Below are 55,081 nucleotides of genomic sequence, written 5' to 3' on the forward strand. Positions count from 1 at the left end.
CCGACATTTCGGACGTGACCGGCGCCACTTATTCGTTCCTGATCAACGGCCACGATACACTGGCCAACTGGACTGCGCTGTTCCGTCCCGGCGAGCGGGTAAAGCTGCGCATCATCAACGCTTCATCCATGACCAACTTCAACGTGCGCATCCCCGGCCTGCCGATGACAGTCGTGGCCGCCGATGGCTGCAACGTGGCCCCGGTTGAAACCGACGAAGTCCAGATCGCGATTGCCGAGACCTATGACGTGATCGTCCAGCCCTCCGAGGCGGCGGCGTTCGGGATCATTGCGGAGGCGATTGACCGATCGGGCCTTGTTCGCGCCACGCTGGCCCCGCAGGTCGGCATGGTCGGCCCCGTCCCGCCCTTGCGCTCACGCCCGATCCTGACCATGCGCGACATGGGTATGGACATGAGCGGCATGGACATGAGCGGCATGGAGATGCACGGCATGGCCGGTCACTCGATGCAGATGCGCGACCTTTCGCTGGCGCCGGGGGTGAAGCCGGGACCAGGCGTGGCGACGATTGCGCCTATGCCGACCGACCGGCTGGCGGACCGGCCCACCGGACTGGAGGACGCAGACCATCGGGTACTGACTTATGCAGACCTGCGTTCGCGCGAGGCCAATCCTGATTTGCGCCAGCCCGCGCGCCAGATCGACGTCAATCTTACGGCCAACATGGAACGCTATATGTGGTCCATTGATGGCCAGACGATTTCGGATGGTGCGCAACCGATCCCGTTCCGCAAGGGCGAACGGGTGCGCGTGAACCTGATCAACCACACCATGATGCCCCACCCCATCCACCTGCACGGCCATTTCTTCGAACTGGTCACGGGCGAGCCGGGCAACCGTCCGCGCAAGCATACGGTCAACGTGCTGCCGGGCGGGAAGTGCAGCTTCGATCTGACGGCCGACGCCGAAGGCGACTGGGCGTTTCATTGCCACATGCTGCTGCACATGCACGCCGGGATGATGCGCGTGGTAACGGTCCGTGCCGAAGGCGATGCGGCATGAAGGCGGTGATGATCGCGGGGGCGATGCTGACCGTTGCCGCTCCGGCCATGGCGCAGCAGGCGCAGGACCCTCATGCCGGGCACGCCATGGGCACGATGCAGGGCATGGACCATTCCATGCACCAGATGCCCGCCGATGCGGAAGCGACGGCACAGGTCGATCATTCCGGCCATGGCGTGGCACCCGCGACGGCAGACGAGGTGGGCAATGCCGTGCCGCCGCCCTTGCCCACCGATCATCCCGCCGACGCGTTCTGGGACAAGGCCCGCATGGCGAAAGCGCGGGCAGGTTTTTCGCAGGAAGGCCGATTCCATGGCGATGCCCTGATCGCTGATCGGCTGGAATACCGCCCGCGCAACGGCAAGGATGGCTATGCCTGGCAAGTCATGGGCTGGCTGGGCGGTGACATCGACCGCCTCTCCTTCGAAACCGAAGGCGAAGCCGCGTTCGGCGAACCGCTGGAAACGGGCGAAGTGCGCGCCGCATGGCGGCATGCGATCGATCCGTGGTGGAATTTCGAGCTTGGCGTAAGGCAGGATTTCGATGCAGGGCCGGATCGGACGTATGGCGTCGTCGGGGTGGAGGGTCTCGCTCCCTATTGGTTCGAAGCGAGCGTCCATGCATTCGTTTCGAACAAGGGCGACGTGCATTTCCGGCTGGAAGCCGAACACGACATCCGCCTGACGCAGCGCCTGATCCTGCAACCTTCGCTTGAGATCGACGCGGCGGCGCAGGACGTGCCCGAACTCGGTATCGGTGCGGGGCTGGAGAAAATTGAGCTGGGCGCGCGTCTGCGCCACGAATTCAGCCGCGAATTCGCTCCGTACCTCGGCCTCCACTGGGAACGGAAGCTGGGCGAAACCGCCCGTCTGGCCCAGGCTGATGGCGAGGCTCCGTCACAGCTAAGCGCGGTCATTGGCCTGCGCATGTGGTTTTGATCGCGCACCGGATCGTCCCCGCCCCCGCCTTGGCCAGATCGGACGCAGCCGCGATGGATTTGATGGGCATCTCCTGCTAGATGTTGCACTGCAACCAAATGAATTGGCAGGTGCGGCAGTGTCGAAATCGAGCGATACCAGTGTCTTGCTGTCACAGCACCAGGCAAAAGTCGGCCGGATCAAGGGGCTTGACGGCATTCGCACTATTGCCGTCTTCCTCGTAATTCTTGCCCATAACTTCTATTTCAAATTCCATGTCGATAGTGGCGGAGCTGGCGTTCGCCTGTTTTTCGTGTTGAGCGGATTCCTGATCATCTCGATTCTCAACCGGCGCAGGGTGGTTATCGAAGAGGGCAAGTCCACGGTGCGTCGCGAAGTGGTCCACTTCTTCGAGAACCGGGTTTTCCGCATCTGGCCAATCTATTTCGCCACGCTGTTCGTATCGCTCATCACGGTGACCGCAAGAACAGGCAATCAGGCCGATCCGGCAAGCTGGATGGGCAACGCCCTGTTCATGGGCAACGTCCTCGTCGCTTATGTCTGGCACGAATGGCGGCAGGTCGGGGTGTTCTGGAGCGTGGGGGTTGAAGAGCAATTCTATCTTTGGGCCGGACTGGCGCTGCTTCTGGCCGGGCAAGGCTGGCACAAGGCAATTTGCTGGGGCGCACTGGCGCTGGCTGTGATCGTTGCGGTGGCAACGCCGGCGTTTCTGCCCGATCCCGAAGCTGCCCGTTTGTCCATCGATCTGGGATCGTTCACGAATTTCGGCCTGATCGCCATGGGCGGGCTTGCCAGCCTTGCCATGCAGAAGAACGCGATCGTTCATTGGGCAACCGTGCCAAGCCTGCTGGTCTATCTGCTTTGCACGTTCACGGGTTTGCCGTCATGGATGGATGGCAGTGCAGCGTTCTTCCTGCCTGCCGTGCTCGTGATGATCGTCCTTTCGGGCATCGCCCACAATCAGGACAGCATGCTGGTGAAAGTCCTCGAATTCTGGCCCATCAGCTATCTTGGCCGGATCAGCTACGGAATCTACCTGTTCCATACACTGGTGCGCTTCGCCATCTTGCCCATGCCAACGTGGTTTGATGATCATGCAACCTTCAAGGCTTTGGCTGAAACATCCTTGTCGATCGGGCTGGCATCGCTCTCATGGCACTATTTCGAAAAGCCGATACTCGATTTCCGCGACCGAAGGCGGCAGCGGCAAGCCGACTCCCGCCTTGGCGCGGTTCCGGCGTTCTAGAGCCTGATGACATTAGATTGATCCGCCCTGATTGGACTGCAAGGCCCCGTGGCAAGGCGCGGCGCGCAGCAGGGGCTGGTTGCCCCTGCAAGGGCCGCAACGCAGTCCACGGGGCCTTGCAGTCCAACCCCTTCGGGGCGGGCCGATTTTGCCCTGTGGGAGCGTTGCTCGTCGATCACGATGCTACGGCATCGCTCACTCCTCACGCCTCCCCACAAACCAAAATCGACTCCGTCAGGGTGGGTCAATCTAATGTCATCAGGCTCTAGAGCATCCGGCTCTAACGCACGTCCTTTGCCACAGCGTCCAGCACACCGTTGGCAAACTTGGCCTCGCGTTCTTCGAAGAACGCGTGGGCGACATCGACATATTCGGTGATGACGGTGGCAACGGGCACGTCTTTGCGGGCCAGCAGTTCATAGGACCCAGCGCGCAGGATCTGGAGCATGGTCTTGTCCAGCCGGGCGAGCGACCAGCCTTTGGCAAGCTTGGCCGAAAGCAGCAGATCGATCTCGTTGCGGCGCGCGTCGACGCCCTTCACCACATCGTCGAAAAAGGCGATGTCGGCCTTGGCGTATTTAACGTCCTCGATCTCCGCACCTAGGCGGTGCATGTGAAATTCGTCGAGCAGCAGGTGCAGTTCGGGCCGCTCCATGTCGATCTGATACAGCGCCTGCACGGCGGCAAGGCGCGATGCGGCGCGGGCCTGACGGGACATGCCGCTCATATGCCAAGCCTCAGTTCGATCGATCGCGCGTGGGCGGCAAGGCCTTCTGCATCGGCAAGTGCGATGGCGGCAGGACCGACTGCGGCAAGGCTCGCGTCAGTGGCGGCAATGAAGCTTGTGCGTTTCATGAAATCCAGAACGGAAAGGCCCGAAGAAAAGCGCGCGCGGCGCCCGGTGGGCAGGACATGGTTGGGACCGGCGACATAATCGCCGACCGCTTCGGGCGTCATCCGGCCAAGGAAGACCGAACCCGCGTGGCGAATTTTGTCAAACAGCGCTTGCGGATCGTCAGTAGCGATCTCGACATGTTCGGCGGCCAGAGCGTTGGCCAGGGCAGGCGCTTCGTCCAGTGAATCGACCACGATGATCACGCCATATCCATCCCAGCTCGCCTTGGCGACCTTGGCTGTGGGCAGAATGGCAATCTCGACGCCGACCATATCGGCCACCTGATCGGCAAAGGCGGCATCGTCGGTTATCAGGATCGATTGCGCCACCGGATCATGCTCGGCCTGGCTCAGCAAGTCGGCGGCGATCCACTGCGGATCGTTCCTGCCATCGGCGATCACCAGGATTTCCGATGGCCCAGCAACCATGTCGATGCCGACAATGCCGAACAACTGGCGCTTGGCCTCTGCCACCCACGCATTGCCGGGGCCGGTGATCACATCGACCGGCTTGATCCGCCTGGTGCCATAGGCCAGCGCAGCCACAGCCTGCGCCCCGCCCACGCACCACACCTCGTCCGCGCCTGCAAGATGCGCTGCGGCCAGCACCAGCGGATTGGCCTCACCCTTTGGCGTCGGCGTCACAACCACCAACCGCCCGACGCCTGCCACCTTGGCCGGGATTGCGTTCATCAACAGGGAGGACGGATAAGCCGCGCGGCCGCCCGGAACATAAAGCCCCGCGCCATCCACCGCACTCCACCGCGCGCCAAGGCGCATGCCCGTGGCGTCGGTATAATCGCGGTCTTCAGGCAACTGCGCTTCGTGATAGGCGCGAATGCGTTGCGCGGCGAGTTCCAGCGCGGCGCGCAGATCGGGCTTCAGTGCATCGAAGGCTTCGCGACACGCTTCTGGCGATATGCGCCAGCCATCTTCTGCGGGACTGTGCCCGTCGAACTTCGCGGTGTACTCGGCCAGAGCTTCATCGCCGCGCAGGCGGACGTCCTCGATGATCGTCTGCACATCGCGCGCCACGTTGTCGTCGCTCTCGCGCCGATCCTTGACCAGCCGGGCAAAGGCACGGGCAAAATCGGGATCGCTGGATTTCAGGCGCTGCATCAGGCGGCATCCTTCCGGGCGACCATTTCGCGGAACGCGTCGATCAGCGCGCCCATGCGCGCACTGTCGGTCTTGAGCGCGGCGCGGTTGACGATCAGGCGCGCCGAAACGGGCATGATCCGGCTCGTTTCAACCAGCCCGTTGTCCTTCAGCGTCCGCCCGGTCGAAACCAGATCGACGATGCGGCTGGCAAGGCCGAGCGACGGCGCCAGTTCCATCGCGCCGTTCAGCTTCACGACTTCGGCCTGCACGCCCAGCTTCTCGAAGTGGCGGCGGGTGAGGTTGGGATATTTGGTGGCAACGCGCGCGTGGCTTTCCCGCGCATTGGCGCCCGATTCGACTGCGGCGACAGGTTCGGCCACCGACAAGCGGCAGTGCCCGATGTCGAGATCGACCGGCGCATAAAGATCGGCATAGTCGAATTCGTCGATCACGTCCGAGCCGACGATTCCGGCGTGGGCCGCCCCGTGGGCCACGAATGTCGCCACGTCGAACGCGCGGACGCGGATGATCGTCACGTCGGGGCGGTTTGTGGCAAACGACAGCGCGCGCGATGACTTGTCGAAGAAGTCTGCATCGGGCACGATCCCGGCCTTCTCCAGCAAGGGCAATGCCTCGTCGAGAATGCGGCCCTTCGGAATGGCGAATACGAGCGGTGCGGCGTTGGACATAACCCGCCGCCCTTATGGCAGCGCGGGGCAAAGGGCAACCGAATGAACCCGATCACGGCAATCGGGTGCATCGAAAATGTTCAGCCCAGAAACCTGTCCAGCGCGGCGTTGACCTTGTCAGGCGCTTCCCAGGGCACGAAATGGCCGCAATCGGTCACAGGCTCAAGCGTCAGGTTCGTCACCAGCTTTTCCAGGCCTTCAAGGTTGCAGGGCGGCAGCGCCTCATCGTCCATCGCCCAGATCACCAGCGTCGGGATCGTCAGCGGCGGCAGCGGAGCGTCGCTGTAGCCATCGGGCAGGGCAAGTGGCGCATCCATCGGCGGGACGTTGACCGAACTTGCGCGATACCAGTTAAGCATGGCGAAGGCGGCATCGGGATCGGCCCAATCGCGCAGCAGCGCGGCGCGTTCTTCCTGTTCCATCGCGGTGGCGCGGTTCCAGCGTATCGCCTTCAGCAGCAGCGCACCAAGGCCGTGCTGGCGCACCAGCGCATCGTTGGCGGGATCGCGAAATGCACGCATGTACTGGCTTGCCGCGCGCTGCACCGGATCGGTCCACAACAGGCGCGGGAAAATCACCGGGTGCGGGGCATTGAGGATGACCGCCCGCCTTACCCGCGTCCCCTGGCCGAGCATCGCCACGACCCAGGCCAGCGCGCCGCCCCAATCATGCCCGATCACCGTAAACTGCCCCACGTCCAATGCATCGGCCAGTTGGAACACGTCGCCGATCAACTTGTCTGTCGTGTAGTTCTCCACCCCTTCAGGCCGGGACGAACCGCAATAGCCGCGCTGATCGGGGGCAATGCAGCGGAACCGATCCGAAAGATGCGCGATCTGGTGCCGCCATGTGCGATGATTTTCGGGAAAGCCATGCAGGAAGATCAGCGCGGGGGCATCGCGGGGACCGCTGTCCAGCACGTCCAGTTCTATCCCGCTGGCAAGTGTGACGCGCGTCAATTCCATGCGGTCTCTCCTTGATGCTGCTGATTACGGATAGCTGACGGTGGTGGCAATTTTCGGCAGGGGGATGAATTCCACTTCATCGCCCGGCACTTTCGGAAAGAGTCCGTCCTGCCAGTCCCGCTTCGCCTGATTGATCCGTTCGCGGCTGGAACTGACGAAGTTCCACCAGACATGGCGTTTTGTGGCAAAGGCTTCTCCGCCCATGAGCATTACGCGGCCGCCAGTTTCGGATTGCAGTTTCAGCACTGCGCCGGGGGCCAGGACGACGAGATCGTAAAGGGTCAGCGGCAGGCCGTCGATGCTGGCTTCACCGCCTACCAGCATGACCGCCCGTTCGTCCGCCTCGGCGTCAATCGGCAAGGCGCCGCCGGGTGCGAGCAGGAGTTCGGCGTAGATCGTGGCGGCGTGTTGCGTGGTAGGGGCGGTCTTGCCCCACAGCGTCCCCATGATGATGGTGGCGGTGGCGCAGGCGTCTTCGATCATCGGCAGGCTGGTGATCTGTTCGAAGGCGGGGGCAATTTCCTCGCCGCCGTCAGGCAGGGCAAGCCATGTCTGCATTCCGTAGAGGTGAGGACCGCGGGGGCGCTCCGTTTCGGGCGAGCGTTCGGAATGAACGATGCCACTCCCGGCGGTCATCAGGTTGACCTGTCCGGGGCGGATCGTGGCAAACGAGCCGAGGCTGTCACGGTGGTCTATCGCACCATCGAACAGCCATGTGACGGTGGCAAGGTTGATGTGCGGATGAGGGCGCACGTCCATCGCCGTGCCTGGGGGCAAGTGTGCGGGTCCGAACTGGTCGACGAAGATGAACGGGCCGACCATCGTGCGCTGGCGTGAGGGAATGGCGCGGCGCACCTCGAACGCACCAAGATCGTGCGCAACCGGAGTGATGGTCTGGATGATCGCATCATTCATATCGGGGTCAGTCATGCGTCCGCCTCAAGATCGAGCAGTTCGAGAATGTTTACCGGAAAAACAGGCTCATGCCAGTTTGCCAGTTCCGCGCGGGTGAACCAGCGATGTTCGTCGATAAGCGCTTGTTCGATCTCGGTGTGTCCGCGTGTGTCGGGCGTGAATGATGTGGTCCGTACGCGGTAGAAGCGTTCGTCCGACGTGATCGGTTCGCCCAGCAGAGTGAGGTAATCGTCAGCGCGGCGGGCAACTTCAGACCCGCAATCGGCTACTGCCAGCCCGGTTTCCTCGAAAAGTTCGCGCACCGCTGCGCTGGCAAAATCTTCGCCCGGATCGCATTCGCCGCCGACGCCGCACCAGAACGGGGCTCGATCCTGCGGGGCGAAGCGAAACAGCAGCAGCCGGTCGTGCTCGTCGAGCAGCAGGATGCGCGCCGCCCGGCGGATTCGGCGGCACCCCTCGGATACGGGTGCCCTATTCACCGGGCGCGCGGGCCTTGATCGCCAGCGCATGGACGCGCTCGCCCGGCAGGTCGCCTAGCGCCTTGTTGACCATGCGTTGCCGGTTGAGCCGCGATTGCCCGGCAAAGGCCGCGCTTTCGATCTCTACCGTGAAGTGCGATTCGCCGGTGCCGTCATCGCCCATGTGGCCGGAGTGGCTGGCGCTGTCGTTGATCACCGCAAGGCGGGTGGGGGCAAAGGCCTGCGTGAGCAGACGTTCGATTTCCAGTGCAATTGGTCCTGTCATGGCTTCCCTTCTAGCCGCTCCGTCGCCATGTGGAAGCGGCATGCGAAATGACAAGTTCCACGGCCGCGTCCAGAGTGAAGGACGCATCTGCAATGCCCCCGGCTGCGACGAGCCGGGCGAGTTCCGCGCGCCTGGCGTCCGCGCTTCAGGCTTCGATGGTCCCGGCGATTATCGCTGGTTCTGCCTCGAACACGTCCGCCAGTTCAATGCAGGGTACGATTTCTTTGCCGGGATGACCGCCGATGAAATCCTGGCCGCGCAATCGCCGCTGGCCGGTTGGGAGCGGGAGACGCGCGCCTTTCGCGCCGACGCCGGGATCGATGCCGCGCCGCGCTGGGCCGATTTCGACGATCCGCTCGAAGCCATCGCCGCACGCGCCAAGGCGCGGCGATCCGATCACCAGAAAGCCGCCGACGCTGCCCGGCGCGGGATCAGCCCGGATGAGCGCAAGGCCTATGATGTGCTCAGCCTTGGCTACGATGCGGACCGCCGTGCCTTGCGCGTCCGCTATTCAGAACTGGTGCGCAAGTTCCACCCGGATCGCAACGGTGGCAATCGCAGTTTCGAAGGCCAGTTGCAGGCCGTGGTCGAAGCCTACAATCTGCTCAAGGCCAGCGCAGCCTTCACTTGACCCATCGCGTTTCGTCGCGGGACTGTCAGATTCCGGGGGTAAGGCGCGGCATGGTTGAAAAGGTCATGTCACTGGTCAGGACGGGTCTTGCGCTATGCGTGGTGCTGGTATTCTGCCTTGCCCGCATGACGCTGCCCTGGCGCGCCGTCGAGCGGTTCGGCTGGGCCTTGGTTCTGCGGCTGTTCCGGGTAAGCCTGACCGTGCATGGCCAACCCGCAAAGGGCGGTGTGCTGATGCTTGCCAATCATGTTTCGTGGATCGATATCGCCGCTCTGGGGCGGGCAAGCGATGCTTGCTTCGTCGCCAAGTCCGAAGTCGGGACATGGCCGGTGATTGGTCCGGCTGCACGGTGCATGGGGTGCCTGTTCGTGGATCGCGGCTCGCGCCGGTCCGCGCAGATGATCGCCGCGCAGATCGGTACGCGCTTGACCGGCGGGCGCAATGTGATCGTCTTTCCCGAAGGCACCACTGGTCCCGGCGATGGCGCACTGCCCTTTCGCAGCACGTTGACCGGCGCCACCACGATAAAGCCGCTGACGGTCCAGCCTGTAACGCTGGTCTATCGTAGCGCAGGGGATCGCGCGCTCGCCGCATGGCTGGGCGATGCATCGCTGCTGCCTCATGCGCTTGCGCTTGCCCGATCAGGCGGAATCACGCTGGAAATCTGGTTCGAGCAGCCATTCGCCGCACCCGATCGCAAGGCGGCTGCGAGCTGGGCCGAAGCAGTGGTTGCCGGGCGCCTTGCGCGCGAACTCGACGGTCAGGCCGCCACGCTGAAGCGCGTGGCATAGCGCGCTGCGATCCGGTCCACCGGCATGACCACGCAAACGTCCACTGTGTTGAACGCGTGGTCCACGAATGCGCCGTCGCCGAACTTTGCCCCTGTCCGCAAGTAACCCTTGATCAGTGGCGGCAGGTCCAGCATCGCTTGGCGCTCGTCGAATCCGCCGGGCGCCAGCAAGTTCATGCTTACACCGGTTCCGGGCAGCACCCGCGGCCGCATCGCCGCCGGGGCAAGATGATTGTGATAAAGCCACGACAGCGCAGGAGCGTGGGCCTGTGGGTCAACGCCGTGGAACGAAGCGCAGCCGAACATCAGCGCGATGCCATGCTGCGCGATGTAGTCCGAAATCCCGCGCCACAGCAGCGCGATCGTGCCGCTGGTGCGATAGGGCGGCAAGACGCAGGAACGCCCCAGCTCCAGCAATTCGCCCGATTGCCGCCATGCGCCGCCGGTCAGCAGCGAAAGATCGTATTCGCCCGAAGAGTAAAATCCGCTGTGCTTGGCCGCAACGGATTCGCGCAGCAGGCGATAAGTCCCCACCACGCGGCCGTCCGCCGCTTCGTCGATCACCAGCAGATGGTCGCACAAGTCGTCGTAAGTATCGTGATCGAGCAGCGTGGCGGCCTCGCTCGCCTGTGTGACGGCGGCGGCACCGCGTTCTGCAAAGAACACCTGCCAGCGCAGCTTCTGCACGGAGACCAGATCGCTGGCGTCAGTGGCGAGGCGGACCGAAAGGCGGCGTTCGTCACGCTTCGTGCGCGCAGGCATGGCAGGCAGAACTTCGGTCATCAAAACCCTCCGTTCTGGTCTGATAGCCTGCCCCTGTGACCCCGCGTTTACGGATCGATGCCAGTTGTGTGGCGGAATCGCGGCTTTCGCCTTAAAGCTTTCATAAAGCAGCAGGTGCGGCTGGCGGTCATCGCAATAAACCGAAAAATTCAGGCGTTGACCAGTGACAAGGCACACAGACATCTTGCGCAGAACCCGTAGCATGATCCGGTCAGATGACTTGGGGAGGGTGTTACATGGCCTACACTATCAAGAACGGCATTCTGTCTCATAGTGCAAATGCAGTGCGCCAGGTGCGATCGCCAAATACTGGTGGCCCTTTTCCCCAGCCACCGGCAATCGCGGTCATCCATTTTACCGCAGGCGGTTCTGCGGCTTCGTCGGCCAACTGGTTTGCATCCAAACAGAACAAGAACTCTTCGGCTCATGTGGTAATCGATCGTGATGGCACGATCATTCAGTGTGTGCCGTTCGATCAGGTTGCATGGCACGCCGGAAAGTCTACCTGGCGGAACCTGTCGGGTCTCAACAGGTATTCCATCGGAATTGAACTGGCGAACTGGGGCGCTCTCCAGGGCGGGCCCGGCAACTGGCACAACGCATCCGGCCAGAAGATCGAAAACGTCTTCGTCGGTACGCATCGCAATGGCAACCCGGATGGATCACACAAGCCGATCGGTTGGGAGGCCTATCCCCCCGCCCAGTTCGAAGCTGCCGTAGCCCTGGTCAAGGCGCTTAAGGCGGCGGCCTATCCGATCACCGAAATCGTCGGGCATGATGACATTGCCCCGGTGCGCAAATCCGATCCGGGTCCGGCATTCAACATGGCCCGGTTCCGCGAATATGCCCTTGGCGGTCGCGATGACAACGGGGCCAACACCGCAGTCATCAAGTCGCCCGGCGGGTTGAACCTGCGCGCTGGTCCCGGCACGGCCCATGCCGTGATCCTGTTGCTGGCCGATGGCACCAAGGTGCTGCCGATCGGGCTGAACGGTTCATGGCTTGAGGTGACGGTTCTCGACAGTGCGGGCAACCCGACCAAGACCGGCTGGGTCCACAGTCACTATGTCGATCTGGACTGACGCCGGACTGAACCGGTCCGGCTGAAGCACGATTGCAGCGTTTGCCAGGATGATGCCTCAAACCAGAGGCGATTATACCTTCTGCAAACTCTGGCACAGTACACCCTCCCCGCTGCGACTAATTTCGCCTGACGGCTCAATAAGTCTCGCTCCCCTCCCTTAAGGGAGGGGGTGGGGGTGGGTTTACTACAGCATTGTTTGCAAACGATATAACCCCCAAACGAAAAGAGGCCCCGCGAAGGGGCCTCTTGACGTTGTGATTGCAGGAACGGTCGATCAGGCCGCAACCGGCGCCGCATCACGGACCGACTGGTCAACGTGTTCGGCAAACTGCTGGAAGTTGTCCACGAACTTGCGGACCAGTTCCTGCGCGGTCTTGTCGTATTCCTCGCCATCGGCCCATGCGCCGCGCGGATCGAGCAGGCGGGTTTCGACGCCAGCCACTTCGACCGGCACTTCGAAGCCGAAGTTTGCATCCTTCTTGAAGGTCGCGTCGTTCAGGCTGCCGTCAAGCGCGGCGTTGAGCAGGGCGCGGGTAGCCTTGATCGGCATGCGCTTGATGCCTTCCTGCGTGGCCTTGCCACCGGACCAGCCGGTGTTGACCAGCCAGCACTTCACGCCGCCCTTGGCGATGCGTTCCTTGAGCAGGTTGCCGTAGACGGATGGATGACGCGGCATGAACGGCGCGCCGAAGCAGGTGGAGAACGTGGCTTCCGGCTCGGTCACGCCGATTTCGGTGCCGGCAACGCGCGCGGTGTAGCCCGAAAGGAAGTGATACATCGCCTGATCGGGCGTGAGACGCGCGATCGGGGGCAGAACGCCATAAGCGTCAGCCGTCAGGAAGATAAGATTTGCCGGAACCGGGCCGAGGTTCTTTTCCGAGCAGTTCGGAATGAAGTCGATCGGGTAGGAACCACGGCTGTTTTCAGCCAGGCTGTTGTCGTCGAGATCGATCGTGCGGGTGACGGGATCGATCACCACGTTTTCCAGCACGGTGCCGAAACGCTTGGTCGTAGCGAAGATTTCCGGTTCGGCTTCGGCCGAAAGACGGATCATCTTGGCATAGCAGCCGCCTTCGAAGTTGAACACGGCGGTGTCCGACCAGCCATGCTCGTCATCGCCGATCAGCGTGCGCGAAGCATCGGCGGAAAGCGTGGTCTTGCCGGTGCCCGAAAGGCCGAAGAAGACCGCGGTCTTGCCGTCGGGGCCGACATTGGCCGAACAGTGCATCGGCATCACGCCCTTCACGGGCAGCAGGTAGTTGAGGATGCCGAAGACCGACTTCTTCATTTCGCCGGCATAGGCAGTGCCGCCGATCAGGATCAGCTTTTCGGTGAAGTTGACTGCGACCACGGTTTCGCTGCGGCTGCCATGGCGTTCGGGATCGGCACGGAAGCTGGGCAGGTCGATGATCGTGTATTCAGGCGCGAACGATGCCAGTTCGTCCGTCGTCGGGCGGACCAGCAGGGTGCGGATGAACAGGTTGTGCCATGCAAATTCGTTGATCACGCGCACGTTCACGCGGTGTTCGGGCTGGCTGCCGCCGAACAGGTCGGCCACGTAGAGCCGGTCCTTCTCGCCCAGCGCCTTGATGAAATCGGCCTTGAGCGCTGCAAAGTGCTCTGGCGTCATCGCGACGTTGGTCTTGCCCCACCACACGGTGTTTTCGGTTTCGGCATCGCGGACGATGAACTTGTCCTTGGCGCTGCGGCCGGTGTGCTTGCCGGTTTCCACCACCAGCGGCCCGTCGACCGAAAGCAGGCCTTCACCATTGCGCACGGCATGTTCGACCAGCGGCGCGGTGCCAAGGTTGGCGAACAGTTCGGCCGGTTCGGGAAAACCCTGGCTGGCAAGGGATACATTCAGGCTGGTAGCGGACACTTCAAAGCCTCCCGATGGCGGCGCGGAACGGGAGGAGGCCCCGTCCGGCGCATGAAATTGCGAATACGAATGCGTCGATTCTCAGATGGCGCATAGTATCTGGGCTGTGCTGCGTCAAATCGCACACTTCAACGAAGTTTTTTGCGCAGCAAGTTGCGTGCCGTGCAACTATGGGTTTGGCAGTGTTTGCGACATGAAGTTGCGCAGACGCCATGGTGCCGGTATTCCCCTGCCATGCTCAACGCTGTCTCAGAACGAACCGACCCGTGACCGTGCCACGGACGATAGCTCTCGTCGATGATGACCGCAACATCCTCACGACCGTTTCCATCGCGCTCCAGACCGAAGGCTTCGTCACGCGGCTTTACAACGATGGCGACAATGCGCTGAAGGCGATGCTCGATAATCCGCCCGATCTTGCGGTCTGCGATATCAAGATGCCGCGCATGGACGGTCTCGAATTGCTGCGCCGCCTGCGCGAGAAAAGCGATCTCCCGCTGATCTTCCTGACCAGCAAGGACGACGAGGCGGACGAAGCGCTGGGCCTGTCGATGGGGGCAGACGATTACATCGCCAAGCCGTTCAGCCAGCGCCTGCTGGTCGCGAGGATCAAGGCGATCCTGCGCCGTAGCGATATCGTCCGGCGCGAGGCTGAAGAACAGGAGCCGGACGGCGAACCGCTACCCGATCCGATCCAGCGCGGGCGGCTGTTGATCGATCCGGCCCGCCATGCCGTCTCATGGGACGATCAGCCGGTTTCGCTGACCGTCACTGAATTCCTGATTCTCGAAGCGCTGGCGATGCGCCCCGGCGTGGTCAAGACGCGCAACCAGCTGATGGACGCGGCCTATCACGATGACGTGTTCGTCGATGACCGCACGATTGACAGCCACATCAAGCGTTTGCGCCGCAAGTTTCGTGTCGCCGATCCCGAATTCGGCGCCATCGAGACGCTTTATGGTGCAGGCTACAGCTTTGCCGAAGACTGACGAAGACCTGCCTTTGCCATGGCGTCCGCGCCTCGGTCGTCGCTGGCGTATTCGTGGCGTGTCGCTCACCACGCGCATCCTGTTCGTCAACGTGATTGCGCTGGCGCTGCTGGCGGGCGGGTTCTTCTACCTCGACAGCTACCGTGCCCAGTTGATCGAGGAACGCTTCAAGCTGGCCCGCGCCGAGGCCGACATCGCCGCCGATGCCCTGGACGGAGCCGACATTGAACAGCGCCGCCAATTGCTTGCCCGCATCGGCACCGAACAGACCTTGCGCCTGCGCCTCTACGATGGTCAGGGTCGCCTGCTGGCGGACAGCTTCACGCTGGCTTCGCCATCGTTCGCGCTGATCGATCCCGAAACCGAACCGTGGTATCAGAAGGCCGCGCGACTGCTGGATCGTGGCGTCGATTTCATCGTCAACGCGCCCAAGGTGGAAAGCTACAGCGACACGGCGGAGCAGCCTGCCGGGAGCTGGCCTGAAATCAGCGCGGCCCGAAAATCGGGGCGGACCGAGGTGTTCCTGCGTTACGCGCCAGATCGTACGCCGGTCATCACTGCCGCCGCGCCCGTCGGCAGCGAAGGCGAGGTGCTGCTGAGCTTGCGCAATGCGCTCGACGTCACCCAGTCGGTGCGCGATGCCCGGCAGACGCTGGTGATCATCATCGGCATCGCGTTGCTGCTGTCGGTCCAGCTATCGCTCTTTCTGGCCCGCACCATCGTCCAGCCGCTGCGCGCGCTGGTTCGTGCCGCCGTGCGTGTCCGGCTGGGGCGTGACCGCGAAGTCGTCGTCCCGCGCCTGCCGGATCGCGGCGACGAAATCGGCCTGCTCGCGCGCGCGGTTTCGGACATGACCACCGCGCTGCGCCAGCGCATCGATGCGGTCGAAATGTTCGCCGCCGATGTCGCGCACGAACTCAAGAACCCGCTCGCCTCGCTTTCCAGCGCGCTGGAAACGATGGAGCGGGTGGACGATCCTGCCCTGCGCCGCCAATTGGCCGATATTGCCGCCCATGATGTGCAGCGCATTGATCGGCTGATCACCGAAATCGCCGATGCCAGCCGGATCGATGCCGAACTCAGCCGCGCCACGTTCATGCCGCTGGACCTCGCGGCGCTTGCCTCGCAGATCATTGGCGCGCGCGATGTGCGCGCCAATGCCTCCATTCCGATCCGCTTCCGCCATGACGGGGGCGATACCCTGATACCCGGCGATGCCGCACGGCTCGAACGTGTGGTCGAAAACCTGCTCGACAATGCCGTATCGTTCACCCCGCCGGACGGCGCGGTCGAAGTCGTGGCCTGGGGCGATGAGGACATGGCGCATCTGTCGGTTGCGGATGAAGGCCCCGGCATTCCTGTGGCCGAGCGCGAAAAGGTGTTCGAACGCTTCCACTCGGTCCGTCCCACCGATGAGGCTTTCGGTGCACACAGCGGCCTGGGCCTAGCCATCGCCCGTACCATTGCCGAAGCGCATGACGGCGCGCTGGCGGTGGCTGACAGGCCCGATGGCAAGCGCGGAGCCTATCTCGTGCTGAGCCTGCCCTTGCTTGCGAGTGACACCGAATGAGCGTGGCACGGCAGGCGGGCTGCGTTGCCATTGGCGGGCGCGGTCTGCTGATCGAGGGCGCGCCGGGATCGGGCAAGTCGAGCCTTTCGCTCGCCCTTATTGATCGTGGTGCGCTGCTCGTGGGTGATGACGGCATCGTGCTGATTGCCGAAGCGGACCGGCTGATCGCGTCGCCGCATCCGAATATCCTCGGCAAACTGGAAGTGCGCAATCTCGGTCTTGTGGACATGGCTGTATCGCCGCCAGTACCGGTCGCGCTGGTCATCCGGCTTGATCTGGACGCACCACGATTTATCGAAAGCCCCGAATCCATCATCATTGCAGGCATCGCCCTGCCGCTGATCCGGCTCTATCCAGACAGCCCGGTGCTGGCCCTGCGGGCGGAGATGGCGCTGGCCCGGTACGGGTTGACGTTTTCCTGATACGGGACAAGTCCTCAACCGGACTTTTCATTGCCCGCGCGAAAGCGCAAAGCGATGGTCCATGCTGCAAGAGTCGAACCCGCAACGCATCCTCCTCGTCACCGGCCTGCTTGGCGCGGGCAAGACGACCGCGCTGCGTACGCTGGAGGACATGGGATGGGAAGCCATCGACAATTTCCCGATCCGCTTGCTCGACCGCCTGCTGGAAACCGAACACGGCTCTGCCCGCGTCGAATCGGGTGCGCCCATGGCGATTGGTTTCGATACGCGAACGCGCGGGTTCGATCCCGCGCGCACGATCGAGATGGTCAAGAAGCTGTCGCAGCGGCGCGATCTTCAGGTAACCACGCTGTTCCTCGACTGCGCCGGGACCGAACTCGAACGCCGTTACAACGAAACCCGCCGCCGCCATCCGATGAGCGAGGACAAACCCGCCGCCACCGGGATTTCGGCCGAACGCGAACTGCTCGAACCGCTGCGCCGCTGGGCCGATGTGGTCATTGCCACCACTGCCTTCACATCGAACGATCTGCAACAGGCGATTCGCGCGCAGTTTGGTGCGGAAACGCCGGCTCCCACCACGCTCACGATCAGCAGTTTCGGCTTCTCGCGCGGCACTCCGCCACTGGCGGACCTTGTGTTCGACATGCGCTTTCTCGCCAATCCGCACTGGGTGGATGGCCTTCGCCCGCAGACGGGACGCGATGCTCCGGTGGGGGAATTTATCCGACAGGACCCGGCCTTTTCCGAGGCTTTCGAACGGATTCGCGATCTGCTTCTTCTGCTGCTCCCTCGCTACCAGGAACAGGGCAAGGCCTATGTCCATGTGGCCTTTGGATGCACCGGCGGGCGGCATCGTTCGGTGTTCATGGCTGAACAGATTGCTTCTGCCTTGCGCGACGCCGCATTTTCACCCACATTGCTGCATCGCAACCTGTCGTCACGGGGGGCTGACATGCTGGAAGGCGGTCAAACCTCAGGCGCCAAGGGATAGCGAAGATGGGCGAGGCAGCACTGGAAGTCATGTATTCGGATTCCCAGTCGTCTTGCGTCCCGCGTATTCGTGCCAAGCCTGCGTTAAGGCAAAGCCTGGCAAGATGTCCGGCCGCACTTCGGAGCCTGCCCATTTCATGATCGGTCTCATTCTCGTTACCCATGGCGCGCTTGCCGACGAATTCATCCACGCGATGGAACATGTCGTCGGCCGGCAAAGCGACGTCATCGGCGTCTGTATTGGTCCCAATGACGATATGGAAAAGCGCCGCAAGGAAATCGCCGATGCGATCAAGCGCGTTGACAGCGGTCAGGGCGTGATCATCCTGACCGATCTGTTCGGCGGCACCCCGTCCAACCTTGCGATCTCGCTGATGCAGGCGGGCAAGGTCGAAGTGATTGCCGGGATCAACCTGCCCATGCTGATCCGTTTGGCGAAGGCTCGCAATTGCATGGGCGTAAAGGAAGCGACATCGGCCGCGCGTGACGCTGGCCGCAATTACATAACGATCGCTTCCGAATTTCTAGGGCAGGATGCGTGAAATGGCAGAACAGGGTTACGTCACCCGCGAAACGGTGACGATCGTGAACCAGCGCGGCCTTCACGCGCGGGCAAGTGCAAAGTTCGTCAATGCCGTGGCCAAGCTGCCTGAAGGCATCGATGTGATCGTCGCCAAGGATGGGACCGACGCCAATGGTGCATCGATCCTCGGCCTGATGATGCTCGGCGCGGCCAAGGGCGATACGGTCGATGTCGCCGTTGCCGGACCCGAAGGCGATGCCGACGCGATCCTGATGAAGCTGACCGGGCTGATCAAGGACGGCTTTGGCGAGGATTGAGCGACTTGCTCCCCGCCATTTGCTGACGCATGGGGGCGGCATGACGCGCAAGATCATCACCGGCTATTCCAATCCCACGGTCAAATTCGTGCGCAGCTTGCGCGAAAAGAAGTATCGGCGGATCGAACGCAAGTTCCTCGCCGAAGGACTTCGGCTGCTGACCGACGCGCGCGAAGGCGGGCGCCTGCCTGAAATCCTGCTGATGGCGCAAGGCCGCGAAGCCCATCCCCTGCTCGATGAGCTTGAAGCCGCGGTCGATGCGGCGGGCGGCGAAGTGATCGAACTGCCGGTGGATATTCTCGCCAAGGTCACCGGCAAGGAAAACCCGCAGGCTGTCGCCGGGGTCTTCGCTGAATGGGATACATCGATTCAGCGGGTTGACCGTAACACTGCCCCGCTGTGGCTGGTCGCGCACGCCATGCGCGATCCGGGCAACCTTGGCACCATGTTGCGCACCGCCGATGCGGTGGGCGCAGGCGGCCTCATCCTGATCGACGATTGCGTCGATCCGTTCTCGGTCGAAGCCGTGCGCGCCAGCATGGGTGCGATCTTTACCAAGACTCTCGCACAGGCGCGCTGGGAAGACTTCATCGGCTGGTTGCGGGAAGGCGAGGGCCAACTCGTGGCCGCATCCTTGCGTGAAGCCGTGCCCTATCGCGGTGCGCCTTATGCCGCTCCCTGCTTCGTCATGGTCGGCAATGAATCGCGGGGGCTTCCCGAAGATTACGAAATGGCCTGCGATCTGCGCGTGACCATGCCGATGCGCGGCCGGGCCGACAGCCTCAACGCGGCGGTGGCGGGCGCGGTGCTCGCCTATGGAGTCCTTGCATCGCTTGATGTATAACACCCGACTGTCCGGTTAATCGCACGGTCAGTCGTTCGGGCGTATGGTAAAATCATGCGTAAAGCCCTCGCCTTTGCCGCCGTCGCTGCCGCTCTCCTGAGCGGCTGCGCTACGGCGCCATCTGGCGGTGCCGGGCTGTCGGGCACACGCTGGACGATCATGCGGATTGATGGTGCCGCCCCGGTCATGCCCGCCAAGGCCACGATGCGCTTCGAGGAAGATCGGCTGGGGGCCAATGTCGGCTGTAACGGCATCGGTGGCGATTACCGAGTCGAAGGCAATCGCCTTATCGCCGGACCGCTGATGGCTACGCGGATGTTTTGCGAAGGCCCGGTCTGGCAGCAGGAGGAGGCGGTCAATGCGCTGCTTTCCGCCGCACCCGAACTCATGCGCAGCGGCAGTACGCTGCGTCTCGTCTCAGGCGGCCACACGCTCGATCTGGAACTCGCCGCAAACTGATCAATCCCCGGCGATGAAAGCTGTGATCTGCCACTTGCCGTTCTTCGGCTCGGCAATCAGCCGATAATCCAGCAGGCTGCGCAGCTTTGCCGTCTCCACCCAGCCCTTGTCGCCATTGTCGAGGCGCGCCGGGGTAAATCGCGCGTCCGGGTTGTAGTCCATCGGATCGATGTTGACGATGAACCATCCGACATTGCCCTTGTCCTTGCCCTTAGGGCTGTCCAGCAAGGCCACGTCATCGCCGGTGACCACCATGGCGCTGTAGCTGTCCACGTCGTCGGGCACATTCCAGAACACCCACGGCATCGCTGCCAGTCCGCCCTCCACCGCGCAGCCCAATGGCAGGATCGCACCGAGTTCCGCCCATAATTGCCGTTCGGGATCGGCAAGCCGTTTCTGCAATTCCTCAATCCCGCTCCCCCCGCCATAGTCGAGCGTGATGTCGGGTGAGGCCAGGGCTGCAAGCGCCGCGCCGTCTCTTGCGCGGATTGCGGAAACCAGCGCCTTGCGGAATGCGGGCCAGCCCGGCGCGGCCGCACAATCGTCGCGGGGCGCATAACGTATGCCCGCAAGCCCGACAGTCTCCCCACTGGCCACCGGCGAAGGGCTGGAAAGCGGTTCGGGCGAGGGCAGGGCGCTCGACTTGCCCACGGACGCAGCGCTGGCAGATATGGCAGGAACAGGCACCGCCTCGCGCTCGCATCCGGCCAGCAGCAGCCAGAGCGCCGCGATCAGCGCTGAACTTGCCCGTCCGCTCATCCGGTACGCACATCTCCTTCGTCGGCGTCGAGTGCTGCCAGAGCCGCCGGTTCTGCATCGGCATAGCGCGGTGCGGATTCGACCAGCGGCACTTCTTCTACCTCACGCTTGCCGATTTCGATATGCTTGTCCTTCAGCCGGCGCCCGGCGGACAGGACATTGCGTTCGAAGCTGCCGACGAACTTGTTGTAATTCGTCACTGCGCTGTCGAGACCGTTGCCCACACGCTTGAGATGTTCGGCGGCCACGGCCAGGCGGTCATAAAGCTCACCCCCCATGCGCCCGATCTCGCGCGCCTCGCGCGCAAGGCCATCCTGCCGCCAGACTTGCGCCACCGTCCGCGCAATCGCCACAAGATTGGTCGGGCTGGCCAGCAGCACCCGGCGCTCGAACGCAAAGTCCCACAAGCCCGGATCGCGTTCCAGCGCGGCGGCGATGAAGTGTTCGCCCGGCACGAACATCAGCACGTAATCAGGCGCTTCCTCGAACTGGCTCTGATAGGACTTGGCCCCCAGCGTCTGGATGTGGTTGCGCATGGACTGGACGTGGGCGTTCAGCGCGATCTTGCGGGTGTCATCGTCCACCGCTTCGAACGCATCCTGATAGGCGTTCAGCGAAACCTTGGCGTCGATCACCAGCAGTTTGTTGCCGGGCACCCGCACGATGGCATCGGGGCGCAAGCGGCCTTCATCGGTATCGACCGAATGTTCGGTGACGAAATCGGTATGTTCGGCAAGCCCGCACTGTTCGAGCACGTTGCGCAACTGCAATTCACCCCAGCGTCCACGCGTCTTGGGGCCATTGCGCAAGGAATTGCCCAGTTGCGCGGCGGCGGCACGGACCGCTTCCTGACCATCGCGCATCGACTGGATCAGTCCGGTCAGGTTGCCGAACGCATCGACGCGTTCTTTCTCCAGTTTGCCGACCTGCTCCTCATAGCTGCGAAGCCGCTGGTCGACCGGCGAAAGCAGCGCCTTGAGCCGCTCTCCGCTCGATTTCTCGCTTTCCTCGAAGCGGGCCTGCGCGCGCGCGAGGAAGGTTTCCTGCGCCTTTTCCAGCACCTTGTTGCCCGCGTTCTCGAACTCCTTGCGCAACACGTCCTGTGCCTCGATCAACATGCGCTTCTGTTCGGCAAAGTTTTCGGCGTCCGCTTTCAACCGTTCAAGCGCGGTGCTCAGCGCTTCGCGATCCGCGCGCACTTGCGCCAGTTCGGCGCGGATCACCGCCGCATCGGCGGCCTGCTGGCACGCGGTGGCGAGCGCGGGGGTCAGTTCATCGCGATGGCGGCGCACTTCGGCCAGTTCGGCGGCGAGCGCATCCATGGCCTTCACCCGCTCGCCCATCGCGGCAAGATCGACGGTCATCGCCTTGACCGTACCCTCATGCACCTTGGCATCGGCATCGCGCGCATCATGGCGCGCGCGCCATTCCGCAATGGGACGCGAGCCGAGGAACCAGCCGATGGCCAGGCCTGCGACAAGGACCACGAACATCACGATTAACTGGGCGGATTCCACTCAAACCTCCGGCAGAACGAAAGCGGAACCTAGTCTGGGTCGGCGGTCGAAGCAAGCTGATGGATGGACTGTTCCACAGGTGGGGTGAATGTCGGAACAGAGCGGCTCGTGCTTCGCTCTGTCACCACAGGCAAAGGAGAATTACCCATGTCGATCAAGAAGATGATTTCCGAACACCCGCAGGTGGGTGACAATTACAACGAATCGCTCGGCCTCTCGGTCAAACACGCGATGTACTGTTCTGCGATCTGCAATTCATGCGCCGATGCGTGTCTGGCCGAGCCGATGGACATGAACCAGTGTGTGCGCACCTGCCTCGATTGTTCGGAAGTGTGTGCCACGACCGCGCGTATCGCCATGCGCCGGACCGGATCGAACCGTGAACTGATCCGCGCGCAATTGGCGGTGTGCATCAAGGCTTGCGAAATCTGCGAGGCAGAGTGTGCCAATCATGACAATCCGCACTGCCGACGTTGCGCGCAGATGTGCCGCGAATGCGCCGATGACTGCCGTAGCGCGCTTGCCGATCTGGAAAGGGAAGTGCACGAGGCCGCGTAATGCGGCCTCACGCCATCAAGCCACCTTACGCAGCTTTTCCAGCTTCTTGATCGCCATGTTGCGCTTGAGGCGCGAGAGGTGATCGATGAACAGGATGCCTTCGAGGTGGTCCATTTCGTGCTGCAGGCAGGTCGCCATCAGGCCGTCCATGTCCTGTTCGTGGGCATTGCCCTCCAGATCTTGCCAGCGCGCGCGGATGCGCGAGGGGCGTTCGACTTCGGCGTAGATCTCCGGCACCGAAAGGCAGCCCTCCTGATAGAGCGTGTGCTCTTCCGAAGGATCGAGGATTTCGGGATTGATGAACACCTGCGGCTCGCGCTTGGTCGGCGTATGATGATGGTGGTTGCCATCATGATCGCAGGCGACAGGTTCCGCGTCCGGGTCTTCGGGTTGAAGATCGATCACCAGCACACGCAGCGGCACGCCCACCTGGATGGCGGCAAGCCCGATGCCGGGCGCATCGTACATCGTCTCGAACATGTCGGCTACCAGCGTGCGCAGTTCGTCATCGAACTTTTCGACGGGGACGGAGACCTGCTTCAAACGCGGATCGGGAACTTCAAGGATTTCGAGAATGGCCATAAGCGCCAGATAAGCAAGATGAAGCCGACTCGCAAGGTGCAGAAAACCCACCCCGCTGCGGCTAACGCTTCTTGCAGAAGCGCAAGTCTCGCTCCCCTCCCGCAAGCGGGAGGGGGTGGACATGTCACCCCACCGGCCGCCGCGCCCGCAACGCTTGGGCCAATGTGCCTTCGTCCAGATAATCGAGTTCACCGCCCACCGGCAGGCCATGCGCCAGTTGCGTCACGCGCACCGTCATGCCCTCAAGTCGCTCCGCGATGTAATGCGCGGTGGTCTGCCCTTCCAGCGTGGCGTTCATGGCCAGCACCACTTCGTCCACGCCGCCTTGGCTTACGCGGTCGAGCAACTTGCCGATGGTCAGGTCTTCGGGCCGCACGCCTTCCAGCGCGGACAAGCGCCCGCCAAGCACGTGATACTTGCCGGTGAACAGCCGCGCGCGGTCGAGCGCCCAAAGGTCCGCCACTTCCTCGACCACGCAGATCGAGCGCATGTCGCGGCGCGGGTCAGCGCAGATGCCGCAAGGGTTGGTGGTATCGACATTGCCGCAAGTGTCGCATTCTACCAGCAGTTCCTGCACCTGGCGCAGCGCATTGAGCAGTTGCTCCAGCGCGGTCTCGCGGCGCTTGATCAGCCACAGCACTGCGCGCCGGGCCGAACGCGGTCCCAGCCCTGGAAGGCGGGCCAACGCGCCCGATAATGCCTCGATCTCTTGCGATGCCATTCGGGGGGGGATAGGGACTGCGGCGTTTGCAGGAAAGTGTCTTTTCGTCATTGCGAGCCTAGCGAAGCAATCCAGTGGGCTGCGCGTGTGGCTCTGGATTGCTTCGCTACGCTCACAATGACGATAACGGGGAACATCGGTTGGCGCGCATCATCTTCATGGGAACCCCCGATTTCGCGGTGCCGACGCTGAACGCGCTTGTGGCCGCAGGGCATCAGGTGGTTGCCGTCTACAGCCAGCCGCCGCGTCCGGCGGGCCGGGGCAAGAAGCTGCAACCCTCAGCCGTGCAACTGGCGGCAGAGGCCCATGGCATCGAAGTGCGCACTCCGGTTTCGCTCAAAGCCGCGGACGAGCAGACGGCGCTTGCCGCGTTGGAAGCCGATCTGGCGGTAGTCGCCGCATACGGCCTGATCCTGCCGCAGGCGGTGCTGGATGCGCCTCGCCTCGGTTGCCTCAACGTCCACGGCTCGCTCCTGCCGCGCTGGCGCGGTGCCGCGCCGGTGCAGCGCGCGATCCTTGCGGGCGACGACCTGACCGGCGTCACCATCATGCAGATGGAGCGCGGCCTCGATACCGGGCCGATGCTGGCGAAAGTGGAAACGCCGGTGGCAGGAAAGACCGCAGGCGAACTCACCATTGAACTGGCGGAGAAGGGCGCAAGCCTGATGGTGCAGGTGCTGGCCGATCTCACGGCCTACCCTCCGGTCGTCCAGCCAGAGGAGGGCGTGACTTACGCCCAAAAGATAGACAAGGCCGAAAGTCGGCTCGATTTCAAGCGTCCGGCGGTGGAGGTGGAACGGCAAATCCGCGCGTTCGCTCCTGCTCCGGGCGCATTCTTCGAACTCGACGGCGAGCGCTACCGTGTGTTGGCGGCGGAGTGTGTGGAAGGTGCGGGCGTTGCAGGGACCACGCTGGACGATGCGCTGACCATTGCCTGTGCGTCCGGCGCGATCCGCCCCACGCTGATTCAGCGCGCCGGACGGCCTGCGATGGATGTCGCCTCGCTGTTGCGCGGGCGGACGGTTGCTTCGGGGACGTGCCTTGGCTGAAGTGCGCCACCACCCCCAATCCCCTCCTCTGAAGAGGAGGGGGCTTTTAGGTAGCGCAACCTGCTCCCCCTCCTCTTCAGAGGAGGGGGTTGGGGGGTGGTGGAGCGCAACGTGACCCGCTTCGCTCTCACCCTCGAATGGAACGGCGCGTCCTACCAAGGCTTCCAGCGCCAATCGCACGGGCCATCGGTGCAGCAGGCGGTCGAGGAAGCCGCGTTCGGGGTGACCGGCGAAGAGGTGCGCGTCCATGCTGCCGGGCGGACCGATGCGGGTGTCCACGCGCTGGGCATGCGCGCGCATTTCGATCTTGCGCGCGCCTTCGATCCGTTCCGCATGGCAGGCGCGCTCAATGCCCATCTCGGCATGGCCAAGCACTCCATCGCCGTGCTCGATTGCGTGGAAGTGCCCGAAGATTGGCACTCGCGCTTTTCCTGCATCGGACGTGCTTACGAATACCGCATCGTCAACCGTCGTGCGCAATTGACGCTGGATCATGGCAAGGCCTGGCGCATCGCGCGCCCGCTTGACGCAGAGGCGATGCACGATGCTGCGCAGGCGCTGATCGGGCTGCACGATTTCACCACGTTCCGTTCGGCCCATTGCCAGTCGGCCAGCCCGGTCAAGACGCTTGATCGGCTGGAGGTCCGCCGCGAGGGTGACCGCGTGATCGTCGAAGCCGCCGCGCGCAGCTTCCTTCATCATCAGGTCCGCTCGATGGTCGGCTGCCTTGTCATGGTCGGGCAGGGGCAATGGACCCGCGCCGATCTTGTCACCGCGCTTGAGGCAAAGGACCGTCGCAGGCTGGGGCTGAACGCCCCGCCTGACGGCCTCTACTTTGTTCAGGCGATCTACCCGGATATATAAGGCAGACCGTCCGGCGGATCACCCCCGATGCGCAACGCTTTCGGGCAGATCCTTGCCGAACACGCGCTGGTAGTATTCCGCCACCAGCACCCGCTCGGTCTCGTCGCACTTGTTGAGGAACGAGAGGCGGAAGGCAAAGCCCACGTCGTTGAAGATCTTGCTGTTCTGCGCCCATGAAATCACCGTACGCGGACTCATCACGGTGGAAATATCGCCGCCCATGAAGCCCTGCCGCGTCAGGTTGGCCACGCGCACCATGTCTGCCACAACCTTGCGATCAAGATCAGGCATCTTCTTGGAAACGATTTCCACTTCGGTCGCATCGGGCAGATAATTCAGCGCCACGACAAGGTTCCAGCGGTCCATCTGGCCCTGGTTGATCGCCTGCGTACCGTGATACAGCCCCGACGTATCGCCAAGGCCGACCGTGTTGGCGGTGGCGAAGAGGCGGAAATAAGGGTTCGGGCGGATCACCCGGTTCTGGTCGAGCAGCGTCAGCTTGCCTTCGGTTTCCAGCACACGCTGGATCACGAACATCACGTCCGGGCGGCCTGCGTCATATTCGTCGAATACCAGCGCGGTCGGCGTTTGCAGCGCCCACGGCAGCAGGCCTTCGCGGAATTCGGTAACCTGCAAGCCATCGCGCAGAACGATCGCGTCGCGCCCGACAAGGTCGATGCGGCTGATATGCGCGTCAAGATTGATGCGGATGCACGGCCAGTTGAGCTTTGCCGCAACCTGTTCGATGTGCGTGGATTTGCCGGTGCCGTGATAGCCCTGCACCATCACGCGGCGGTTGTAGGCAAAGCCTGCAAGGATCGCCAGCGTGGTGTCCGGGTCGAACACATAAGTCGCGTCCGTATCGGGCACACGTTCGTCCGCGCGGGAAAACGCGGGGACTTTCATGTCGATATCGATGCCGAAAGTTTCGCGGACATCGATCTGCGTGTCGGGCGCGGCGAGCAGGGTCGACGCGTGATTGTTCGGAATATCGCTCATCGCTGCCCCGCCTATACGCGCGGGCGCGGCCCTGCAATACGGTTTGCAGCGCGTATGCAGGATAGACCGACAAAATAGGACCGGCTGCCCTGAAGGGCACGGCGTGCGACCTTGCACTCTCGCCGCGGCTTCCGAACGGTTCGCCGAATTCATCCTTGCGGCATACCAACTGGTCGGTATGGTGAAGGTGTGATCCCGAATCGCCCTTTTCGTCCCCCCGCCGTCACCGCGCGTGACAAATTGCTGGAGGCAGCGGTGAAGCTTATCCGTACCAATGGTTACGCTGCCACGTCAGTCGATCAGCTGTGCGCCGCCGCCGGGGTGACGAAGGGCGCGTTTTTCCACCACTTTGCCTCAAAAGAAGCGCTGGGCGTTGCTGCGGCGGAATACTGGTCATCCAGCACCAGCGCCTTTTTCGGCGATGCGCCGTTCCACGATCTTCCCGATCCGGTGGACCGTGTGCTGGGCTATATAGACCTCCGCATCGCGCTGGTGGGTGGCCCTGCGGAAAGTTTCAGCTGCGTTGCCGGAACGCTGGTGCAGGAGGCGTTTCGATCCAGCGCGGCCATCCGCATCGCGGCAGAGGCCAGTATCATGGGCAATGCCCGCGCGCTCGAAGCCGATCTTGACGCGGCCATTGCGCAAACGGGCGTCACCGGCACGACCGGGGCAAGCCTTGCCCGCCACGTCCAGGCCGTCATCCAGGGTGCCTTCATCCTGGCCAAGACCCAGCCGGATGAAGGCGCCGCCGATCTCGCGCGGGAGCAGATCGCGCATCTGCGGCGCTATTTCGCCATGTTGTTCGGGAGAGTACCCGCAAAGGAGTAAGGCCCATGTCCTATATCGACGGATTTGTTCTGGCAGTGCCCGCCGCCAATCGTGACCGCTACGAAGCGGTCGCCCGGAAATTCGATGCCATGATGGTCGAGCACGGCGCGCTGCGCGTGGTCGAGGCCTGGGGTGATGATGTAAGCCATGGCAAGCGGACCGATTTCTACCGCGCCACCGAAGCCACCGACGATGAAGTGGTCGTGTTCAGCTGGGCCGAATGGCCGGACAAGGCGACGCGCGATACCGCTCATGCCGCCTTTCAGAAGATCATGGCCGAAAGCACCGAGCCGATGGACATGCCCTTCGATGGCGCGCGCATGATCATGGGCGGCTTTGCCACGTTCCTTTCGCTGGGCGCTGCGTTGTGAGCGCCCCCGTCCCGTTCTGCTGGTACGAACTGATGACGACCGATGCCGAAAGCGCCGAAGCGTTCTACGGCGCGGTCATCGGCTGGTCGCTCTCGCCCTCCGATCCGTCCTCGCCGATGGATTATCGCATGATCCTGCGCACAGATGGTGCACCCACCGGGGGCTTGCTGCCCTTGACTGCAGAAATGCAGTCCGGCGGCGCGCGGCCCGCATGGGTGCCCTATCTCGCCACCGCTGATTTCGACGCCACGCTCGCGGCGACGGAGGCGGACGGGGCGCGCGCCCTGATGCCGCGCATGGCTATCGCAGAAGGCACCTTCGCGATGATGCTCGATCCGCAGGGCGCACCGTTCTATCTGATGAAGCCGAAACCCCCGGCCGATACCCCGGACGCGCAAAGCCATGCTTTCGATGCCGAAGGCGTCCAGCATGCCCGCTGGAACGAATTGTCCACCAGCGATCCGGCCGCGGCCAAGGCGTTCTACGCCCGCCACTTCGGGTTCGAATTCAACAATGCCATGCCTATGGGCGATGCGGGCAATTACGATTTCGTCGATTTCGATGGGCAGGTGCTCGGCGCGATCATGCCGATCATGGACCCGTCGCGCCCGCCTGCATGGCTCATCTATTTCGGTGTGCCATCTGCAAGTGCCGCAAAAACAGCCATCGAACAGGCGGGCGGCATGGTCTTGATGGGGCCGCATGAGGTTCCGGGCGGCAACTGGATCGTTGTCGCCACTGATCCTCAGGGCGCCGTGTTCGGCGTCGTCGGTCCCAAGGAGTAGCCACCATGGTCAGTGCCATCCCGCCTGTCACGCTGTGCCTGTGGTACAACGGCGATGCCGAAGAAGCGGCCACCTTCTATGCCGCCACCTTTCCCGACAGCAGCGTCCGCTCCGTCAATCGCGCCCCGGCGGATTTTCCCGGCGGCAAGGCCGGAACCGTGCTGACGGTGGAATTTACCGTGCTCGGCGTACCCTGCATTGGCCTCAACGGCGGCCCGATATTTCCGCACAGTGAAGCGTTCTCGTTTCAGGTCGCCACCGATACGCAGGAAGAAACCGATGCGTACTGGAACGCCGTCGTCGGCAACGGCGGGCAGGAAAGCGCCTGCGGCTGGTGCAAGGATAAATGGGGCCTGTCATGGCAGATCACCCCGCGCGTCCTGTCCGAAGGGATGGCTGATCCCGATCCCGCCGTGCGCCAGCGCGTGTTCGAAACGATGATGACCATGCGCAAGATCGATCATGCTGCGATCGAGACGGCAAGGTCGGGGCAGGGCTGATGCTGGAACTCTATGGCCACCCGTTCTCGTCCTATACCTGGAAAGTGCTGATTGCGCTTTACGCCAACGCAACGCCGTTCACCTTCCGCTCGGTCGATCCCGATTGTCCCGAAAATTATGCGCGGGTGCAGAAGGCAAGCGCGCAAGGTAAATTTCCGCTGCTGGTCGATGGGGATCTCGAATTGTTCGAAACGAGCGTCATCATCGAACATCTGGCGCTGCATCATCCCGGCCCCGCACCATTGCTGCCCGCCGATCCAGATGAAGCCATTCGTGTGCGGATGCTTGATCGGGTGTTCGACAATTACGTGATGAACACGATGCAGGAATGCGTCGATGAGGCCATCCGCCATGGTACGGTGTCCGCTGAAGTGCGCGCCCGTGTGGGTGAACGTCTGGTCAAAAGCTATCGCTGGATCGATACCTGGCTGGCAGATTATCCGATGCCCGCCACTATCAGCCTGATTGAATGCGCCGCTGCCCCTTCGCTGTTCTATGCCGATTGGGTGCATCCGATGCCGGCCGATTGCATACGTCTGCGCGCCTGGCGAGCGCACCTGCTGGCGCTGCCGCCGGTGGCCCGCTGCGTCGACGATGCCCGGCCCTATCGCAGCTATTTCCCGCTCGGCGCACCCGATCGCGATTGAGGAGCAGTCCCATGAATGAACTCTCGATCTCCCGCCATATCGCCGCATCGCCCGAAAAGGTGTGGGATGTCCTGACCAACCGGCAGGAGGAATGGTGGTGCCCGAAACCCTGGTACATCACGATCATCGAACAGGACCGCCGCCCCGGTGGCCGCAGCGCGATGATGATGCACGGCCCGGACGGCGAAGAAGTGCCGCAGGACGGCATCTACCTCGCGTGGGATGAAGGGCGCAGGTTCATCTCCACCGATGCCGTCACCGCAGATTTCATGCCGTCGGGTCCGTTCATGATCGGCATCTGGGAAATCACGCCCGAAGGCACCGGCACCCGCTATACCGCGAGCGCCCGCCACTGGACCGAAGAGGCCATGAAGCAGCATGCGGAAATGGGCTTTGAGCAGGGCTGGGGCGCCTGCGCCGATCAGTTGCAGGCGCTCTGCGAAGCTGATTGACGAAAGCGCAAGCCGGGCGCACTCTTGTCCATATCGAGCGCGCCCGTAGAAGGCGCGCCACCAACCGGGTCGCGGGCTTTGTCAAAAGGGTCGGCGATGGGAGAGGTTATGCACGGCTCGCCGCAACTGGCGGGCTTCGATGCGCAGGAATGGCGCGCACTGCTCGATCATGCGGTGCCATTTGCCGTGGGCGCGCAGGAAACCCTGTTCCGTCAGGGCGATGCGCCGGGGGCGCTGTTTCTGGTTGAACGCGGTAGGCTGCAAATCGCTACGCGCCTGCCGGGGGATGAAGCCGCTGTCGTCTCGATCATTCGCCCCGGTGAACTGGTTGGCGAATTTGCCCTGCTTGATGACGGCCCGCGCTCCGCCCATGTCACCGCGCTTGAGGACACCGCAGGGCTTGCCATCGGGCGCAGCCGCTTCCTCGCGCTGTTTGCCGATGGAATGCCATGGGCCGTGCGCCTGGGCGCTGCCTTACGGCGTCTCTTGGCTTCGCGCACCCGCGCCACGCTTGGACGGATCGTGGCCGAAGGCCAGTTCGATCCGGGGGCGCTGCGGCAGTATCATTCATGTCCGGCGCCAACGCCTGCCAGGGCGGATGCGCGAGCGCTGGCGGCGGGGCTTGCGCGGCTGGCGCACACTGGGGACATTGCCGGGCACGGTGCGGTTATGCGTGCGCAGGCCGGGGCCACACTTGTCCAGCCCGGCGAAGCGCAGGACGGCCTGCACCTCATCCTCCGCGGCGCTGCGCGGGCCGGGGTCTTGCGCGGCGCGATGCAGGAACAGGTATTCGTGTTCGGCCCCGGCTGTTTCGTCGGCCTGACCGGATACAGTGACGGTCGCGGCCAGCCGCTGCTGGTGACGGCGGCCGAAGAATCGCTGCTGGTGCATCTGCCCAGCACCTGTCTTGCCGCGCTGGATCGCGATCCGCCGCCATGGCTCCCTGCGCTGCATGCCGCGATGGGGCGGCAAATGGTGCAGGACCAGCGTCGCGCCAATCGCCACCTCGGCCGTTCACTCGCGCTTGATCGCTTCAATCACGCGGGGGAGACCGCCTGATGTGCCGCATCGTCAGCTATCTCGGCAGCCCGGTCCTGCTCGGCAACCTCCTCTATGCGCCCGATTCCTCGCTGCTGACCCAGACCATCGGTGCGCAGATGCTACACATGCTGAATCTGGCGGGCTTCGGCATGGCGGCGTGGGACACGGCCAGTCACGAACCGCACCAGCCGTTCCGCTATCGCACCACGCAAGTCGCGCTGTTCGACCGTAACCTCAAGGCGCTGGCCGACAAGCTGCGTCCTTCCGCCCTGCTCGCCCACATTCGCGGTGTGCCTTATAACTCCTCGGTTCAGGTCAACGAACAGAACTGTCACCCCTTCCGGTTCGAAGGGGTGCCGCTATCCATGGCGCACAATGGCGATCTGGCGGGGTTCCGCGACATGCGCTTCGATCTCGTTCCGCATATCCGCCCCGAATTCGCCCGGCAGATCGAGGGATCGACCGACAGCGAATGGATCTACGCGCTGGTCGTCTCCGCGCTTGCCGATCCGCACGAAATCAACGAGCCTGACGCCATCCTTTCCGCGATCCGCCGCGCGCTGGCCGTGCTGCGCGAAGTACGGGCGCGGCACGGCATCACCCGGTCGAGTTCGGCAAACCTGATGTTCTGTGATGGCGTCAATCTGGTTGCCGTGCGCTTTACCTTCGATTTCGGCCGCTTCGATGCCGCACAGTTGCAAGGCACCAGCGAATACCTTTCGATGTGGTACACCTTCGGCCGCGATTACGGGTTGCACGATGGCGAATGGAAACTGACCGGCGGTGCGGCAGGCGCAGACAGCGTGATTGTCGCTTCCGAACCGCTCACCCGCGATTTTGCCACATGGATCGAAGTGCCTGAATATTCGGCGCTTCTCGTGCGCAGGGACGGGTTGCGACGCAGAGCGGAGATACACGCGCTGGAAGTCTGACCGGCGGGTGCTATCGTCGCCGCTCCTTTGAAGGGGGAATAACCATGAGCCTGTTCGATTCGATCCTTGGCCAGGTCGCCAGCAATGTCGATGTGAAGAACCTTGCCGCAAAGGTCGGCATCGATCCCGATCAGGCCGAAAGCGCGATTGCCGCGCTCGCAGCCGGCCATCAGGCCAAGGGTGATACCATCGAAACCGCCGCCGCGAATTCCGGCCTCGATGCCTCCAAGCTGCAGGAAATCGTCGGCCATATCGGCGGAGAAGGCGCACTCGGCAATTTCGCTGCGATGCTGGGCCAGCACCCCGATGCCTTGCAGAAGGTTGCGGGCTTCCTCGACAAGGATGGCGACGGCAATCCGATCAATGACATCGCCGGTATGGCCAAGGGCCTGTTCGGCGGCTAACGCGCGCGCATGCTCGACGTTGCGCTCTCCCTGCTGATGCTCGCCGCCATTGCGCTTGTCGGTGGTGCGGTGTTCCTGTTGCGGCGGGGGGAGCGCCAGCGCCCGATCCTGATGCTGACGCTGGCCGGGATCATGGTGATCAACCTGATCATCTGGACCTTGCCCGGCAAGGGCGGTGAAACGCTGGCGGGTGCAGCCAAGGCGGGTCCTGCGCAATAGGGCATCTGCGCGGAAATCATCACGCAGCGGCCTTTATTTATAACAATTGTTACGGTATGTCCCAAGCAGGAAGGGCCGACAGAGCCTTGACCGGATGCTTTGGGAGACGTGATGAACCGCCTTGCGCTCTATGCCGTGCTTGATCGCTTTCTGGCAGCGCTGAACGCTCGTGATCCCTGGTCGCTGGACTGGGCGCCTGACGTTTATCACAGCGAAAACAACGTCATGCTGGCAATCGGCGATGGCGTGTGGGGCACCATTGACCGGCTTGGCGAATATCAATTGCGCTTTGCCGATGAGCAAACCGGGCAGGTCGGCTATTTCGGCACGGTGATCGAACCGATCGAGGAATCGGCGTTCACGCTGCGCCTTGCCGTAAACGCAGCAGGCCAGATCAGCGAATGCGAGATGCTGATCGTGCGCCAGTCCGACAGCGGCATCAAGTTCGAAAACTGCCGCTACTGGGACAAGCCGATCCTGCATCAAAAGCCCGAAGCGCCAGCAGACCGCGCGGAAATGATCCGTCTGTCCGATGGCTATTTCGATACGCTTCAGCGCAACGATGGCACCATCCACACCAGGTTCCACCCAGATTGCAACCGCGTGGAAAACGGCGTCCAGACCACGCGCAATCCCGAATTCGCCAAGATCGTACCCGTTTCGGCGCTGGGCTGCGAAGAGCAGTTCCGCATGGGCAATTACCGCTATGATGACGATCTGCGCGCGCGGCGTTTTCCGCTGGTGGACGAAGCGCGCGGGCTGGTGCTGGCGTACGGGTTCATCGATCATTCGGGCCGCTTGCGCGAATATCAGCTGACCGATGGCCGCACCGTCAAAAGCCCGGTCCTGCGCCCGCACAGTTTCTACATTTCCGAACTGTTCAAGATCGATCACGGGATGATCGAACAGATCGAAGCGAACTTCATCACCGTGCCATATCGCATGCCGTCGCCCTGGGACTCGCTGTGATGCGCAACCTCTTGGCAGGCCTGCTCCTCGGCCTCGCCGCCTGCTCGCTCGGTGGCGCAACCCCGTTGACCGAAGGCGCGGGCAGTCAATGGACCAGCCCCGGCGGCGATAGCGGCAAGACTCACCATTCGCGCCTGACCGCGATCAACGCCGAAAATGTCGGCACAATCGGCCTCGCATGGGCGGCAGACCTCGGCACCCTGCGCGGGCAGGAGGCGACGCCGGTCATGGTCGATGGTGTGCTTTACACATCGGGCACCACCGGCCGCGCCTATGCCTTCGATGCCGCCACTGGAAAGGAACTCTGGCGGTTCGAACCTGAGGTCGACATGCAGGTCAACCGCACCGTGTGCTGCGACATGGTCAATCGCGGGGTGGCCGTGGCGCGCGGCAAGGTATTCGTCGCGGCGCTCGATGGCTGGATGTATGCGCTGGATGCCCGGACCGGCGCGGTAGTGTGGAAGACCGATTTCATCGAAGACCGCCAGCGCGGCGACAATTCAACCGGTGCGCCCGAAGTGGCGGGCGATGTCGTGATCGTGGGAATGAGCGGCGCTGAATACGACGTGCGCGGTTATGTCACCGCGCTCGATCTGGACACCGGCAAGCTGCGCTGGCGCTGGCATGTGGTGCCGTCCGATCCCAGGCTGGGGCCGCAGGAATCGCCGGAACTCGAAGCCGCGCTGAAGACGTGGGACGTGGGCAGCCGCTGGGATATTGGAGGCGGCGGCTCGCCGTGGGACGCGATTGCGTTCGACCCGGAAACCGGCTTCGTGCTGGTCGGCACCGGCAATGGCGGGCCTTATGCGACATCGAAGCGCTCGCCTGCGGGGGGTGACAACCTCTATCTCGCCAGCATCGTCGCGCTCGACCCGAAAACGGGGCGGATGAAATGGCACTATCAGGAGACGCCCGGCGACAACTGGGATTTCACCGCCACGCAGCCGATGATCCTGACGCGAATGTCGATCGACGGGCAGGACCGACCGGTCGTGCTTCACGCGCCCAAGAACGGCTATCTCTACATTCTGGACAGGCGCGACGGCAAACTGCTGCGCGCCAATCCGATCGTGCGGACGAACTGGGCCAAGGGCATCGATGCGAATGGGCGTCCAATCCTTGACCCGGAAGCCGCCGATTACACCACCGGCCCCAGGATCGTGTTCCCCGCCACCACCGGCGCGCGCAACTGGCATCCGGCCAGCTACGATCCTGCCACCGGGCTATATATCGCCGCAGTGCTGGACATGGGCAACCTGATCTTCATGACCGATGGCCAGAAGCCGTACAAGGCGCGCGGATTGAACAACGATGCCGCGCTGATCTTCACGCCCGATGTCAAGGAAGCGCTGGCCACATTCCCGCCCGCGTTCGGCGATGCGGTGCGCAAATCGCCCGCCTATGCCGAGGCGCTGAAGAACCCCGCCAGCGCGCAAGTCCGCGCCATCGATCCGCTGACCGGCAAGACGGTGTGGGCCGCCGATACGGCAGGCTGGCAGGATCGGGGCGGGGTGCTCACCACCGCCAGCGGCCTCACCATTTATGGCGGCGTTACCGGCAAGCTGTTTGTGCGCGAGACGCGCACCGGCAAGCTGCTCAAGGAGATCGAAACCGGCACCGCGATCATGGCCGCACCGATGACTTACGAAATCGGCGGCGTGCAATATATTGCCGTCATGGCAGGGTGGGGCGGCGGCGGCTATCCTTTCGTGCCGCGTTATTCGGCGGCCTACACGCGCAGCAACATGAACCGGCTGCTGGTGTTCAGGCTGGGCGGCGGCAAGGTGCCTATGCCCGATATGCGCCCTGCGCTCGAAGTCGCGCCTGCCGCACCGGCACAGGCGCCCGGCGTCACCGCGCAAACCATCGCGCGGGGGCAGGGCCTGTTTTTCGGCAATTGTGCGATATGCCACGCCAACCAGCCGCGATCGATCACCCCGGACTTGCGCCGTATGCAGCAGCCCACGCACGAGCTGTTTCGCGAAATCGTGCTCGAAGGTCTGCTCGTCCCCAATGGCATGCCGCGCTGGAACGACCTTCTCACGCCCGACGATGCCGATGCGATCCACGCCTACCTGATCGACCTGCAGGGCCAGACCCGCAAGGACGAACTGGAAAAGCAAAAGGCCGGAAAGCCGCTCGACGGACCAAGCCTGACCATTCTTTCGAACTATTGATGTGCTGCGCCGCCGCTATCGCCACCGCCAACACACAGGTCCCCCCGGATGGCGAAGAGTATGGCGCGACTTGAAAGGAATTGCTGAATGGATTTCTCCACACTTGACAATCCCCGCCTCGAATTCGCCTTTGCCTGCCGACTGCGCTTCAGCCGCGTGCAGATGGTGCCTGATCTGCCGTCAGGCGGAATGCGCAGCGCGGTCTATGTCGACGAGGGTGAATTTGAGGGGCCACGGTTGAAAGGCAGGGCGGTGCCCAATTCGGGCGGTGATTATGCCTTTTTCCGTCCCGACGACACCGCGGTTTTCGACGCGCGCTATGTGCTTGAGGTCGATGACGGCACCCTGATCTACATGCAGAACAAGGGCTTCCTGTGGGGCCGCGAGCCGGGCACGATGGACCGGCTGCGCGCATGGGCCTTTGCCGACGGAGCGCCGGTGCCGCACGCCGAATACTATCTTCGCGCCCAGCCCAGCTTCGAAACCAGCATCGGCAAGCACGATTGGTTGACGCGGTACGTGTTCATTGGCGTGGGCGAGCGCAGGCCCGATGGAAATTTCGTGAAGTATTACGCGCTGACGTGAGTCAACTAAGCCCCCTCCTCTGGAGAGGAAGGGGAGAAAGCTTGACGCAAACCTCATCACACAGCATAACAATAACAATTGTTAGAAAAATACATGGGAGAATCCGTCCGGTGAAGCTTCACCTTCCCCCCCGCGTCAGCCCCAGACAGTTCCAGTCCGCGATGACCGCCTTTGCCGGCGTCGTCGGCAAGGACTGGGTGATGAACAGCGACGCCGACCGCGATGCCTATGCCGATACTTACGCCCCCGGCAGCACCGAAGAATGGCCTGCATCGGCCGCCGTCGCGCCTGTCAGCGTGGACGAAGTGCGCGCGATCGTGCGGCTGGCGAACGAATACAAGGTGCCGCTGTGGCCGGTCGCGCGCGGCAAGAACCTGGGCTACGGCACGGCTGCCCCGCGCATGGAAGGCAGCGTGGTCATGGACCTGGGGCGCATGAACAAGGTGCTCGAACTCGATCATGGGCTGGCCTATTGCGTGGTCGAACCGGGCGTCGGGTTTTTCGATCTTTATGACCGGATACAGCGCGAAAAGGCACCGTTATGGCTTTCGGTTCCGGGCAATGCCTGGGGTTCTGTGCTGGGCAACGCGCTGGAACACGGCATTGGCTATACGTCCTACGGGCTGCACGCGCGCAATCTGTGCGGGATCGAGGCGGTGTTGCCCGATGGCGATCTGCTGCGCACCGGCATGGGCGCGATGAAGGACAATCCCGCGTGGCACCTGTTTCCGATGAGCTACGGCCCGACGTGGGATCTGGCGTTTTCGCAATCCAACCTCGGTGTGGTCACAAAGGCGGGCGTGTGGTTGCAGCCTGCGCCGGAGACATCGCTTGAACTCGTTTGGGATATTCCCAAAGTCGATGATATTTCATGGGTGATCGACACGATCACGCCGCTCAAGATATCCGGCCTGATCGACCAGAACGTGTTCATCCCGTCATGGCTGGGCAAGATGGTGCTGAAAGGCCAGCGCCGCGACTTCTGGGACAAGCCCTCCGCCATTCCCGAATGGCGCGTGGCCGAACTGCTCAAGCAGTACAAGCTGGGCTACTGGCAGGTTGCGCTGCGCCTTTATGGTGAAGAGCCGGTGGTCAAGGCGCGTGCCGAAGTGGTCAAGGCCGCGATGAAGCGGCACCTTGACGCTTCGCCGCAGGAGAACTGGTGGCGGCAGGGCGATCCCGTAGGTCAGTATGAAATCACGATGGGCGTACCATCAGCGGTGCCCTTGCAGATGTCCGACTGGATCGGCGGACGCGGGGCGCACATGGGCTTTTCGCCCGTGGTCCCTGCTACCGGCAAGCATGTGCTCGATCAGATGCACCGCAGCCGCAAGATCATCGCGGATTTCGATGTCGATTTCTACGCCAGCTTCACCATCGGCGGACGCTTTGCCAACAACGTCAACATGCTGATGTACGATCGCGACAACGCGGACGAAGTGCTCAAGATGCGCAAGCTTTTCGATGCGCTGATCGTCGACACCGCCAAGGCGGGCTACGCCGAATATCGCACGCACCTTGGTTGGATGGACCCGGTGATGGAGACCTTCGATTTCAACAGCCACGCCTTGCGCCGCTTCGACGAAAGGGTGAAATCCGCGCTCGATCCCAACGGCATCATTGCGCCGGGCAAACAGGGCGTCTGGCCTGCAAATTACGCGAACATGCGCGGGTCTTCCTACAAGGGAGGGCAGTGAGATGAAGCGCATCGTTCTGGCCGCCGCGGTCCTTGCGTTCAGCGCCGCAGCTTATGCGCAAGGTACGGCAGCACTCCCTCCACCCCCCGGCGGTCCCCCGCCGATGCCGCCGTACATCTTGCGCCCGCTTGCGCCTGATGGCGATCGCCTGAAGCCAGGTCGCGATGGCAAGGCGCTGTTCGAAGTACATTGCGGCTACTGCCACCTTGTCGGCGGGATGGGCACCAACCTGTTGACCAAGCAGCAGATGCTGGCGGGCAATCCGCCGGAAAAGGGCCTGCTTTCCAACCGTGACGATCTGACCGCCGAGTACGTCAAGTCCGTGGTCCGCATGGGCAAGGGCGCCATGCCGCAGCAGACCAGGGTGGACCTGACTGACGCGGAGCTTGATGCCGTGGCGGTATATCTTGGAAAGGCTGGCTGATGCGGGTTTCAAGGCGCGCGATGCTCAAGGGCGGGGCGCTGGCCGGCTCAGCCATCGCCATGCCGGTCGTCGCTGGCGAAATGCAGCGCTTGCCGGTGATCGTGTTCGACAGCGGCATTGCCGAATCTGCCGCTTTTGCGACAAGCCGGGCGGGATTGCGCCACATCGACCTTGCCGATGGTGTCGAAGCCGGGTGGCGCGCGCTGGGACAGCCCGATCGTGTTTCCGGGCTGACACGCTGGAGCGATTGGACCGCCTTGCGCGGTGCGCTGGAGGAACAGGGCCTGCGCGTGGTGCACGAGGCGCGTGTCCCGGCTCCACTTTCCCACCGGGATCATCTGTTCCGCTGGACGATGGCCGTCCGCTGACCGCGCTGGCCCTGCCCCATTTGCCGTGATCTCAGATTGCGCGTGGTGAAATGTGTATTGTCGGCGCATGTTTGTGAGCGCGAACAGGGCTTATCCATCGGCCTGACAAAATGTCTGGCATGCGGGCTTGACCCGCGCTCCCGCTGAATTAGTATGTGTTACTAACAAATTCCGATGCAATCGGAATCGGGAGAGAGGTAAGCGAGCGGATGGACGAAGTAGCCCTCTATCATTGGGAACCCAACGCCAACTCCGGCAAGCCGATGCTGGCGCTGATGGAAAAGGGTGTTCCCTTTGTCAGCCACTACACGGACATGCTGCAGTTCGATCAGCACAAGCCGGAATATCTCGCGATCAATCCGCAGGGCACGATCCCGGCGATGACGCATCATGCCAAGGATGGCAGGCGCGTGCTGACCGAGAGCACCGCAATCATGGAATACGTGAACGAGCAGTTCGCCGGGCCAGACCTGATGCCGGGTGATCCGCAGGACAGGTGGCGCGTCCGCTGGTGGATGAAGTTCATGGACCAGTGGCTTGGCCCCAGCTTCTCGATGATCGGCTGGAGCGTGTTCGTCGGCCCGATGGTGCGGCAGCGCGATCCTGCCGAACTCGAAGCCGCGATTGATCGCATCCCGATGCCCGAACGGCGCGTGGCCTGGCGCAAGGCGATCAGCGGCAGCTTTTCGGAAAGCGAAATGGCAGAAAGCCGCCGCCGCGTGGCGCTGGGCATTGCCATGCTGGAGGAGGAACTGGGCAAGCGGCCCTATGTCGGGTCGAACCAGTACACGCTGGCCGACATCAACATCTTCAACAGCACTTATTCACTGCCGATGTCGCAGCCCGATCTGGCGGGCAAGGAGAAGACGCCGAATATCATGCGCTGGCTCAAGCGTGTCTATCAGCGCGATGCGGTGAAGCAGACATGGGCGATGGGCAAGACGGACCTTGCCACGCGCTACGGCCTGATCATGGCGGAGATCGAAGCATGAGCGCTGTTCTTTATCACGGCGAACCCAACGGCGCATCGCTGACCGTGCTGGCCGCGCTGGAAGAGGCGGGCCTTGCGCTGGAATGCCGCCACATCGACCTGCTTGCGGGCGAGCGTCATGCCTTGCCCGGCGTGACCGAAAATATTGCCATCGACCTTGGTGTCGAAGGCGAAGGACCGGTGCTGGTGGCCAACGGAGAGGCGATGACCGAATCCGTGTTTCTGGCGCAATATATCGACGAAGCCGCAGGTGGTGCAGGGCTGCAACCGACCGATGCCTATGCGCATTGGGAAATGATGATGTGGTGCCGCCAGATCACTGAGCGGCTTTCGCCCGCTGCGGCGCTGCTCGGCAATCTGGCGACGTCGCAGGCCATGATTGCGGCGATTCCGGCACAGGATTTCGCCACGCTGACATCGCGCATCGTTTCGGACGACTTGCGCGAACGCTGGCAGGCGCTGCACGACGATGCCATCGACGCAGCCCAGATTGCCGATAGCGAAGCCAAAGTCATGGCAACTGTCGAGCGCTGCGAAACGCAGCTCGGCGATGGCCGCGAATGGCTGATGGGGCCGTTCTCGATTGCCGATCTTGTTACTTATTCATGGCTGGCGGGGATGCGCCTTTTGCGCCCCGATGCTTTCGACAATGCTGCGCGCACCAACGCCTGGCTTGATCGGGTCGCCGCGCGGCCAGCGGTGATCGCCGCGCTTGCCCGCAGCACTGTTTCAGAACCGCTTCGGGTCTTTGCACCGGGGCCAGAAATCAACCGTTGGGGATAACCTGTGCGCGCCATCGATTATTTTGACCGCGGCCATGACCGCAATCCGCAGCGTCTTGCCATTGTCGATACCGAGAATGGCCTGAAACTTACTTTCGCGGAAACCAGGGCGCTTTCGCAACGGATTGCCGCGGCGCTGCAAAAGGGCGGTTTCGAGAATCAGGACCTGCTCGGCCTATATGGTCCAAACGATGGCATGCTTCTGGTGGCCCTGCTGGCGATGTGGCGCGCCAACGGCAAATGGGTGCCAGTCAACACGCGCAACGCGATCGATGCCAATGCCGCCTATATCAACTATGTCCGCCTGAAATGGATGGTCTACCATTCGTCGAAGGCCGATGAAGTGGATCAGCTGAAGGCCCTGTGCCCGACGCTTCGCCACTTCGTCTGCCTTGACAAGCGCATGGGCGATGATCCCAGTCTTGAGGAATTCATCGCAGGGGTTTCCGAGGTGGACTTCGTGGAGCCGGAAGTCGATGCGTTCGGCAACCTGATGGACATGGTCGGCATCTTTCCCACCGGCGGCACCACCGGCCCATCGAAGGGCGCGAACGTCACCAACCTTGGCTGGGGCACGATGATCGAAACCGCGGCTGACGGCATGGGCGGGCGCACGGATGATCCGGTGGCGCTGGTCTCTGCTCCGATCACCCATGCGGCAGGTCCCATCGCGCTTTCGACGATGAGCCTTGGCGCAACGCAGGTGATCCTGCCCGGCTTCGATGCAGATGCCGTGCTCAGGACGATTGGCGACTACAAGGTCACGCACATGTACCTGCCGCCAACGGCAATGTACCAGTTGCTCGCCTCGCCTGAGATCGACAAGCACGATTATTCATCGCTGAAAATCTTCATCCTTGTCGGATCGCCGTGCAGCCCGGAAAAGCTGCGGCAGGCGGTGGAAATCTTCGGTCCGGCCATGTGCCAGTCCTATGGCCAGGTGGAATGCCCGATGATCGTGGCCTGGTTCCCGCCAGAGGACGTGGCGCGGTTTGCCACTGCGGCTCCTGAAAAACTGGCATCCTGCGGAAAGCCCACCCGGTCGATCCGGGTGGCGTTGCTGGATGACGACGGCAAGGAGGTGCCCTTGGGCGAGGCGGGCGAGATTTGCGTACGGGGCGCGCTGGTCACCCATTCCTACTTTGAAAAGCCGGAAGAAACCGCCGAAATCCGCAAGTTCGGCTGGCACCATACCGGCGACGTCGGCAAGCTGGACGAGGACGGTTATCTCTACATCGTCGACCGCAAGAAGGACATGGTCGTATCGGGCGGATTCAATGTGTTCACGGCAGAGGTCGAGGCTGCCGTTACCGAACTCGCAGCCGTGCGTGAGGCTTGTGTGTTCGGCATCCCGCATGAAAAGTGGGGCGAACAGGTTCATGCCGTGGTTGTGGCCGATGGCATCACCGATGCGGAAATCATCGCTTATACAAAGCAGCGCCTGGGCGGGGTGAAGGCGCCGAAATCTGTGGAATTTGTGGAATCCATTCCGCGCACCGCAGCGGGCAAGATGGACAAGAAAGCGCTGCGCATCAAGTATTGGGGCGATGTCCAGCGCATGGTGAACTGAACACGCACAACAAACGGGGTGGACCGAGCCGGGGAACCGGACGGTCGGGCCGGATGGCCGGGAGAGGATGCAACATGAAACGGGATCGCAAGCTGAAACTGGCCCTTGCCGCAACGCTGGCAATCGCCCTGCCTTTGACGGCATGCAGCGTGAAGACCAGTGCCGAAGGTGGGGTAAACGCCCAGTCGATCATCATCGGCAATGGGGCGAACTGGCTGTCCCATGGTCGCACATATGATGAGCAGCGCTTCAGCCCGTTGAACCAGATCACGCCCGCCAACGTGGGGAATCTGGGCCTTGCATGGTTTGCCGATATGGACACCGCGCGCGGGCAGGAAGCCACGCCGCTGGTGATCGACGGCAAGATATACTTCACCACCGCCTGGTCGAAGGCCAAGGCCTATGATGCAGTATCGGGCAAGCTGCTGTGGGAATACGATCCCAAGGTGCCCGGCGAAACCGCCGTCAAGGCGTGTTGCGATGTCGTCAATCGCGGCATGGCGGCGTGGGGTGACAAGCTGTATCTCGGCACGCTCGATGGCCGCCTTGTTGCGCTGGATCGCGCCACCGGCAAGGAAGTCTGGTCCACGGTCACGGTTGACCAGACCAAGCCTTACACCATCACAGGTGCCCCGCGCGCGATCAATGGCCTGATCATCATCGGCAATGGCGGCGCGGAAATGGGGGTGCGCGGCTATGTGACGGCCTATGACGCGCAGACCGGCAAGCAGGTCTGGCGGTTCTACACCGTGCCGGACAAGCCGGGCAACAATGACGAGGAATACCTCAGGAAAGCCGAAGCCACCTGGAAGGGCGAATGGTGGAAGCTGGGCGGCGGCGGCACCGTGTGGGATGCCATGGCCTATGATCCCGAACTCGATCTGCTCTATATCGGTGTCGGCAACGGCAGCCCGTGGAATCAGGCCTACCGTTCTCCCGGCGGCGGCGACAACCTGTACCTGTCATCCATCGTCGCGATCCACGCAAAGACCGGCGAATATGCCTGGCATTTCCAGCAGACGCCTGGCGAAACGTGGGACTTTACCGCCACGCAGCACATCATTCTGGCCGATCTGGAAATCGATGGAAAGCAGCGCAAGGTGCTGATGCAGGCACCCAAGAACGGCTTCTTCTATGTGATAGACCGGACCAACGGCCAGTTCATTTCGGGCAACGCCTTCGTCCCGGTCAACTGGGCCAAGGGTCTCGATCCGGTGACGGGCCGCCCGATCGAACTGCCTGAGGCGCGCTACGACCAGACCGGCAAGCCGTTCATCGGATCACCCGGCGCAGGTGGCGCGCATAGCTGGCATCCGATGGCCTATGACCCCACCAATCGCCTGGTCTATATCCCGGCGCAACTGGCGGCCTATCCCTACTTTCCGGCAAAGGACTGGAAGCCGCAGGCTGTCGGCTTCAATACCGGAGTGGATGGCGCGGCAGGGGCCATGCCCCCCATCCGCGAGGCGCGCGAGGCGGCGCGGGCCGCGACGACGGGCGCCATCGTGGCATGGGACCCGGTGGAGAAGAAGGAACGCTGGCGTATCAACTTTCCGGGGCCATGGAACGGTGGCATGCTGGCAACGGCGGGAGGATTGCTGTTTCAGGGCAACGCCAAGGGCCTGTTCGCAGCCTATTCTTCAAAGGATGGCAAGGAATTGTGGTCGTTCCCGGCGCAAACCGGGGTCGTGGCAGCACCGATCACGTTTACGGCTGGCGGCGAACAATACGTCGCCGTACTGGCCGGGTGGGGCGGCATCTGGCCGCTGGCGACCGGCGTTCTGGCCGACAAGTCAGGGCCGGTGCGCAACATCAGCCGGTTGCTGGTGTTCAAGATCGGCGGCAAGGCGAAGCTGCCCGATGCGCCGCCGTTCGAGAAGCGCCTCCTTAATCCGCCGCCGATGGCAGGGACGCCCGAAACCATCGCCTTGGGCAACACGCTCTACGGCCAGTATTGCAACGTCTGCCACGGTGATGCGGCTGTGGGTGCCTTGCTGCCCGATTTGCGTCACAGCGGCGTCACGGCTGATCCTGACACTTGGCAATCGGTTGTCCATGACGGAATCCTGAAGGACAACGGCATGATTGCGTGGAGCAAGTACATGACGAAGGACCAGATCGAAGCGATCCGCCACTACGTGATCAAGCGCGCGCATGAAGACAGTGCGCTTGAAGACAGTGCGCTTGAAGACAAAGGTGGCTGACAGGGGCGGCTGACACTGCACGGGAATCTGATTCCGTGCGGGATCGGGCTTTCGCACTCACATAAATATGTTATGACTCATTACAAAATCCGCATGGAGAGGAGTCGACGATGAACGACATGACCACGATCTCGCGCGACCAGCGCGATTACTCGGATGCCGCCAAGGCGTTTCTCGCGCGCAAGCCGCAGCTGTTCATCAACAACGAATGGGTCGATAGCAGCCACGGCGCGGTGATCGAGGTGGAAGACCCATCCAATGGCAAGGTCGTTGGCCACGTGGTCGATGCCTCGGACAAGGATGTAGATCGCGCGGTTGCTGCTGCGCGCGCGGCTTTCGACGATGGCCGCTGGTCGAACCTGCCGCCGATGGTGCGCGACCGCACGATGAACCGCGTTGCCGATCTGCTTGAAGCCAATGCCGATCTGTTTGCCGAACTCGAAGCGATCGACAACGGCAAGCCCAAACGCATGGCTGGTGCGATCGACATTCCCGGCGCTATCAGTCAGTTGCGCTTCATGGCGGGCTGGGCAAGCAAGGTGGCGGGCGAGACGACGCAGCCCTACACCATGCCCAACGGCACCGTATTCAGCTACACGGTCAAGGAGCCGGTGGGCGTCTGCGCGCAGATCGTGCCGTGGAACTTCCCGCTGCTGATGGCCTCGCTCAAGATTGCGCCTGCGCTGGCCGCTGGCTGCACACTCGTTCTCAAGCCTGCCGAGCAGACCTCGCTCACCGCGCTCAAACTGGCCGATCTGGTGGTGGAGGCGGGCTTCCCGGCGGGGGTGGTCAATATCATAACGGGCAACGGCCACACTGCCGGCGATCGCATGGTCAAGCACCCCGATGTCGATAAGGTGGCCTTCACCGGATCGACCGAAATCGGCAAGCTGATCAACCGCAATGCCACGGCCACGATGAAGCGCGTGACATTGGAGCTGGGCGGAAAATCGCCAGTCGTGGTCATGCCCGATGTCGATGTGGCGCAGACCGCGCCCGGCGTTGCCGGTGCGATCTTCTTCAACGCAGGGCAGGTCTGCGTGGCCGGATCGCGGCTTTATGCCCACCGTTCGGTCTACGATCAGGTGCTGGAAGGGATGACCCAGACTGCACCGTTCTGGGCGCCGCGCGCCTCGCTCGATCCCGAAGCCCATATGGGACCGCTGGTCAGCAAGGAACAGCATGACCGGGTGATGGGCTATATCGATGCGGGCAAGCGCGATGGCGCCAGCGTGGTCATGGGCGGCGATGCCCCGACGACCGATGGTGGTTACTATGTGAACCCGACGATCCTTGCCAACGTGAACCCGCAGATGTCGGTGGTGCGCGAGGAAATCTTCGGCCCGGTCGTGGTCGCGCAGCGTTTCGATGATCTGGACGAGGTGGCGAAGATGGCCAACGATACCTGCTTCGGCCTCGGCGCGGGCGTGTGGACGCGCGATGTGGCGGTGATGCACAAGCTGGCCGCGAAGATCAAATCGGGCACCGTGTGGGGCAATTGCCATGCCATGATCGATACCGCGCTGCCGTTTGGCGGATACAAGGAATCGGGCATGGGCCGCGAACAGGGCCGGGCGGGTGTCGAGGCTTATCTCGAAACCAAGACCGTCATCATCCAGCTGTGATGACATGGGGGCGGGCCTGCGTGCCCGTCCTGCATTTCAGGAGTTCCAATTGTGCCCATCGACCTTTCCAGGATCAAGGCGATCGACGTTCACGTCCATGCCGAAATTTCGTGCCATGATCCCGAAGATCCGGTGATGGGCAAGTTTTTCGATGCGGCATCGGCCTATTTCAAGGCCCCGCGTGAACGGCCCAAGATGCCGGAGATCGTCGAAATCTATCGCGAACAGCAGATCGCGTTCTGCATGTTCACGGTCGATGCGGAATGCGGCATGGGCGCCAAGCGCGTGTCGAACTATGAAGTGGCCGAGATGGCGCTGAAGAACGATGACATCTGCATGGCGTTCGCCTCGATCGATCCGCACAAGGGCAAGTTCGGTGCGCGCGAGGCCCGCGATCTGATCGAGAACTACGGGGTCAAGGGCTTCAAGTTTCACAACATCGTGCAGGATTGCCATCCGGCAGACCGGGTCGGTTATCCGATCTACGAAGTCATCGCCGAATATGGCTTGCCTGCGATATTCCACACCGGGCATTCGGGCATGGGCACGGGTATGCGCGGCGGCGGCGGGATGCGGCTGAAGTATGGCCAGCCGATGCTGGTCGATGATGTTGCGGTCGATTTTCCCGACATGAAGATCATCCTCGCCCATCCTTCATGGCCGTGGGTCGATGAAAGCCTGTCGATGGCGCTGCACAAGGATAACGTGTTCATCGATCTTTCGGGCTGGTCGCCAAAGTACTTTGCCCCGCAGATCATCCAGTATGCCAATACCCAGCTTCGCAAGAAGATGCTGTTCGGATCGGACTTTCCGCTGATCCATCCGCAAAAGTGGATCGATGCGGCGTTGAAGGTCGGTTTCAAGGATGAAGTGCTGCCGGGCATCATGAAAGATAACGCCGCCCGCCTGCTCGGCCTGGTCTGAGGGCTGGTCCGTGTCCGACCCGGCCGACATCCGAGCATGGCAGCGTCTCGATGCGGAAACGACCACGTCAGGCCGGATCGAGGATCGGGATGTGGCGCGGCTGGCTGCGCTTGGCGTGGCCCATGTCATCAACCTGGCACTGGAAACCCATCCTGAAGCGCTGGCGGGCGAAGGCGACAAGCTGCGCCAGCACGGCATTGTCTATACCCATATCCCGGTGCCGTTCGATGCTCCGGGCGAGGATCACTTTGCCGCATTTGCCAAGGCGGTCGAAGCCGGGCCAAAGCCGGTTCACGTCCACTGCATCATGAACTGGCGCGTCTCGGCATTCTTCTATCGCCTGAACCGCGATCACCGCGCCATGGCCGAAGCACAGGCTCGCGCGATCATGGAGCGCCAGTGGTCGCCCGAAGGCAACGATCGGCCCGAAGCCCAGGTATGGGCCGATTTCATCGCACGGAGCGACAGATGACCGACCTTTCCGGCAAGCACATCGTCATCACCGGCGCATCGACCGGGATTGGCCGGGCCAGCGCCACCTGCTTTGCCGCAGCAGGCGCAACCGTGACGATGATTGCGCGCCGCGCCGAGCTGCTCGAACAGGCGGCGGACGAGCTTGGCGGCAAGGCCGCGTGGGCGGCGGCAGATGTTGCCGACAAGGCGCAACTTGTCGCGGCGCTGGACAAGGCGGTCGCCGCCAATGGTCCGATTGACGGGCTGTTCCTCAACGCCGGGATCGGTGGCACGTTCGCCGCGATAGAGGATTATACCGACGAAACCTTCGATGCGGTCATGGCCGTGAACGTAAAGGGTGCGTTCTGGGCGATCCAGCATGTGCTGCCATCGATGAAGCAGCGCGGGCAGGGGGCGATCCTGCTGACCGGAAGCCTTGCCAGCGAACGCGGATTGCCGATGAACGCAGGCTATGTTGCCAGCAAGCATGCCGTTCTGGGGCTATCGCGCGCGGTGGCCAATGAGGCGGCAGAATTCGGCATTCGCTGCAATTGCATCCTGCCGGGCCTGATCGAAACGCCCATGCTCGATGGCCTTCCGCCCGAAGCCGCAACGCAGATGGCCAAGGCCGTGCCGCAGGGGCGCACCGGAAAGCCCGAAGAGCTGGCGCAAGTCGCCGCGTTCCTGCTGTCGGATGCGGCAAGCCACGTCACCGCCCAAGGCTGGGCCGTGGACGGCGGCATGCTGGGAACGATGCGCGTTTGAAACAGTCGACGCGGCCGGTCAACGGCTGCGCAATGGAGAGATTTATGGCCCTGAAATATTACCACGCCGAACCTTTGGCGAATTCGCTCAAATCCATGGCGCCGCTCAAGGAAAAAGGGCTGGATTACGAGAGCGTCTACGTCGATCTGCACAAGTTCGAGCAGCATTCCGAATGGTTTACCGCGATCAATCCCGAAGGGCAGGTTCCTGTGCTGGACCATGATGGCGCAATCATCACGCACACCACGGTGATCAACGAATACCTCGAAGACGCATTCCCCGATGCGCAGCCTGCCGATGCGCCATTGCGTCCGCGCGATCCCGTGGGCGCGGCGCGGATGCGCTACTGGAACAAGTTCGTCGACGAACATGTGATGAACTTCGTTTCGATGCACGGCTGGCACCGCATGGTCGGCGTAATCGCGCGCAACATCGAAAGCGGCGATTTCGAGAAACTGCTGGAAAGCATCCCCTTGCCCGATCAGCGCAAGAAGTGGTCGACGGCACGGTCGGGATTTTCCGAGGCCGATCTTGCCAATGCCACGGCCAAGATCGAATACGCCGTGGAAAAGGTCGAGAAGCAACTGGCGCAATCAAGGTGGCTGGCAGGCGACACTTACACGCTGGCCGACATCAACTTCTATTCGCATTGCGGGATGATGGTCGAGCGCATGTTCCCTGAAATGGACATAGCCATCCGTGCGCCACGCCTGATCGAGTGGCGTGACCGTGTGACCGCGCGTCCGGCCATGGCTGAAGCGCTCAAGAGCGAGGACCGCACTGCGCCGGGGCTGCGCGTGTGGTCGGGCGAAGTACGCTGATGGCGGGATTTGTCCTGATCCATGGTTCGTGGCACGGCGGCTGGTGTTTCGATCCGGTGGCGCAATTGCTGCGCGAACGCGGACACACCGTGCTGGCCCCGACGTTGCCCGGCATGGGGGGGACGGCGGAGGAAATGGCCGCCGTCACGCTCGACGGATGGGGCGAATTTGTTGCGCAGCATTGCCGCGATCTCAAAGCGCAACTGGGCGGCGCGCCGGTGGTTCTGGCAGGCCATTCGCGTGGCGGACTGGTCATCTCCACCGCTGCACAAGCGCACCCTGCGGCGATGGATGCACTGGTCTATATCTGTGCGATGATGCTGCCATCGGGCATGAGCCGGGCCGAATTCAAGCAGATCGAAGGTCCCAATCCAGCGTTCGACGGCATCATCAGCCCGGTGCACGGCGGCGTTGCCACGGTGATTGACGTGGCCAATGCCGGCGCGGTCTTCGCCCAGATTTCATCGCCCGATCTCGTCGCCGCCGTGTTGCCGCGTTTGCAGGCAGAACCGCATGCGCCGCGTTTGCAGAAGCTCCAGCTGACGCCGGATCGCTATGGCACATTGGCGCGCACATATATCGAATGTACGCTGGACCGGACGATCCCGATTGACAGCCAGCGCAAGATGCAACGCTATTCACCGGGTGCCAAGGTGGTGACGCTGGAAGCGGATCACAGTCCCTATCTGTCGACCCCGGTGCAACTGGCCGATGCGCTGGAGGGCGCGATTCCAGGGTGAGCGCGGCGATCCAGAGAGTGGCACACCAAGGCTCTGGATGGCTTCAGCCTTCGGCCTCGCAATGACGATGATTCGGATTAAACGCGCGATGCTCTAATCGCCGAAGAAGTTCAGTTCGAGCAGTACGTTATTGGGATCCGCGGTGAAAATCTGGCGCAGGCCGATGGCTTCGATCGTGTTGACCTGGAATTCCAGGCCCGCGTCGCAAATCCGTGCCAGCACTTCGTCGTAACCGCTGCAATTGAGCGCGACGTGATGGATCGCGCCAGTGAGCGAGCCGGGCTGGACTTCGCGTTCGAAGGCGCGGGGGCAATCGACCGCGTTGATGTGGATGATCGGACGATCCTGCCCATCGTACATCCATTGCGCGTTATCCGGTGTCATTGGGGCAGGAGCGTCTCGTCGTTCGAGTCCCAGCAGCGCCTTGTAGAATTCGGCCGTGACATCGAGCCGGTCGGTGATGATGTTGACATGGTCCAATGCATTGACATTCATGGCAACTCTCCGCTGCATGGAACGTGCGGCGAGAACATGGTGCTCCCGCCGCGGTGTTCTTCAACTCTTGAATACGACCGTCTTGGTGCCGTTGACCAGCGCACGGTCTTCAAGGTGCAGGCGCACGGCTTCTGCAAGGACGCGGCGTTCGACGTCACGGCCCTTGCGCACGAGGTCTTCAGGGCTGTCGGCATGGGTGACCGTTTCGACGTCCTGATGAATGATGGGACCTTCGTCGAGATCAGTGGTGACGTAGTGGCCGGTCGCCCCGATCATCTTCACGCCGCGCGCATGGGCCTGATGATAGGGCTTGGCGCCCTTGAAGCTTGGCAGGAACGAGTGGTGGATGTTGATGCAGCGGCCCGAAAGGAACGAGGCCAGATCGTCCGAAAGGATCTGCATGTAGCGCGCCAAGACGACCAATTCAGCGCCCGTTTCTGTGACGATGCGCTTGATTTCGGCTTCCTGCTGCGGCTTGGTATCCTTGGTGATCGGCAGGTGATGATAAGGCATGTCGCCCAGCAGCGAAATGTTCAGGGCTTCCTTCGGATGGTTGCCCAGGATCGCAACGATATCCATCGGCAGTTCGCCGATGCGCGTGCGATAGAGCAGATCGCCCAGGCAATGGTCGAACTTGCTGACCATCAGGATTACCTTGCGATTCACGGATGTGTCGCGGATGTTCCATTCCATCGCGAACTGGTCTGCCACCGGCGCGAATGACGTGCGAAAATCCTCGACGGACGAATCGCCCGGATTGAACACGACGCGCATGAAGAAGCGTCCGCTCTGCAAATCGTCGAATTGCTGCGCTTCCTGAATGTTGGCGCCGGAATCGAAAAGATTTCCGGTAACGCGGGCGACGATGCCCGGCTTGTCCTCGCACGACAGCGTCAGAATCAACGAAGCGCTCATAATCTCTCTCCCTCGGCGTGCGCCTCATAGGGCGCAACATTTAGCATTGCGAATCTCGCGTGAACTTGTATGTGTTGCATACAAATTTATCAACCAGCCATTTTTACGTCGGGAGAGAACTGATGGCAGCCAAGAACCTCGAAGAGGTAATCAACCAGAACGGCAACGTGGTGGACATGCTGCGCAATTCGCAGCTGGGGGCATATGTGTATCCGGTGGTCGCGCCGGAGTTCTCGAACTGGCGTTCGGAACAGTGGGCCTGGCAGCACAGCGCGGTGCTGTTCGACCAGTCGCACCACATGGTGAACCTGTACATTCGCGGCAAGGATGCGGCCAAGCTGCTGTCCGATACGATGATCAACAGCTCGAAGGGCTGGTCGGTCAACAAGGCGAAACAGTATGTTCCCACCACGCCTTATGGCCACGTGATCGGTGACGGCATCATCTTCTGGGAAGAAGAACAGAGCTTCACTTACGTTGGCCGCGCGCCTGCATCGAACTGGCTGCGCTATCACGCTGCAACCGGCGGTTACGATGTCGAGATCGAGTTGGACGACCGTTCGCCGATGCGCCCGATGGGCAAGCCCGTCACGCGTAAGGAATGGCGCTTCCAGATCCAGGGCCCGAACGCCTGGGCCGTGATCGAGAAGCTGCACGGCGGTCCGCTGGAACAGCTCAAGTTCTTCAACATGTCGACGATGAACATCGCAGGCAAGACGGTGAAGACACTGCGCCACGGCATGTCGGGCGCGCCGGGACTTGAAATCTGGGGGCCTTACGCCGAGCAGGAAGAAATCCGCGCCGCCATTCTGGAAGCCGGCAAGGAATTCGGCCTGATCGCTTGCGGCAGCCGTGCCTATCCTTCGAACACGCTGGAATCGGGCTGGATCCCTTCGCCACTGCCCGCCATCTATACCGGCGAAAAGCTCAAAGGCTTCCGCGAATGGCTGGCGGCTGACAGCTATGAAGCGACCGGCTCTATCGGTGGTTCGTTCGTGTCTGAAAACATCGAGGACTACTATCTCAATCCGTGGGAGCTGGGTTACGGCAACTTCGTCAAGTTCGACCATGACTTCCATGGCCGCGAGGCGCTTGAAGCCCTAAACCCCGCCGAACAGCGCAAGAAGGTGACGCTGGCGTGGAACCCTGAAGACATGGCGAAGATCATGGCTTCGATGTTCAACCCGGACGGTGAAGCCTACAAGTTCTTCGACGTGCCGTTGGCGAACTATGCATCTTCCAACTACGACCGCGTTGTCGATGCCGATGGCAAGACCGTGGGCCTGTCGATGTTCACCGGCTTCTCCTACAACGAAAAGCAGGCGCTTTCGCTGGCCACCATCGACCCGGAAATCCCGTTCGGCACCGAATTGCACGTGGTGTGGGGCGAAGAAAACGGCGGCACGAAGAAGACCACAGTCGAGCCGCACAAGCAGCTGAACGTCCGCGCAATCGTCTCGCCGGTGCCCTACAGCCGCGTGGCGCGTGAAGCCTATGCCGAAGGCTGGCGTACCGCCCGCTAAGATACGCAAAAGCAAGGTCCCGTCTGGATCGCTGCAAAGGCGGCCGGACGGGAACCTCATCATTCAAGAGGATCCCGACCATGGCAAAGCCCCTGATCCACCCGAACTGGGACAAGGAACCCGCCGGGATCACGGACGGCTTTTCGCTGGAGATGACCGCGAAGGACGAAGCGTCTCTGCGCGATGCGGCTCCGCTCATCCCGGCGGAAACACCCGTCGCAGTCACTTTCCTTCCCGGCGAGGATGTCGCCGCCCGCGTTGCCGCCACGGTCGCGGTGCGCGAACTCGGCTTTGAGCCGATGCCCCATTTTTCCGCTCGCCGGATCACGTCGGAAGACGATTTCGAAGGCTACCTCAAGGCCGTTGTCGAAAAGGCCGGGGTTTCGCGCTGCTTCATCGTCGCAGGTGATCCGCCCGAACCGGTCGGCCCCTATTTCGATACGTCGGCATTGATCGCCACGGGGGCGTTCGAGCGCAGCGGCATCAAGGCCATCGGTATCGGCGGGCATCCTGAAGGCCATCCGAACATGAGCGTGGCGCAATGCTGGGCCGTGCTGGAAAGCAAGGTTGCCGAAATCGAAAGGCGCGGCATGGCCCCGCTGATCGTTACCCAGTTCGGCTTCGATCCTGACGCTTTTCTCGTCTGGCTGAAAGAACTGCGTACGCGCGGGATCGATGCCCCCGTTCGGATCGGCATTCCCGGTCCCGCCGGGATCAAGCGCCTGCTTGCCTTTGCCGCGCGTTGCGGTGTCGGCGCGTCCACTTCGGTACTCAAGAAGTACGGAATCTCGGTCACGAACCTGCTTGGCAGTGCAGGGCCGGACAAGCTGGTCGATGCCTTTGCCAGTGGCCTTGGCCCGGAACATGGCCGGGTGCGGCTGCACTTCTATTCGTTCGGCGGGTTGACCAGGACGCTGGAATGGCTGCACGCCTATAACCGGAAGCACGGCATCGGCGCCTGAACGGCGCGCGGCTTAAGCCTGAGTTGCCAGGCTCTGCATACGTTTGAGATAGCGCGCCAGCACATCGATTTCGAGGTTTACCTTGTGGCCGGGCGCAAGCGTTCCGATCGTGGTGACATGCGCGGTGTGCGGGATGATGTTCAGCGCAAAATGGCATGAGCCATCGGGCTGGTCGGTCACTTCGTTCACCGTCAGCGATACGCCGTTGACGGTAATCGATCCCTTCGGCGCGAGATAGGGCGCAAGGTCTTGCGGGGCGGCGATGATGAAGCGCAGCGATGCGCCTTCGGGCGCTATGCTAAAGACTTCGCCCACGCCATCGACATGGCCGGTCACGATATGCCCGCCCAGTTCATCGCCCAGCTTTAGAGCAGGCTCAAGATTGAGCGCCGCGCCGACGGTCCACTGCTGCGGCGCCGTGCAGGCCACCGTCTCGCCCGAAACGTCCACGGCAAACCAGCCTTCGCCCGCAATCCCGCCCTTGTCCACGACGGTCAGGCACACGCCGGAGCAGGCAATAGAGGCACCGATAGCGATCTTGGCCGGGTCCATTGCACACGAGATCGTGACGTGGCGGTCGCCCTTGTCGTCTATGGCGAGGATATTGCCGACTTCGGTGACGATCCCGGTGAACATTGCAAAATCTCCTTCAGCGGACGCGTTCGTAGACGTCCAGCGCATCGCTGCCAAGCGTCCGACGGTCCACATTGCGCCAACGACCGTGGGCTTGTGTCAACGAGGCGAGGCCGATGTCGCCGATGCAGGACAGGCCAGCGCCGACAATGATCGGCGCGCGATAGATCAGCAGCCGGTCAACCATGTCTGCTTCGATGAAGGCCGCTGCGGCTTGCCCGCCGCCTTCCACGAACAGATACTGCGCATCGCCGAATGCAGCGGGCGCCGAAATGTCGGGCACGGCGGTCCAGCCTTCGGGCGCGGCTCCGCGTGTCAGGACCATGCGCTGCGGGCTGCGGGCTTCAAGACCCGGCAGCCGCACATCAAGGCGCGGCGCGTCGGCGCGCAGGGTGCCGCCGCCGACCAGTATCCCATCGGTTCGCGCGCGCT

The 55,081-nt window shown here is 62.6% G+C and carries 63 protein-coding genes (2 of these 63 cut by a window edge); 45 read left to right on the forward strand and 18 right to left on the reverse strand.

The window, feature by feature from the left end:
- From LUA85_RS02725 to LUA85_RS02735, 3 genes are all read left to right on the forward strand, one after another.
- Positions 1-1,022, forward strand: the 3' portion of a protein-coding gene (locus tag LUA85_RS02725) for a copper resistance system multicopper oxidase (RefSeq protein ID WP_231466805.1). 730 nt of this gene lie to the left of the window's left edge; the window shows 1,022 of its 1,752 coding nt (coding positions 731-1,752); its start codon lies beyond the left edge, outside the window; its stop codon occupies positions 1,020-1,022.
- Positions 1,019-1,960, forward strand: a complete 942-nt coding sequence (locus LUA85_RS02730; protein ID WP_231466806.1) for a copper resistance protein B — start codon at positions 1,019-1,021, stop codon at positions 1,958-1,960. Before LUA85_RS02725 ends, LUA85_RS02730 begins: the two co-directional genes overlap by 4 nt.
- Before the next feature lie 118 nt (positions 1,961-2,078).
- Complete coding sequence (locus LUA85_RS02735; protein ID WP_231466807.1) at positions 2,079-3,206, forward strand: acyltransferase; 1,128 nt, start codon at positions 2,079-2,081, stop codon at positions 3,204-3,206.
- A 280-nt stretch (positions 3,207-3,486) separates the two neighbouring features.
- Here the strand turns inward: LUA85_RS02735 and nusB are convergent, their stop codons facing one another.
- From nusB to LUA85_RS02770, 7 genes are all read right to left on the reverse strand, one after another.
- Entirely contained in the window at positions 3,487-3,933 is a 447-nt protein-coding gene (gene nusB / locus LUA85_RS02740) for a transcription antitermination factor NusB (protein WP_231466808.1), read from the reverse strand.
- Positions 3,930-5,219 carry a histidinol dehydrogenase gene (gene hisD / locus LUA85_RS02745; protein ID WP_231466809.1) on the reverse strand — a complete coding sequence of 430 codons (1,290 nt, stop codon included), beginning with the start codon at positions 5,217-5,219 and terminating at the stop codon, positions 3,930-3,932. Before hisD ends, nusB begins: the two co-directional genes overlap by 4 nt.
- Positions 5,219-5,890 carry an ATP phosphoribosyltransferase gene (gene hisG, locus LUA85_RS02750; protein ID WP_231466810.1) on the reverse strand — a complete coding sequence of 224 codons (672 nt, stop codon included), beginning with the start codon at positions 5,888-5,890 and terminating at the stop codon, positions 5,219-5,221. Before hisG ends, hisD begins: the two co-directional genes overlap by 1 nt.
- 80 nt (positions 5,891-5,970) lie before the next feature.
- Positions 5,971-6,855 carry an alpha/beta fold hydrolase gene (locus LUA85_RS02755; RefSeq protein ID WP_231466811.1) on the reverse strand — a complete coding sequence of 295 codons (885 nt, stop codon included), beginning with the start codon at positions 6,853-6,855 and terminating at the stop codon, positions 5,971-5,973.
- A gap of 24 nt (positions 6,856-6,879) precedes the next feature.
- The gene (locus LUA85_RS02760; protein WP_231466812.1) at positions 6,880-7,785 is read right to left on the reverse strand and encodes a pirin family protein; all 906 of its coding nucleotides are present in this window, start codon (positions 7,783-7,785) and stop codon (positions 6,880-6,882) included.
- Entirely contained in the window at positions 7,782-8,249 is a 468-nt protein-coding gene (locus LUA85_RS02765) for an NUDIX hydrolase (protein WP_231466813.1), read from the reverse strand. The genes LUA85_RS02760 and LUA85_RS02765 overlap by 4 nt, the downstream gene beginning before the upstream one ends.
- Entirely contained in the window at positions 8,242-8,514 is a 273-nt protein-coding gene (locus tag LUA85_RS02770; RefSeq protein WP_231466814.1) for a BolA family transcriptional regulator, read from the reverse strand. Before LUA85_RS02770 ends, LUA85_RS02765 begins: the two co-directional genes overlap by 8 nt.
- Before the next feature lie 40 nt (positions 8,515-8,554).
- Here LUA85_RS02770 and LUA85_RS02775 point away from each other — a divergent pair, with 40 nt between their 5' ends.
- A complete protein-coding gene (locus LUA85_RS02775; RefSeq protein WP_231466815.1) occupies positions 8,555-9,145 on the forward strand; it encodes a J domain-containing protein in 591 nt (196 codons plus the stop codon).
- A 50-nt stretch (positions 9,146-9,195) separates the two neighbouring features.
- On the forward strand, positions 9,196-9,936 hold the full coding sequence (locus tag LUA85_RS02780; RefSeq protein ID WP_231466816.1) for a 1-acyl-sn-glycerol-3-phosphate acyltransferase: 741 nt from the start codon (positions 9,196-9,198) through the stop codon (positions 9,934-9,936).
- On the opposite strand, the gene LUA85_RS02785 is transcribed toward LUA85_RS02780, so the two are convergent.
- The gene (locus tag LUA85_RS02785) at positions 9,906-10,718 is read right to left on the reverse strand and encodes a GNAT family N-acetyltransferase (RefSeq protein ID WP_231466817.1); all 813 of its coding nucleotides are present in this window, start codon (positions 10,716-10,718) and stop codon (positions 9,906-9,908) included. The genes LUA85_RS02780 and LUA85_RS02785 overlap by 31 nt on opposite strands.
- 236 nt (positions 10,719-10,954) lie before the next feature.
- On the opposite strand from LUA85_RS02785, the gene LUA85_RS02790 reads away from it, so the two are divergent.
- Positions 10,955-11,800: an N-acetylmuramoyl-L-alanine amidase gene (locus tag LUA85_RS02790; RefSeq protein ID WP_231466818.1), complete on the forward strand. Its 846-nt coding sequence runs from the start codon at positions 10,955-10,957 to the stop codon at positions 11,798-11,800.
- A gap of 276 nt (positions 11,801-12,076) precedes the next feature.
- Here the strand turns inward: LUA85_RS02790 and LUA85_RS02795 are convergent, their stop codons facing one another.
- The gene (locus tag LUA85_RS02795) at positions 12,077-13,681 is read right to left on the reverse strand and encodes a phosphoenolpyruvate carboxykinase (RefSeq protein WP_231466819.1); all 1,605 of its coding nucleotides are present in this window, start codon (positions 13,679-13,681) and stop codon (positions 12,077-12,079) included.
- Between the two features lie 272 nt (positions 13,682-13,953).
- On the opposite strand from LUA85_RS02795, the gene LUA85_RS02800 reads away from it, so the two are divergent.
- From LUA85_RS02800 to LUA85_RS02835, 8 genes are all read left to right on the forward strand, one after another.
- Complete coding sequence (locus LUA85_RS02800; protein ID WP_231466820.1) at positions 13,954-14,670, forward strand: response regulator transcription factor; 717 nt, start codon at positions 13,954-13,956, stop codon at positions 14,668-14,670.
- Positions 14,639-16,240 (forward strand): stimulus-sensing domain-containing protein, encoded by a 1,602-nt coding sequence (locus LUA85_RS02805; RefSeq protein ID WP_231466821.1) that lies wholly within the window; start codon positions 14,639-14,641, stop codon positions 16,238-16,240. The genes LUA85_RS02800 and LUA85_RS02805 overlap by 32 nt, the downstream gene beginning before the upstream one ends.
- On the forward strand, positions 16,237-16,662 hold the full coding sequence (locus tag LUA85_RS02810) for an HPr kinase/phosphorylase (protein WP_231466822.1): 426 nt from the start codon (positions 16,237-16,239) through the stop codon (positions 16,660-16,662). The genes LUA85_RS02805 and LUA85_RS02810 overlap by 4 nt, the downstream gene beginning before the upstream one ends.
- Before the next feature lie 61 nt (positions 16,663-16,723).
- Complete coding sequence (rapZ, locus tag LUA85_RS02815; protein ID WP_231466823.1) at positions 16,724-17,656, forward strand: RNase adapter RapZ; 933 nt, start codon at positions 16,724-16,726, stop codon at positions 17,654-17,656.
- Positions 17,657-17,792: 136 nt separating this feature from the next.
- A complete protein-coding gene (locus LUA85_RS02820; RefSeq protein ID WP_231471744.1) occupies positions 17,793-18,197 on the forward strand; it encodes a PTS sugar transporter subunit IIA in 405 nt (134 codons plus the stop codon).
- Position 18,198: 1 nt separating this feature from the next.
- On the forward strand, positions 18,199-18,495 hold the full coding sequence (locus LUA85_RS02825; protein ID WP_231466824.1) for an HPr family phosphocarrier protein: 297 nt from the start codon (positions 18,199-18,201) through the stop codon (positions 18,493-18,495).
- A 40-nt stretch (positions 18,496-18,535) separates the two neighbouring features.
- Positions 18,536-19,339 carry an RNA methyltransferase gene (locus tag LUA85_RS02830; RefSeq protein WP_231466825.1) on the forward strand — a complete coding sequence of 268 codons (804 nt, stop codon included), beginning with the start codon at positions 18,536-18,538 and terminating at the stop codon, positions 19,337-19,339.
- Positions 19,340-19,393: 54 nt separating this feature from the next.
- Positions 19,394-19,798, forward strand: coding sequence for an META domain-containing protein (locus LUA85_RS02835; RefSeq protein WP_231466826.1), 405 nt, complete (start codon positions 19,394-19,396; stop codon positions 19,796-19,798).
- On the opposite strand, the gene LUA85_RS02840 is transcribed toward LUA85_RS02835, so the two are convergent.
- Together LUA85_RS02840 and rmuC are read right to left on the reverse strand one after the other, a co-directional pair.
- Complete coding sequence (locus tag LUA85_RS02840; RefSeq protein ID WP_231466827.1) at positions 19,799-20,557, reverse strand: hypothetical protein; 759 nt, start codon at positions 20,555-20,557, stop codon at positions 19,799-19,801.
- Positions 20,554-22,050 (reverse strand): DNA recombination protein RmuC, encoded by a 1,497-nt coding sequence (gene rmuC / locus LUA85_RS02845; protein ID WP_231471745.1) that lies wholly within the window; start codon positions 22,048-22,050, stop codon positions 20,554-20,556. The genes LUA85_RS02840 and rmuC overlap by 4 nt, the downstream gene beginning before the upstream one ends.
- 171 nt (positions 22,051-22,221) lie before the next feature.
- Between rmuC and LUA85_RS02850 the strand changes: the two genes are divergently transcribed.
- Complete coding sequence (locus LUA85_RS02850; protein WP_231466828.1) at positions 22,222-22,632, forward strand: four-helix bundle copper-binding protein; 411 nt, start codon at positions 22,222-22,224, stop codon at positions 22,630-22,632.
- A gap of 15 nt (positions 22,633-22,647) precedes the next feature.
- On the opposite strand, the gene def is transcribed toward LUA85_RS02850, so the two are convergent.
- Positions 22,648-23,214, reverse strand: a complete 567-nt coding sequence (gene def / locus LUA85_RS02855; protein WP_231466829.1) for a peptide deformylase — start codon at positions 23,212-23,214, stop codon at positions 22,648-22,650.
- 124 nt (positions 23,215-23,338) lie between these two features.
- Entirely contained in the window at positions 23,339-23,935 is a 597-nt protein-coding gene (recR, locus tag LUA85_RS02860; protein WP_231466830.1) for a recombination mediator RecR, read from the reverse strand.
- Positions 23,936-24,093: 158 nt separating this feature from the next.
- On the opposite strand from recR, the gene fmt reads away from it, so the two are divergent.
- Together fmt and truA are read left to right on the forward strand one after the other, a co-directional pair.
- Positions 24,094-24,984, forward strand: a complete 891-nt coding sequence (gene fmt / locus LUA85_RS02865; RefSeq protein ID WP_231471746.1) for a methionyl-tRNA formyltransferase — start codon at positions 24,094-24,096, stop codon at positions 24,982-24,984.
- Between the two features lie 111 nt (positions 24,985-25,095).
- Positions 25,096-25,848 carry a tRNA pseudouridine(38-40) synthase TruA gene (gene truA / locus LUA85_RS02870; RefSeq protein ID WP_231466831.1) on the forward strand — a complete coding sequence of 251 codons (753 nt, stop codon included), beginning with the start codon at positions 25,096-25,098 and terminating at the stop codon, positions 25,846-25,848.
- Positions 25,849-25,866: 18 nt separating this feature from the next.
- Here truA and cobS read toward each other — a convergent pair whose 3' ends face one another.
- Positions 25,867-26,847, reverse strand: coding sequence for a cobaltochelatase subunit CobS (gene cobS, locus LUA85_RS02875; RefSeq protein ID WP_231466832.1), 981 nt, complete (start codon positions 26,845-26,847; stop codon positions 25,867-25,869).
- 189 nt (positions 26,848-27,036) lie between these two features.
- On the opposite strand from cobS, the gene LUA85_RS02880 reads away from it, so the two are divergent.
- From LUA85_RS02880 to LUA85_RS03005, 26 genes are all read left to right on the forward strand, one after another.
- Positions 27,037-27,675 carry a TetR/AcrR family transcriptional regulator gene (locus tag LUA85_RS02880; protein WP_256448209.1) on the forward strand — a complete coding sequence of 213 codons (639 nt, stop codon included), beginning with the start codon at positions 27,037-27,039 and terminating at the stop codon, positions 27,673-27,675.
- A gap of 5 nt (positions 27,676-27,680) precedes the next feature.
- Positions 27,681-28,046 (forward strand): DUF1428 domain-containing protein, encoded by a 366-nt coding sequence (locus tag LUA85_RS02885; protein ID WP_231466834.1) that lies wholly within the window; start codon positions 27,681-27,683, stop codon positions 28,044-28,046.
- Positions 28,043-28,831: a VOC family protein gene (locus LUA85_RS02890; protein ID WP_231466835.1), complete on the forward strand. Its 789-nt coding sequence runs from the start codon at positions 28,043-28,045 to the stop codon at positions 28,829-28,831. The genes LUA85_RS02885 and LUA85_RS02890 overlap by 4 nt, the downstream gene beginning before the upstream one ends.
- Positions 28,832-28,836: 5 nt before the next feature.
- Positions 28,837-29,331 carry a VOC family protein gene (locus LUA85_RS02895; protein WP_231466836.1) on the forward strand — a complete coding sequence of 165 codons (495 nt, stop codon included), beginning with the start codon at positions 28,837-28,839 and terminating at the stop codon, positions 29,329-29,331.
- The gene (locus LUA85_RS02900; protein WP_371823638.1) at positions 29,331-29,978 is read left to right on the forward strand and encodes a glutathione S-transferase family protein; all 648 of its coding nucleotides are present in this window, start codon (positions 29,331-29,333) and stop codon (positions 29,976-29,978) included. The genes LUA85_RS02895 and LUA85_RS02900 overlap by 1 nt, the downstream gene beginning before the upstream one ends.
- Before the next feature lie 11 nt (positions 29,979-29,989).
- Positions 29,990-30,430, forward strand: coding sequence for an SRPBCC family protein (locus LUA85_RS02905; protein WP_231466837.1), 441 nt, complete (start codon positions 29,990-29,992; stop codon positions 30,428-30,430).
- Positions 30,431-30,526: 96 nt separating this feature from the next.
- Positions 30,527-31,489: a cyclic nucleotide-binding domain-containing protein gene (locus LUA85_RS02910; RefSeq protein WP_231466838.1), complete on the forward strand. Its 963-nt coding sequence runs from the start codon at positions 30,527-30,529 to the stop codon at positions 31,487-31,489.
- Entirely contained in the window at positions 31,489-32,403 is a 915-nt protein-coding gene (locus LUA85_RS02915; RefSeq protein ID WP_231466839.1) for a class II glutamine amidotransferase, read from the forward strand. Before LUA85_RS02910 ends, LUA85_RS02915 begins: the two co-directional genes overlap by 1 nt.
- A gap of 44 nt (positions 32,404-32,447) precedes the next feature.
- Positions 32,448-32,807, forward strand: a complete 360-nt coding sequence (locus LUA85_RS02920) for a hypothetical protein (RefSeq protein ID WP_231466840.1) — start codon at positions 32,448-32,450, stop codon at positions 32,805-32,807.
- 9 nt (positions 32,808-32,816) lie between these two features.
- Entirely contained in the window at positions 32,817-33,026 is a 210-nt protein-coding gene (locus LUA85_RS02925) for a hypothetical protein (protein WP_231466841.1), read from the forward strand.
- Between the two features lie 111 nt (positions 33,027-33,137).
- Positions 33,138-33,995: a hypothetical protein gene (locus tag LUA85_RS02930; RefSeq protein ID WP_231466842.1), complete on the forward strand. Its 858-nt coding sequence runs from the start codon at positions 33,138-33,140 to the stop codon at positions 33,993-33,995.
- A complete protein-coding gene (locus tag LUA85_RS02935; RefSeq protein ID WP_231466843.1) occupies positions 33,995-36,172 on the forward strand; it encodes a PQQ-dependent dehydrogenase, methanol/ethanol family in 2,178 nt (725 codons plus the stop codon). The genes LUA85_RS02930 and LUA85_RS02935 overlap by 1 nt, the downstream gene beginning before the upstream one ends.
- A gap of 87 nt (positions 36,173-36,259) precedes the next feature.
- Complete coding sequence (locus LUA85_RS02940; RefSeq protein WP_231466844.1) at positions 36,260-36,757, forward strand: DUF3237 domain-containing protein; 498 nt, start codon at positions 36,260-36,262, stop codon at positions 36,755-36,757.
- 110 nt (positions 36,758-36,867) lie between these two features.
- Positions 36,868-38,454, forward strand: coding sequence for an FAD-binding oxidoreductase (locus tag LUA85_RS02945; RefSeq protein WP_231466845.1), 1,587 nt, complete (start codon positions 36,868-36,870; stop codon positions 38,452-38,454).
- A 1-nt stretch (position 38,455) separates the two neighbouring features.
- A complete protein-coding gene (locus LUA85_RS02950; protein ID WP_231466846.1) occupies positions 38,456-38,878 on the forward strand; it encodes a cytochrome c in 423 nt (140 codons plus the stop codon).
- The gene (locus LUA85_RS02955) at positions 38,878-39,246 is read left to right on the forward strand and encodes a hypothetical protein (protein ID WP_231466847.1); all 369 of its coding nucleotides are present in this window, start codon (positions 38,878-38,880) and stop codon (positions 39,244-39,246) included. The genes LUA85_RS02950 and LUA85_RS02955 overlap by 1 nt, the downstream gene beginning before the upstream one ends.
- A 209-nt stretch (positions 39,247-39,455) precedes the next feature.
- Positions 39,456-40,238, forward strand: coding sequence for a glutathione S-transferase family protein (locus LUA85_RS02960; protein WP_231466848.1), 783 nt, complete (start codon positions 39,456-39,458; stop codon positions 40,236-40,238).
- Positions 40,235-41,020 (forward strand): glutathione S-transferase family protein, encoded by a 786-nt coding sequence (locus LUA85_RS02965; RefSeq protein WP_231466849.1) that lies wholly within the window; start codon positions 40,235-40,237, stop codon positions 41,018-41,020. The genes LUA85_RS02960 and LUA85_RS02965 overlap by 4 nt, the downstream gene beginning before the upstream one ends.
- Positions 41,021-41,023: 3 nt before the next feature.
- The gene (locus LUA85_RS02970) at positions 41,024-42,589 is read left to right on the forward strand and encodes a class I adenylate-forming enzyme family protein (protein WP_231466850.1); all 1,566 of its coding nucleotides are present in this window, start codon (positions 41,024-41,026) and stop codon (positions 42,587-42,589) included.
- A 74-nt stretch (positions 42,590-42,663) separates the two neighbouring features.
- Positions 42,664-44,793, forward strand: a complete 2,130-nt coding sequence (locus tag LUA85_RS02975) for a PQQ-dependent dehydrogenase, methanol/ethanol family (protein WP_231466851.1) — start codon at positions 42,664-42,666, stop codon at positions 44,791-44,793.
- 110 nt (positions 44,794-44,903) lie between these two features.
- Entirely contained in the window at positions 44,904-46,418 is a 1,515-nt protein-coding gene (locus tag LUA85_RS02980) for an aldehyde dehydrogenase family protein (protein ID WP_231466852.1), read from the forward strand.
- Positions 46,419-46,469: 51 nt separating this feature from the next.
- Entirely contained in the window at positions 46,470-47,342 is an 873-nt protein-coding gene (locus LUA85_RS02985; protein ID WP_305799983.1) for an amidohydrolase family protein, read from the forward strand.
- Positions 47,343-47,352: 10 nt separating this feature from the next.
- Positions 47,353-47,814, forward strand: a complete 462-nt coding sequence (locus LUA85_RS02990) for a beta-lactamase hydrolase domain-containing protein (protein WP_231466853.1) — start codon at positions 47,353-47,355, stop codon at positions 47,812-47,814.
- Positions 47,811-48,560 carry an SDR family NAD(P)-dependent oxidoreductase gene (locus LUA85_RS02995; RefSeq protein WP_231466854.1) on the forward strand — a complete coding sequence of 250 codons (750 nt, stop codon included), beginning with the start codon at positions 47,811-47,813 and terminating at the stop codon, positions 48,558-48,560. Before LUA85_RS02990 ends, LUA85_RS02995 begins: the two co-directional genes overlap by 4 nt.
- A 32-nt stretch (positions 48,561-48,592) precedes the next feature.
- On the forward strand, positions 48,593-49,381 hold the full coding sequence (locus LUA85_RS03000) for a glutathione S-transferase family protein (protein ID WP_231466855.1): 789 nt from the start codon (positions 48,593-48,595) through the stop codon (positions 49,379-49,381).
- Positions 49,381-50,121: an alpha/beta fold hydrolase gene (locus LUA85_RS03005; RefSeq protein WP_231466856.1), complete on the forward strand. Its 741-nt coding sequence runs from the start codon at positions 49,381-49,383 to the stop codon at positions 50,119-50,121. Before LUA85_RS03000 ends, LUA85_RS03005 begins: the two co-directional genes overlap by 1 nt.
- Positions 50,122-50,214: 93 nt before the next feature.
- Here LUA85_RS03005 and LUA85_RS03010 read toward each other — a convergent pair whose 3' ends face one another.
- Positions 50,215-50,616 carry a VOC family protein gene (locus tag LUA85_RS03010; RefSeq protein WP_231466857.1) on the reverse strand — a complete coding sequence of 134 codons (402 nt, stop codon included), beginning with the start codon at positions 50,614-50,616 and terminating at the stop codon, positions 50,215-50,217.
- Positions 50,617-50,676: 60 nt separating this feature from the next.
- Entirely contained in the window at positions 50,677-51,531 is an 855-nt protein-coding gene (gene purU, locus LUA85_RS03015) for a formyltetrahydrofolate deformylase (protein WP_231466858.1), read from the reverse strand.
- 122 nt (positions 51,532-51,653) lie between these two features.
- Between purU and LUA85_RS03020 the strand changes: the two genes are divergently transcribed.
- Both LUA85_RS03020 and LUA85_RS03025 read left to right on the forward strand, forming a co-directional pair.
- Positions 51,654-53,054, forward strand: coding sequence for an aminomethyl transferase family protein (locus tag LUA85_RS03020; protein ID WP_231466859.1), 1,401 nt, complete (start codon positions 51,654-51,656; stop codon positions 53,052-53,054).
- A gap of 80 nt (positions 53,055-53,134) precedes the next feature.
- Positions 53,135-54,016, forward strand: a complete 882-nt coding sequence (locus tag LUA85_RS03025; protein WP_231466860.1) for a methylenetetrahydrofolate reductase — start codon at positions 53,135-53,137, stop codon at positions 54,014-54,016.
- A gap of 12 nt (positions 54,017-54,028) precedes the next feature.
- Here LUA85_RS03025 and LUA85_RS03030 read toward each other — a convergent pair whose 3' ends face one another.
- Positions 54,029-54,652: a riboflavin synthase gene (locus LUA85_RS03030; protein ID WP_231466861.1), complete on the reverse strand. Its 624-nt coding sequence runs from the start codon at positions 54,650-54,652 to the stop codon at positions 54,029-54,031.
- A 13-nt stretch (positions 54,653-54,665) separates the two neighbouring features.
- Positions 54,666-55,081 carry the 3' portion of a bifunctional diaminohydroxyphosphoribosylaminopyrimidine deaminase/5-amino-6-(5-phosphoribosylamino)uracil reductase RibD gene (gene ribD / locus LUA85_RS03035; RefSeq protein ID WP_231466862.1) on the reverse strand. 556 nt of this gene lie beyond the right edge of the window, so only the last 416 of its 972 coding nucleotides appear in the window; its start codon lies beyond the right edge, outside the window — the gene reads right to left on this strand; it ends in the stop codon at positions 54,666-54,668.

It is taken from the genome of Novosphingobium sp. CECT 9465 (assembly GCF_920987055.1).
In the GTDB taxonomy this organism is placed as follows: Bacteria; Pseudomonadota; Alphaproteobacteria; order Sphingomonadales; family Sphingomonadaceae; genus Novosphingobium.

Coding starts and splice junctions, on each gene's coding strand:
- LUA85_RS02965 (WP_231466849.1), top strand. CDS start 40,235: ATGAGCGCTGTTCTTTATCACGGCGAACCCAACGGCGCATCGCTGACC.
- LUA85_RS02825 (WP_231466824.1), top strand. CDS start 18,199: ATGGCAGAACAGGGTTACGTCACCCGCGAAACGGTGACGATCGTGAAC.
- LUA85_RS03005 (WP_231466856.1), top strand. CDS start 49,381: ATGGCGGGATTTGTCCTGATCCATGGTTCGTGGCACGGCGGCTGGTGT.
- purU (WP_231466858.1), bottom strand. CDS start 51,531: ATGAGCGCTTCGTTGATTCTGACGCTGTCGTGCGAGGACAAGCCGGGC.
- LUA85_RS02955 (WP_231466847.1), top strand. CDS start 38,878: ATGCGGGTTTCAAGGCGCGCGATGCTCAAGGGCGGGGCGCTGGCCGGC.
- LUA85_RS02755 (WP_231466811.1), bottom strand. CDS start 6,855: ATGGAATTGACGCGCGTCACACTTGCCAGCGGGATAGAACTGGACGTG.
- LUA85_RS02980 (WP_231466852.1), top strand. CDS start 44,904: ATGAACGACATGACCACGATCTCGCGCGACCAGCGCGATTACTCGGAT.
- LUA85_RS02760 (WP_231466812.1), bottom strand. CDS start 7,785: ATGACTGACCCCGATATGAATGATGCGATCATCCAGACCATCACTCCG.
- LUA85_RS02975 (WP_231466851.1), top strand. CDS start 42,664: ATGAAACGGGATCGCAAGCTGAAACTGGCCCTTGCCGCAACGCTGGCA.
- hisD (WP_231466809.1), bottom strand. CDS start 5,219: ATGCAGCGCCTGAAATCCAGCGATCCCGATTTTGCCCGTGCCTTTGCC.
- nusB (WP_231466808.1), bottom strand. CDS start 3,933: ATGAGCGGCATGTCCCGTCAGGCCCGCGCCGCATCGCGCCTTGCCGCC.
- cobS (WP_231466832.1), bottom strand. CDS start 26,847: ATGAGCGATATTCCGAACAATCACGCGTCGACCCTGCTCGCCGCGCCC.
- LUA85_RS02840 (WP_231466827.1), bottom strand. CDS start 20,557: ATGAGCGGACGGGCAAGTTCAGCGCTGATCGCGGCGCTCTGGCTGCTG.
- rapZ (WP_231466823.1), top strand. CDS start 16,724: ATGCTGCAAGAGTCGAACCCGCAACGCATCCTCCTCGTCACCGGCCTG.
- LUA85_RS02730 (WP_231466806.1), top strand. CDS start 1,019: ATGAAGGCGGTGATGATCGCGGGGGCGATGCTGACCGTTGCCGCTCCG.
- LUA85_RS02775 (WP_231466815.1), top strand. CDS start 8,555: ATGCGAAATGACAAGTTCCACGGCCGCGTCCAGAGTGAAGGACGCATC.
- LUA85_RS02780 (WP_231466816.1), top strand. CDS start 9,196: ATGGTTGAAAAGGTCATGTCACTGGTCAGGACGGGTCTTGCGCTATGC.
- LUA85_RS03025 (WP_231466860.1), top strand. CDS start 53,135: ATGGCAAAGCCCCTGATCCACCCGAACTGGGACAAGGAACCCGCCGGG.
- LUA85_RS03000 (WP_231466855.1), top strand. CDS start 48,593: ATGGAGAGATTTATGGCCCTGAAATATTACCACGCCGAACCTTTGGCG.
- LUA85_RS02935 (WP_231466843.1), top strand. CDS start 33,995: ATGCGCAACCTCTTGGCAGGCCTGCTCCTCGGCCTCGCCGCCTGCTCG.
- LUA85_RS02805 (WP_231466821.1), top strand. CDS start 14,639: ATGGTGCAGGCTACAGCTTTGCCGAAGACTGACGAAGACCTGCCTTTG.
- LUA85_RS02925 (WP_231466841.1), top strand. CDS start 32,817: ATGCTCGACGTTGCGCTCTCCCTGCTGATGCTCGCCGCCATTGCGCTT.
- LUA85_RS02905 (WP_231466837.1), top strand. CDS start 29,990: ATGAATGAACTCTCGATCTCCCGCCATATCGCCGCATCGCCCGAAAAG.
- recR (WP_231466830.1), bottom strand. CDS start 23,935: ATGGCATCGCAAGAGATCGAGGCATTATCGGGCGCGTTGGCCCGCCTT.
- LUA85_RS02900 (WP_371823638.1), top strand. CDS start 29,331: ATGCTGGAACTCTATGGCCACCCGTTCTCGTCCTATACCTGGAAAGTG.
- LUA85_RS02895 (WP_231466836.1), top strand. CDS start 28,837: ATGGTCAGTGCCATCCCGCCTGTCACGCTGTGCCTGTGGTACAACGGC.
- LUA85_RS02910 (WP_231466838.1), top strand. CDS start 30,527: ATGGGAGAGGTTATGCACGGCTCGCCGCAACTGGCGGGCTTCGATGCG.
- hisG (WP_231466810.1), bottom strand. CDS start 5,890: ATGTCCAACGCCGCACCGCTCGTATTCGCCATTCCGAAGGGCCGCATT.
- LUA85_RS02950 (WP_231466846.1), top strand. CDS start 38,456: ATGAAGCGCATCGTTCTGGCCGCCGCGGTCCTTGCGTTCAGCGCCGCA.
- fmt (WP_231471746.1), top strand. CDS start 24,094: ATGGGAACCCCCGATTTCGCGGTGCCGACGCTGAACGCGCTTGTGGCC.
- LUA85_RS02790 (WP_231466818.1), top strand. CDS start 10,955: ATGGCCTACACTATCAAGAACGGCATTCTGTCTCATAGTGCAAATGCA.
- LUA85_RS02930 (WP_231466842.1), top strand. CDS start 33,138: ATGAACCGCCTTGCGCTCTATGCCGTGCTTGATCGCTTTCTGGCAGCG.
- def (WP_231466829.1), bottom strand. CDS start 23,214: ATGGCCATTCTCGAAATCCTTGAAGTTCCCGATCCGCGTTTGAAGCAG.
- LUA85_RS02770 (WP_231466814.1), bottom strand. CDS start 8,514: ATGACAGGACCAATTGCACTGGAAATCGAACGTCTGCTCACGCAGGCC.
- LUA85_RS02835 (WP_231466826.1), top strand. CDS start 19,394: ATGCGTAAAGCCCTCGCCTTTGCCGCCGTCGCTGCCGCTCTCCTGAGC.
- LUA85_RS02920 (WP_231466840.1), top strand. CDS start 32,448: ATGAGCCTGTTCGATTCGATCCTTGGCCAGGTCGCCAGCAATGTCGAT.
- LUA85_RS03010 (WP_231466857.1), bottom strand. CDS start 50,616: ATGAATGTCAATGCATTGGACCATGTCAACATCATCACCGACCGGCTC.
- LUA85_RS02995 (WP_231466854.1), top strand. CDS start 47,811: ATGACCGACCTTTCCGGCAAGCACATCGTCATCACCGGCGCATCGACC.
- LUA85_RS02915 (WP_231466839.1), top strand. CDS start 31,489: ATGTGCCGCATCGTCAGCTATCTCGGCAGCCCGGTCCTGCTCGGCAAC.
- rmuC (WP_231471745.1), bottom strand. CDS start 22,050: ATGTTCGTGGTCCTTGTCGCAGGCCTGGCCATCGGCTGGTTCCTCGGC.
- LUA85_RS02820 (WP_231471744.1), top strand. CDS start 17,793: ATGATCGGTCTCATTCTCGTTACCCATGGCGCGCTTGCCGACGAATTC.
- LUA85_RS02850 (WP_231466828.1), top strand. CDS start 22,222: ATGTCGATCAAGAAGATGATTTCCGAACACCCGCAGGTGGGTGACAAT.
- LUA85_RS03030 (WP_231466861.1), bottom strand. CDS start 54,652: ATGTTCACCGGGATCGTCACCGAAGTCGGCAATATCCTCGCCATAGAC.
- LUA85_RS02940 (WP_231466844.1), top strand. CDS start 36,260: ATGGATTTCTCCACACTTGACAATCCCCGCCTCGAATTCGCCTTTGCC.
- LUA85_RS02810 (WP_231466822.1), top strand. CDS start 16,237: ATGAGCGTGGCACGGCAGGCGGGCTGCGTTGCCATTGGCGGGCGCGGT.
- LUA85_RS03020 (WP_231466859.1), top strand. CDS start 51,654: ATGGCAGCCAAGAACCTCGAAGAGGTAATCAACCAGAACGGCAACGTG.
- LUA85_RS02830 (WP_231466825.1), top strand. CDS start 18,536: ATGACGCGCAAGATCATCACCGGCTATTCCAATCCCACGGTCAAATTC.
- LUA85_RS02785 (WP_231466817.1), bottom strand. CDS start 10,718: ATGACCGAAGTTCTGCCTGCCATGCCTGCGCGCACGAAGCGTGACGAA.
- LUA85_RS02885 (WP_231466834.1), top strand. CDS start 27,681: ATGTCCTATATCGACGGATTTGTTCTGGCAGTGCCCGCCGCCAATCGT.
- LUA85_RS02960 (WP_231466848.1), top strand. CDS start 39,456: ATGGACGAAGTAGCCCTCTATCATTGGGAACCCAACGCCAACTCCGGC.